Annotated in this window: 48 protein-coding genes (2 of these 48 running past the window's edge); 33 read left to right on the top strand and 15 right to left on the bottom strand. The window is 66.4% G+C overall.

Annotation, left to right across the window (positions count from 1 at the left end; genetic code table 11):
- Positions 1-1,124, top strand: partial view of a phosphoglucosamine mutase gene (gene glmM / locus ACIGJD_RS13915; RefSeq protein WP_483686690.1) — the 3' portion only. The gene continues 238 nt to the left of window position 1, outside the view; only the last 1,124 of its 1,362 coding nucleotides appear in the window; its start codon lies off the left edge, out of view; the stop codon is at positions 1,122-1,124.
- On the opposite strand, the gene ACIGJD_RS13910 is transcribed toward glmM, so the two are convergent.
- The 4 genes from ACIGJD_RS13910 to coaA form a co-directional block, all read right to left on the bottom strand.
- Positions 1,114-2,277 (bottom strand): hypothetical protein, encoded by a 1,164-nt coding sequence (locus tag ACIGJD_RS13910; RefSeq protein ID WP_483686689.1) that lies wholly within the window; start codon positions 2,275-2,277, stop codon positions 1,114-1,116. The two genes, glmM and ACIGJD_RS13910, sit on opposite strands and share 11 nt — an antisense overlap.
- Before the next feature lie 107 nt (positions 2,278-2,384).
- Positions 2,385-2,789 (bottom strand): large conductance mechanosensitive channel protein MscL, encoded by a 405-nt coding sequence (mscL, locus tag ACIGJD_RS13905; RefSeq protein WP_483686688.1) that lies wholly within the window; start codon positions 2,787-2,789, stop codon positions 2,385-2,387.
- Between the two features lie 24 nt (positions 2,790-2,813).
- Positions 2,814-3,674: a M15 family metallopeptidase gene (locus tag ACIGJD_RS13900; RefSeq protein WP_483686687.1), complete on the bottom strand. Its 861-nt coding sequence runs from the start codon at positions 3,672-3,674 to the stop codon at positions 2,814-2,816.
- Between the two features lie 5 nt (positions 3,675-3,679).
- A complete protein-coding gene (gene coaA / locus ACIGJD_RS13895) occupies positions 3,680-4,645 on the bottom strand; it encodes a type I pantothenate kinase (RefSeq protein ID WP_142133124.1) in 966 nt (321 codons plus the stop codon).
- Positions 4,646-4,776: 131 nt separating this feature from the next.
- Here coaA and glmS point away from each other — a divergent pair, with 131 nt between their 5' ends.
- The 8 genes from glmS to ACIGJD_RS13855 all read left to right on the top strand — a co-directional run bounded on the left by glmS (position 4,777) and on the right by ACIGJD_RS13855 (position 17,564).
- Positions 4,777-6,669, top strand: a complete 1,893-nt coding sequence (gene glmS / locus ACIGJD_RS13890; protein WP_483686686.1) for a glutamine--fructose-6-phosphate transaminase (isomerizing) — start codon at positions 4,777-4,779, stop codon at positions 6,667-6,669.
- A gap of 140 nt (positions 6,670-6,809) precedes the next feature.
- Positions 6,810-7,157 carry a holo-ACP synthase gene (locus ACIGJD_RS13885; RefSeq protein WP_141942574.1) on the top strand — a complete coding sequence of 116 codons (348 nt, stop codon included), beginning with the start codon at positions 6,810-6,812 and terminating at the stop codon, positions 7,155-7,157.
- A gap of 14 nt (positions 7,158-7,171) precedes the next feature.
- On the top strand, positions 7,172-8,755 hold the full coding sequence (locus tag ACIGJD_RS13880; protein ID WP_483686685.1) for an NAD(P)H-hydrate epimerase: 1,584 nt from the start codon (positions 7,172-7,174) through the stop codon (positions 8,753-8,755).
- Positions 8,756-8,824: 69 nt separating this feature from the next.
- Complete coding sequence (gene glgX, locus ACIGJD_RS13875; RefSeq protein ID WP_483686684.1) at positions 8,825-11,083, top strand: glycogen debranching protein GlgX; 2,259 nt, start codon at positions 8,825-8,827, stop codon at positions 11,081-11,083.
- Complete coding sequence (treY, locus tag ACIGJD_RS13870; RefSeq protein ID WP_483686683.1) at positions 11,080-13,407, top strand: malto-oligosyltrehalose synthase; 2,328 nt, start codon at positions 11,080-11,082, stop codon at positions 13,405-13,407. The genes glgX and treY overlap by 4 nt, the downstream gene beginning before the upstream one ends.
- Positions 13,404-15,173, top strand: a complete 1,770-nt coding sequence (gene treZ, locus ACIGJD_RS13865) for a malto-oligosyltrehalose trehalohydrolase (RefSeq protein ID WP_483686682.1) — start codon at positions 13,404-13,406, stop codon at positions 15,171-15,173. Before treY ends, treZ begins: the two co-directional genes overlap by 4 nt.
- Positions 15,174-15,274: 101 nt before the next feature.
- A complete protein-coding gene (gene mgrA / locus ACIGJD_RS13860; RefSeq protein ID WP_483686681.1) occupies positions 15,275-16,315 on the top strand; it encodes an L-glyceraldehyde 3-phosphate reductase in 1,041 nt (346 codons plus the stop codon).
- 163 nt (positions 16,316-16,478) lie between these two features.
- The gene (locus ACIGJD_RS13855) at positions 16,479-17,564 is read left to right on the top strand and encodes an inositol-3-phosphate synthase (RefSeq protein ID WP_142133131.1); all 1,086 of its coding nucleotides are present in this window, start codon (positions 16,479-16,481) and stop codon (positions 17,562-17,564) included.
- A gap of 199 nt (positions 17,565-17,763) precedes the next feature.
- Here the strand turns inward: ACIGJD_RS13855 and ACIGJD_RS13850 are convergent, their stop codons facing one another.
- The 4 genes from ACIGJD_RS13850 to ACIGJD_RS13835 form a co-directional block, all read right to left on the bottom strand.
- Positions 17,764-18,618, bottom strand: coding sequence for an endonuclease domain-containing protein (locus tag ACIGJD_RS13850; RefSeq protein ID WP_483686680.1), 855 nt, complete (start codon positions 18,616-18,618; stop codon positions 17,764-17,766).
- A gap of 256 nt (positions 18,619-18,874) precedes the next feature.
- Complete coding sequence (locus ACIGJD_RS13845) at positions 18,875-20,551, bottom strand: formate--tetrahydrofolate ligase (RefSeq protein WP_483686679.1); 1,677 nt, start codon at positions 20,549-20,551, stop codon at positions 18,875-18,877.
- Between the two features lie 78 nt (positions 20,552-20,629).
- On the bottom strand, positions 20,630-21,895 hold the full coding sequence (gene mshA, locus ACIGJD_RS13840) for a D-inositol-3-phosphate glycosyltransferase (protein WP_483686678.1): 1,266 nt from the start codon (positions 21,893-21,895) through the stop codon (positions 20,630-20,632).
- A 64-nt stretch (positions 21,896-21,959) separates the two neighbouring features.
- Positions 21,960-23,399 carry a family 4 glycosyl hydrolase gene (locus ACIGJD_RS13835; RefSeq protein ID WP_483686677.1) on the bottom strand — a complete coding sequence of 480 codons (1,440 nt, stop codon included), beginning with the start codon at positions 23,397-23,399 and terminating at the stop codon, positions 21,960-21,962.
- A 90-nt stretch (positions 23,400-23,489) separates the two neighbouring features.
- Between ACIGJD_RS13835 and ACIGJD_RS13830 the strand changes: the two genes are divergently transcribed.
- The 6 genes from ACIGJD_RS13830 to tsaD are packed head-to-tail and all read left to right on the top strand — an operon-like array spanning position 23,490 to position 28,761.
- Positions 23,490-24,581 (top strand): carbohydrate kinase family protein, encoded by a 1,092-nt coding sequence (locus ACIGJD_RS13830; protein ID WP_483686676.1) that lies wholly within the window; start codon positions 23,490-23,492, stop codon positions 24,579-24,581.
- 56 nt (positions 24,582-24,637) lie between these two features.
- Complete coding sequence (alr, locus tag ACIGJD_RS13825) at positions 24,638-25,876, top strand: alanine racemase (protein WP_483686675.1); 1,239 nt, start codon at positions 24,638-24,640, stop codon at positions 25,874-25,876.
- Entirely contained in the window at positions 25,873-26,493 is a 621-nt protein-coding gene (gene tsaE, locus ACIGJD_RS13820; protein WP_483686674.1) for a tRNA (adenosine(37)-N6)-threonylcarbamoyltransferase complex ATPase subunit type 1 TsaE, read from the top strand. The genes alr and tsaE overlap by 4 nt, the downstream gene beginning before the upstream one ends.
- Positions 26,487-27,158, top strand: a complete 672-nt coding sequence (gene tsaB, locus ACIGJD_RS13815; protein WP_483686673.1) for a tRNA (adenosine(37)-N6)-threonylcarbamoyltransferase complex dimerization subunit type 1 TsaB — start codon at positions 26,487-26,489, stop codon at positions 27,156-27,158. The genes tsaE and tsaB overlap by 7 nt, the downstream gene beginning before the upstream one ends.
- 20 nt (positions 27,159-27,178) lie before the next feature.
- Entirely contained in the window at positions 27,179-27,673 is a 495-nt protein-coding gene (gene rimI, locus ACIGJD_RS13810; protein ID WP_483689505.1) for a ribosomal protein S18-alanine N-acetyltransferase, read from the top strand.
- On the top strand, positions 27,670-28,761 hold the full coding sequence (gene tsaD / locus ACIGJD_RS13805; protein WP_483686672.1) for a tRNA (adenosine(37)-N6)-threonylcarbamoyltransferase complex transferase subunit TsaD: 1,092 nt from the start codon (positions 27,670-27,672) through the stop codon (positions 28,759-28,761). The genes rimI and tsaD overlap by 4 nt, the downstream gene beginning before the upstream one ends.
- Before the next feature lie 14 nt (positions 28,762-28,775).
- Here tsaD and ACIGJD_RS13800 read toward each other — a convergent pair whose 3' ends face one another.
- A complete protein-coding gene (locus ACIGJD_RS13800; RefSeq protein ID WP_483686671.1) occupies positions 28,776-29,927 on the bottom strand; it encodes a glutamate--cysteine ligase in 1,152 nt (383 codons plus the stop codon).
- 376 nt (positions 29,928-30,303) lie between these two features.
- Here ACIGJD_RS13800 and ACIGJD_RS13795 point away from each other — a divergent pair, with 376 nt between their 5' ends.
- Both ACIGJD_RS13795 and ACIGJD_RS13790 read left to right on the top strand, forming a co-directional pair.
- The gene (locus ACIGJD_RS13795) at positions 30,304-31,752 is read left to right on the top strand and encodes a glycoside hydrolase family 3 N-terminal domain-containing protein (RefSeq protein WP_483689504.1); all 1,449 of its coding nucleotides are present in this window, start codon (positions 30,304-30,306) and stop codon (positions 31,750-31,752) included.
- Positions 31,753-31,813: 61 nt separating this feature from the next.
- Positions 31,814-32,611: a shikimate 5-dehydrogenase gene (locus tag ACIGJD_RS13790; protein WP_483689503.1), complete on the top strand. Its 798-nt coding sequence runs from the start codon at positions 31,814-31,816 to the stop codon at positions 32,609-32,611.
- Between the two features lie 27 nt (positions 32,612-32,638).
- On the opposite strand, the gene ACIGJD_RS13785 is transcribed toward ACIGJD_RS13790, so the two are convergent.
- Complete coding sequence (locus tag ACIGJD_RS13785; protein ID WP_483686670.1) at positions 32,639-33,880, bottom strand: THUMP-like domain-containing protein; 1,242 nt, start codon at positions 33,878-33,880, stop codon at positions 32,639-32,641.
- A 54-nt stretch (positions 33,881-33,934) separates the two neighbouring features.
- Here ACIGJD_RS13785 and ACIGJD_RS13780 point away from each other — a divergent pair, with 54 nt between their 5' ends.
- The 3 genes from ACIGJD_RS13780 to groL all read left to right on the top strand — a co-directional run bounded on the left by ACIGJD_RS13780 (position 33,935) and on the right by groL (position 36,550).
- On the top strand, positions 33,935-34,315 hold the full coding sequence (locus ACIGJD_RS13780; protein ID WP_483686669.1) for a hypothetical protein: 381 nt from the start codon (positions 33,935-33,937) through the stop codon (positions 34,313-34,315).
- A 252-nt stretch (positions 34,316-34,567) separates the two neighbouring features.
- A complete protein-coding gene (groES, locus tag ACIGJD_RS13775) occupies positions 34,568-34,861 on the top strand; it encodes a co-chaperone GroES (protein ID WP_003805290.1) in 294 nt (97 codons plus the stop codon).
- 78 nt (positions 34,862-34,939) lie between these two features.
- On the top strand, positions 34,940-36,550 hold the full coding sequence (gene groL, locus ACIGJD_RS13770; protein WP_483686668.1) for a chaperonin GroEL: 1,611 nt from the start codon (positions 34,940-34,942) through the stop codon (positions 36,548-36,550).
- Between the two features lie 132 nt (positions 36,551-36,682).
- Here groL and ACIGJD_RS13765 read toward each other — a convergent pair whose 3' ends face one another.
- On the bottom strand, positions 36,683-37,285 hold the full coding sequence (locus ACIGJD_RS13765) for a dihydrofolate reductase family protein (RefSeq protein WP_483686667.1): 603 nt from the start codon (positions 37,283-37,285) through the stop codon (positions 36,683-36,685).
- Positions 37,286-37,341: 56 nt separating this feature from the next.
- Between ACIGJD_RS13765 and ACIGJD_RS13760 the strand changes: the two genes are divergently transcribed.
- Entirely contained in the window at positions 37,342-38,865 is a 1,524-nt protein-coding gene (locus ACIGJD_RS13760) for an ATP-dependent DNA ligase (protein ID WP_483686666.1), read from the top strand.
- Between the two features lie 15 nt (positions 38,866-38,880).
- Here the strand turns inward: ACIGJD_RS13760 and ACIGJD_RS13755 are convergent, their stop codons facing one another.
- Positions 38,881-39,849 carry a DUF389 domain-containing protein gene (locus ACIGJD_RS13755; protein WP_483686665.1) on the bottom strand — a complete coding sequence of 323 codons (969 nt, stop codon included), beginning with the start codon at positions 39,847-39,849 and terminating at the stop codon, positions 38,881-38,883.
- A 230-nt stretch (positions 39,850-40,079) separates the two neighbouring features.
- On the opposite strand from ACIGJD_RS13755, the gene ACIGJD_RS13750 reads away from it, so the two are divergent.
- From ACIGJD_RS13750 to ACIGJD_RS13725, 6 genes are all read left to right on the top strand, one after another.
- Positions 40,080-42,035, top strand: coding sequence for an acyltransferase family protein (locus ACIGJD_RS13750; RefSeq protein ID WP_483686664.1), 1,956 nt, complete (start codon positions 40,080-40,082; stop codon positions 42,033-42,035).
- A complete protein-coding gene (locus ACIGJD_RS13745; protein WP_483686663.1) occupies positions 42,035-44,113 on the top strand; it encodes an acyltransferase family protein in 2,079 nt (692 codons plus the stop codon). Before ACIGJD_RS13750 ends, ACIGJD_RS13745 begins: the two co-directional genes overlap by 1 nt.
- A 264-nt stretch (positions 44,114-44,377) precedes the next feature.
- Entirely contained in the window at positions 44,378-45,889 is a 1,512-nt protein-coding gene (gene guaB / locus ACIGJD_RS13740; RefSeq protein ID WP_483686662.1) for an IMP dehydrogenase, read from the top strand.
- 204 nt (positions 45,890-46,093) lie between these two features.
- Positions 46,094-47,335 carry a hypothetical protein gene (locus tag ACIGJD_RS13735; RefSeq protein ID WP_483686661.1) on the top strand — a complete coding sequence of 414 codons (1,242 nt, stop codon included), beginning with the start codon at positions 46,094-46,096 and terminating at the stop codon, positions 47,333-47,335.
- Positions 47,336-47,433: 98 nt separating this feature from the next.
- The gene (locus ACIGJD_RS13730) at positions 47,434-47,844 is read left to right on the top strand and encodes a hypothetical protein (RefSeq protein WP_483686660.1); all 411 of its coding nucleotides are present in this window, start codon (positions 47,434-47,436) and stop codon (positions 47,842-47,844) included.
- A 39-nt stretch (positions 47,845-47,883) separates the two neighbouring features.
- Entirely contained in the window at positions 47,884-49,743 is a 1,860-nt protein-coding gene (locus ACIGJD_RS13725; RefSeq protein ID WP_483686659.1) for an ABC transporter ATP-binding protein, read from the top strand.
- Between the two features lie 39 nt (positions 49,744-49,782).
- Here the strand turns inward: ACIGJD_RS13725 and ACIGJD_RS13720 are convergent, their stop codons facing one another.
- The 3 genes from ACIGJD_RS13720 to ACIGJD_RS13710 are packed head-to-tail and all read right to left on the bottom strand — an operon-like array spanning position 49,783 to position 51,565.
- A complete protein-coding gene (locus ACIGJD_RS13720; RefSeq protein WP_483686658.1) occupies positions 49,783-50,289 on the bottom strand; it encodes a hypothetical protein in 507 nt (168 codons plus the stop codon).
- Positions 50,289-50,894 carry a hypothetical protein gene (locus ACIGJD_RS13715; RefSeq protein WP_483686657.1) on the bottom strand — a complete coding sequence of 202 codons (606 nt, stop codon included), beginning with the start codon at positions 50,892-50,894 and terminating at the stop codon, positions 50,289-50,291. The genes ACIGJD_RS13720 and ACIGJD_RS13715 overlap by 1 nt, the downstream gene beginning before the upstream one ends.
- 23 nt (positions 50,895-50,917) lie before the next feature.
- Positions 50,918-51,565: a hypothetical protein gene (locus tag ACIGJD_RS13710; protein ID WP_483686656.1), complete on the bottom strand. Its 648-nt coding sequence runs from the start codon at positions 51,563-51,565 to the stop codon at positions 50,918-50,920.
- 158 nt (positions 51,566-51,723) lie between these two features.
- On the opposite strand from ACIGJD_RS13710, the gene ACIGJD_RS13705 reads away from it, so the two are divergent.
- The 6 genes from ACIGJD_RS13705 to guaA all read left to right on the top strand — a co-directional run.
- Positions 51,724-52,860 (top strand): GuaB3 family IMP dehydrogenase-related protein, encoded by a 1,137-nt coding sequence (locus ACIGJD_RS13705; protein WP_142133157.1) that lies wholly within the window; start codon positions 51,724-51,726, stop codon positions 52,858-52,860.
- Between the two features lie 103 nt (positions 52,861-52,963).
- Positions 52,964-54,703, top strand: a complete 1,740-nt coding sequence (locus ACIGJD_RS13700; RefSeq protein ID WP_483686655.1) for a glycerol-3-phosphate dehydrogenase/oxidase — start codon at positions 52,964-52,966, stop codon at positions 54,701-54,703.
- Positions 54,704-54,741: 38 nt separating this feature from the next.
- Positions 54,742-55,230: a PTS sugar transporter subunit IIA gene (locus ACIGJD_RS13695; RefSeq protein ID WP_483686654.1), complete on the top strand. Its 489-nt coding sequence runs from the start codon at positions 54,742-54,744 to the stop codon at positions 55,228-55,230.
- Between the two features lie 85 nt (positions 55,231-55,315).
- Positions 55,316-56,200, top strand: coding sequence for an SURF1 family protein (locus ACIGJD_RS13690; RefSeq protein ID WP_483686653.1), 885 nt, complete (start codon positions 55,316-55,318; stop codon positions 56,198-56,200).
- Positions 56,197-56,706: a DUF3817 domain-containing protein gene (locus ACIGJD_RS13685; RefSeq protein WP_483686652.1), complete on the top strand. Its 510-nt coding sequence runs from the start codon at positions 56,197-56,199 to the stop codon at positions 56,704-56,706. Before ACIGJD_RS13690 ends, ACIGJD_RS13685 begins: the two co-directional genes overlap by 4 nt.
- Before the next feature lie 115 nt (positions 56,707-56,821).
- Positions 56,822-57,671, top strand: the 5' portion of a protein-coding gene (gene guaA / locus ACIGJD_RS13680) for a glutamine-hydrolyzing GMP synthase (RefSeq protein WP_483686651.1). The gene runs 740 nt beyond the window's last position; 850 of the gene's 1,590 nt are visible here — the first part of the coding sequence; the start codon lies at positions 56,822-56,824; its stop codon lies beyond the right edge, outside the window.

Below are 57,671 nucleotides of genomic sequence, written 5' to 3'. Positions count from 1 at the left end.
TTCTGCCCACCCCCGCTGCGGCCTACCTGGTGGCGGACCTGGACGCGGACTTCGGCGTGATGATTTCCGCTTCGCACAACCCCGCGCCGGATAACGGCATCAAGTTCTTCGCTCGCGGCGGCCAGAAGCTGCCTGACGAGGTGGAGGACGCCATCGAAGCCCAGATGGGCAAGGAAGCCGTCCGGCCTACAGGCGCCGACGTAGGCCGCATCCAGCGCTTCTCCGACGCCGAGGACCGCTACATCGTTCACCTGCTGCGCACGCTGCCGCACCGACTGGACGGCCTCACCGTGGTGCTCGACTGCGCCAACGGTGCCGCCAGCGGCTGCTCACCCCAGCTCTTCAAGGACGCCGGCGCCCGGCTCATCGTCATCGGCGCCGATCCGGATGGCCTGAACATCAACGACGGCGTCGGCTCCACCCACCTCGGTCCCCTCAAAGAGGCCGTGGTCAAACACGGCGCGGACCTGGGAATCGCCCACGACGGCGACGCCGACCGCTGCCTCGCCGTTGACCACGAAGGCAACGAGGTGGACGGCGACCAGATTATGGCCATCCTGGCCGTGGCGCTCAAGAAGTCCGGAAAGCTCAAGGACGACGTCCTGGTGGCCACCGTCATGAGCAACCTCGGGTTGAAGATCGCCCTCCGCGACGCAGGCATCACCATCATGGAAACTGCCGTGGGGGACCGCTACGTCCTCGAAGGCATGCGCGATGGCGGTTACAACCTCGGCGGTGAGCAGTCCGGCCACGTCATCTTCTCCGACCATGCAACCACCGGCGACGGTCTGCTGACCGGCCTGCAGCTAGCCGCGCAGGTGGCCCTGACCGGCAAGCCGCTCAAGGAACTGGCCACGGTCATGACCAAGCTCCCGCAGGTCCTCATCAACGTCAAGGGCGTGGACCGCAGCAAGGTGGGCAGCAGTGATGTCCTGGCCCAAGCTGTTGGAGCCGCCGAAGCCGCCTTGGGTGACACCGGCCGTGTCCTCCTCCGCCCCTCCGGAACAGAACCTGTGGTCCGGGTGATGGTCGAAGCGGCCGACGAGGAAACCGCCCAGTCCATCGCCGAACACTTGGCGCAGGTGGTCCGCGCAGAGCTCGCACTGGAATTTGCTAATGAATGAATGAGCCGTAAGTAGACTTACTGCTCGGAATAAGTGCTCTGTACAGGAAGACAACGGCCACGGTCTGGATCAAAAAGGCAACGATAAGAGGAGCGGCGTAACTGTTCTTCGCGAAATACAGGAAATAGATAAACGTTCCCGTTGCGGCCAACAGGCAAGGAACCAGGCGGATTTGCGGCCTGCCCAGCAGTAGGAGCGACATCACTTCGGCAGGGAAAAAATACCGGTCATGCATCTGCGGGAGCAACAGCGGGCAAATGGCGGCTGACGTAATGCACAGCAGAAGCCGACGGTCAGAAGTGTCCTGACCGCGCCAGTAAGCGAAGGCCGCAACAGTGATGGCGATGGCGCAAAGCATGATTCCCCACCATCGTCCTTCGGATGCGCTCACGTCTGGGAATAGCGCAAAGACATTTGCTGCCCCTGAAATCAATCGGTCGTCTTGTGTTTGCCGCACATAGATTGTGAGGGTATCTACCACAGACCGCCCGAATAGCACAGGCGGCAGGCTGAGCGCCAACCAAACGGCGGTGGCCAGCAGCGGACCTGGCATCCGGGGGCCGCGCCGAAGGGAGACCGCGGCAAGTGCCGGGAGGAGAAATACCGCCTGTAATTTGAACGCGACGGCGACCCCCCACACCGTCCATGCGGAATTGATGTTGTTCCTAAGCAGGCTTCGGGCCGACAACAAAAGAAACGCTGTATAGATCGAGTCGCATTGGCCCCACATCGCGGCGTTGAGGAGAACCGTGGGCACCAGCAGCGATATGGCTCCCATCATCCGCGGTGCCAGCTTGGAAGGCCCTGCTACTTCCGCCAGCATGGTCACTGCGATCGCCAGGAGGACATCACCCGCAAGAGATACCAGTTTGACGGCGAACAGTGGGTCAACGGGCAGAAGGCTGACCAGGAACAGCAGGAACAAGTACGGGAAGTTGTAGTTTGAGAATTCCCCTCCGAGCGCCCAAACGCCTCGGTCTCGGAACTGCTCCATCCAGGGCAAGAGGAAGGTGGCGGCATCTTCGCTCTCGTAGGGCAAGAGCAGGAGCCGTGCAGCGACTGCCCCAATAACAAGCAGCAGCGTGGCGGACGGCATCGACCTGCGGAGAGTCAGTGATGTCGATCCCATGCGGCTTTTGATCGAGTCCCCCATTTGGCCATCCTTTGGCGAGCGGTGCCGAATGTCAACGATCGAACCGCATATCACTGTGGCCCGCCTCCCATGAGGGAGACGGGCCACTTGGCGTTTAACAGGGAGACTTAGAGCGTGCGCTCTTTCAGCGCGTCCCGGATCTCGGTCAGCAGCGCCACCTGCGGATCCTCGGCAGCATCCTTCTTCACATCCTTGTTAATTCCCAGCCGGCGGTTGCGGCGCTCGATCATCAGGTTCATTGGCATCACCACCACGAAGTAGATGGCAGCAGCGATCAGCAGGAAGTTCACCACCGCGGTCAGTAGCACCCCGAACTCGATGGCGTTACCGTTCAGTTCCACACGAGCGAAGCTGTCGAAGTTGGGCGCACCCACCAGGCCGGAGACGAAGGGCATCAGCACCTTGTTCACCAACGCCGTCACCACCGCGCCGAACGCAGTACCCATGACCACGGCGACCGCAAGGTCAACCACATTGCCCTTCATGATGAAGTTCTTGAATCCAGTAAGCATGGAAACCAACCTAGCGCACCGGCATCACAGGTACGCGGGCGCCGCTTCGAGGCCGAAGTATTCCTCTAGCGTGCCGATGCCGCGGTTCAGCATGTCCGTGGCCGCCTCCACTCCCACGTACCGCAGGTGCCACGGCTCGTAGAAGTACCCCGTGATGGGATGCAGCATCCACGGATACCGCACCACGAACCCGAACCGGTGCCCGTTCGCCTTCGCCCAGGCAGCCGCCGGCTGTTCGGCGAAGCACGGCTCAAAGCTGCACGCCCCGCCGCCGTCGCCGATGTCGAACGCCCACCCCGTCTGGTGCTCCGAATGGCCGGGCCGCGCGCTGGCGGTGTCGGCGTCGGCCTGTCCCCGCGCCGCGACGTACCCGTTGTAGGTGGCCACCTGCGTGTTGTACGAGCGGTAGCCGCTCGCCAGGACCATCGCCACGCCATCCCGTGAGGCCGCCGCGAACATCGCCTCGGCGGCGGCCGCCGTCGTACTGTTCAGGAGCGCGGCCTCACCGGCGGCAGAGATGGCGACGGCGGGACGCGCCAGGTCAGCCGGCACATAGTCCGCCGGCTTCAACGGCCGGTGCTTGTTTACGATCACCCACGGGCTTGCCGGGTCATCGAGCGAAAACTGCCGCGCCAGGGTGGCCGACGGGGACGGAGTGGGGGACGGCGCCTCCGGTGACTGGCCCACGGTGGCCGTTTCCGCCGTCGTACTGGCCGAAGCAGCAGCGGCGGTAGGGGAGAGGGAAGCGGAGGAAGCAGCGGACGACGACGGCGCCACCGCCTTGGGTGCCTCCGGTGTGCAGGCTGCCAGGACAGTCAGTCCGGCCCCCGCTGCGAGGAACTGGGCGAAGCTGCGCCGGCTGGGGGAGCCGCATTGGTAGCACACCTGTGCTACACCTTCCGGAGCAGCATGCGGCGGATGGAGTGGTCCGCCTCTTTGGTCAGCACCAGCTGTGCGCGGCCCCGCGTGGGAAGCACGTTCTCCTCCAGGTTGGGCTCGTTGATCCGTTTCCAGATGTCCCGCGCGGTGCTCTCGGCTTCCTCGTCGGACAGCGTGGCGTAGCGGTGGAAGTAGGACTCCGGCTGCGCGAACGCCGTGCTCCGCAGCTTCCGGAACCGGTCCACGTACCACTCCTCAATGTAGGAGGTCTTGGCATCCACATAGATGGAGAAGTCGAAGAAGTCGCTCAGGGCCAGGCCCTGCCGGCCGTCGTGCCGGGGCCGGGCCGGGGCCAGCACGTTCAGGCCCTCCACGATGAGTACGTCGGGGCGGCGGACCACCACTTCCTTGCCGGGCACGATGTCGTACGTGACATGGGAGTACCAGGGCGCGCGCACTTCCTCGGCCCCGCCCTTGATCTCGCTCACGAACCGCAGCAGCGCCCGGCGGTCATAGGACTCCGGGAAACCCTTCCGGTCCAGCAGCTGCCGGCGCTTGAGCTCGGCCAGGGGATAGAGGAAACCGTCAGTGGTGATGAGCTCCACGTTGGGGGTGCCGGGCCAGCGGCGCAGCATCTCCCGCAGCACGCGCGCGATGGTGGACTTGCCAACGGCCACGGAACCGGCGACGCCGATCACGAACGGGGTGCGCTGGGTCTGCTCACCCAGGAACGTGGTGGTGGCCGCGTGCAGCTGCCCAGCCGCCTCCACATACAGGTGCAGGAGCCGGGACAGCGGCAGGTAAACGTCCCTGACTTCGTTGATGTCCAGGGGGTCGCCGAGCCCGCGAAGGCGCAGCACGTCCTCTTCATTAAGGGGCTGTTCCATCTGGGCTGCGAGGCGGGACCAGGTGTGCCGGTCCAGCTCCACGAACGGCGAGGCACCCTCCCCGTTCGCGTCGTTGCGTTGCGAAGTCACCTAAAGATTCTGCCCCGCGCCCGGCCCATCGCGAAATGACGCCCCTGCTCAGCGCGGCGTAGGTCACAGGGCTCGGGCAACGGGGCCCGCCGGTTTAGAGCAACAGGCACGCTGCCGATAGTCTTGAGCCTATGTGTGGAATCGTGGGGTATGTAGGCCGTTCGACTGACGGTGCAATTAATGGTCACAGTGCGTTGGACGTTGTCCTTGAGGGACTGCGCCGCCTGGAGTACCGCGGTTATGACTCTGCCGGTGTGGCTGTGGTGTCTGATGGCACCATTGAGGCCCGCAAGAAGTCCGGGAAGCTGAGCAACCTGATTGGTGAGCTGGAGGCCCGGCCGCTGCCGGAGACCCTGACCGGGATCGGGCACACCCGGTGGGCGACGCACGGCGGCCCGACGGACCGCAACGCGCACCCGCACCTGGCGGACGGCGGCAAGCTCGCCGTGATCCACAACGGCATCATCGAAAACTTCGCCGAACTCAAGCAGGAGTTGCTGGAGAAGGGCGTGACGTTCCTGTCCGAGACGGACACCGAGGTCGCCGCCGCGCTGCTGGCTGACATCCTGCGCAACCAATTGGGCGGGGACCCGGCCAACGGTGGCCTGACCCGCGCGATGGAGCTGGCCTGCCAGCGCCTGGAGGGTGCCTTCACCCTGCTCGCGGTGCACGCGGACCAGCCCGACGTCGTCGTGGCCGCCCGCCGTAACTCACCCCTGGTGGTGGGCCTGGGCGAGGGGGAGAACTTCCTGGGCTCGGACGTGTCCGGGTTCATCGACTACACCCGCCGCGCGGTGGAGCTGGGCCAGGACCAGATCGTGACGATCACCGCAGACTCCGTGGCGATCACCGATTTCTTCGGCAACCCGGCCGCGGGCAAGGAATACCACGTGGACTGGGACCCGGCCTCGGCGGAAAAGGGCGGCTTCTCCTCGTTCATGGAGAAGGAAATCCATGACCAGCCCGATGCGGTGGCGCAGACCCTGCTGGGCCGGTCGGACTTGGACGGCAAGCTGACCCTGGACGAGCTGCGGATCGATCCGGAGCTGTTGAAGCAGGTCAACAAGATCATCGTGCTGGCCTGCGGCACCGCCGCCTACGCCGGCACGGTGGCCAAGTACGCGATTGAGAACTGGTGCCGGATCCCCACCGAGGTGGAGCTCGCGCACGAGTTCCGCTACCGGGACCCGATCCTGGACGAGAACACCCTGGTGGTCTCCATCTCCCAGTCAGGGGAGACCATGGACACCCTGATGGCCGTCCGCTACGCCCGCGAACAGGGCGCGAAGACCATTTCGATCTGCAACACCAACGGCTCCACCATCCCGCGTGAATCCGACGCCGTGCTGTACACGCACGCCGGCCCGGAAATCGCGGTGGCCTCCACCAAGGCGTTCCTGGCCCAGATCACCGCCGCGTACCTGCTGGGCCTGTACCTGGCGCAGCTGCGCGGGAACATCTTCTCGGGCCAGATCAAGGACGTCCTGGCGGACCTGAGCAAGATCCCCGCCAAGATCCAGACGATCCTGGACAACGCGGGCCCGCTGCGCGAGCTGGCCCGGTCCATGGCGGACGAGAAGTCGGTGCTGTTCCTGGGCCGGCATGTGGGTTACCCCGTGGCCCTGGAGGGTGCGCTGAAGCTCAAGGAAATCGCGTACATCCACGCCGAGGGCTTCGCCGCCGGTGAGCTCAAGCACGGCCCCATCGCCCTGATCGATGAAGGCCAGCCGGTGTTCGTCGTGGTCCCGTCCCCGCGCGGGCGCGATTCGCTGCACTCCAAGGTGGTCTCCAACATCCAGGAAGTCCGCGCCCGCGGCGCCCGGACCCTGGTCATCGCCGAGGAAGGCGACGAAGCGGTGAAGGCCTACGCCGAGTACGTCTTCTACGTCCCGGAAACCCCCACCCTGCTCATGCCCCTGCTGACCACCGTCCCGCTGCAGATCTTCGCCGCGGAACTCGCCGCAGCCAAGGGCTACGACGTGGACCAGCCCCGCAACCTCGCCAAGAGCGTCACCGTCGAGTAATTGATGTCAGACGCAAACCCCGGGCCCTCAAGGCCCGGGGTTTGCGCGTTAAAGTCCAGCTTTTGCGCTGATGGCGGACAGCGGCGGCCAGCGGCGTGGACCGGCCTCCGGCCGAGGGGTGCAACCGTAGAATGAACCGCATGATCGTTGGCATTGGGGTAGACGTAGTAGACATCGAGCGGTTCGGCCGCCAGCTGGAACGGACACCGGGCCTGAGGGACCGCCTGTTCGTACCTGCGGAACGGGACCTGAACACCCGCTCCCTGGCTGCCCGGTTCGCCGCGAAGGAAGCCGTGGCAAAGGTGCTGGGCGCCCCTGCCGGCATGAACTGGCAGGACTGCTGGATCGGCCTGGACCAGAACGGGCCCACCGTCCAGGTGAAGGGCACGGTCCTGGCAGTAGCCGAGGCCAAGGGCGTCAAGCGCTGGCACCTGTCCATTAGCCACGACGGCGGCATTGCCACTGCTACGGTCCTGGCCGAGGGCTGATCCGGGCGGCCGCCATGATCAGCGCCTACACCGGAACGCAGGTCCGCGCAGCCGAGGAACCCCTCCTGGCCGCCGGACTGGGGGACGCGCTCATGCAGCGCGCCGCGCATGGGCTGGCCAACGCCGTCGTCCATGAACTCAAGGACAGGGGCACCCGACTGAACGGTGCTCGCGTCGTGGTGCTGGTGGGCAAGGGCAACAACGGGGGGGACGGCTTGTATGCTGCCGCTTTCCTTGCGTCCCGTGGGATGCGCACGACGGCGGTACTCACCGGAGATGCGGCCCACCCGGCCGGCTTGGCCGCATTTGAGCGTGCCGGCGGCAGGGTGCACCGGCTCACCGAGGCGGCACTGCCGGGGCTTGCCGGCGAAGCCGCCGAGGCCGACGTCGTGATTGATGCCGTCCTGGGGACCGGCGCCAAGGGCGGGCTGCGGGGGAGCGCCGCGGACCTCATACAGGCCATCACGGACGCGCACCGCCACGGCTTTGTGATGGCCTGCGACCTTCCCAGCGGAGTGGACGCCGATACCGGCGAGGCTGCCGCCCCGGTCCTGCCGGCTGATCTGACCGTCACGTTCGGCGGTGCAAAGTCAGGGTTGCTTGCCGATCCCGGCGCCGATTATGCCGGCCGCGTCCTGGTGGTGCCGATCGGGATTGAGGAGCACCTGCCCGAGCCTGCCCTTCGCCGCCTCGAGAACCCCGACCTCGCGCGCCTCCTGCCGCACCCTGCCCGCCGGGCCCAAAAATACTCCCGCGGGGTGCTGGGAGTGGTGGCCGGATCCGAGAACTACCCCGGCGCCGCTGTCCTTGCCTGCCGGGGTGCGCTGGCCGCCGGCGTGGGCATGGTCCGGTACCTCGGGCCGCCGTCGGTAGCGGACCTGGTCCGCCAGTCCTGCCCGGAAGTTGTCTGCAGCACCGGAACGGTGGCCGAAAACCGGGTGCAGGCCTGGCTGGTGGGCTCGGGCATGGGCCCGCATGACCACGAACAACTCACCCGCGCCCGGGACGCGATCGCGTCGGACCTTCCCGTCGTGGCAGACGCCGGCGCACTGCCCGCACTGCCCGCGATCCTGGCCCCGCATGTGGTGCTGACGCCGCACGCCGGTGAGCTTGCGTCGCTGTTCCATCGCCTGGGCCGCGGGGAGGACCGGGAATCGGTGGAAGCCGCAACGCTAGGTGCCGTCCGCCATGCGGCCGACCGTACCGGGGCTACCGTCCTGCTCAAGGGCGCCACGACGCTTGTGGCCGCGCCCTGGGGCGCCACCTACAGCCAGGCGGATGGCACGCCGTGGCTCGCGACCGCCGGCAGCGGGGACGTCCTGGCCGGCATCATTGGCGCGCTGCTCGCCCAGGCGGGGTCCGACGTCGGCCGCTTCCGTCAGCTGGGCGTCGAACCGGACGGGCGGTGGGCCGCCATTGCCGCACTTGGCGCGGCACTGCACGGCCAGGCGGGGCGGGCCGCGTCGGAGGCTGTGTCCGGTGGCCCCATCACCGCAGGCCGCGTTGCGGATGCCCTACCCGAAATTTGGGGTAAAGTCAGCATGCTTAGTAACTATGGAGCCTGGAAGCGTAATAGTCACAGCCAACCACTACGGTAGGCATTAGTTCGCACCAGCAGTAGGGGCGTTCCAATGCCGTCTGCTGCTGACCAACAAATGAGGAGCACGATGGAAGTCTGGCCTGGAAATGCCTACCCGCTGGGAGCTACCTTTGACGGCACCGGCACCAATTTCGCCCTGTTCAGCGAACGGGCAGAGCGGGTTGAACTCTGCCTCCTGGCCGATGACCTGACCGAGACCCGGATCGAGCTGACCGAGGTGGACGGCTACGTGTGGCACTGCTACCTGCCGCACATCCAGCCCGGCCAGAAGTACGGCTACCGCGTGCACGGACCCTACGATCCCGCAAGCGGCAACCGCTTCAACCCCAACAAGCTCCTGCTGGACCCCTACGCCAAGGCCATCCAGGGGCAGATCGACTGGGATCCCGCGCTCTTCTCCTACGAGTTTGGCGACCCCGATTCCCGCAACGACGCCGACTCTGCGCCGCACACCATGCACGGCGTTGTCATCAACCCGTTCTTCGAGTGGGACGGCGACCGCCAGCTGAAGATCCCGTACCACCAGTCGGTTATCTACGAAGCCCACGTCAAGGGCCTCACCCAGCTGCACCCGGAGATCCCCGAAGAGCAGCGCGGCACCTACGCAGGCGTGGCACACCCCGCCGTAATTGAGCACCTGAAGAAGGTGGGCGCCACCGCCATCGAGCTCATGCCGGTCCACCAGTTCGTCAACGACGGCACCCTGGTGGAAAAGGGCCTCAACAACTACTGGGGCTACAACACCATCGGCTTCTTCGCGCCGCAGAACACCTACAGCGCCACCGGCGACGTGGGGCACCAGGTCCAGGAATTCAAGGCCATGGTCCGCGACCTGCACCGCGCCGGCATCGAAGTGATCCTCGACGTCGTCTACAACCACACTGCCGAAGGCAACCACCTGGGCCCCACGCTGTCCTTCAAGGGCATCGACAACCAGGCCTACTACCGCCTGGTGGACAACGACTGCAAGCACTACATGGACTACACCGGCACCGGCAACTCGCTGAACGTCCGCCACCCGCACTCCCTGCAGCTGCTCATGGATTCCCTGCGCTACTGGGTCACCGAGATGCACGTGGACGGTTTCCGCTTCGACCTCGCCTCCACGCTGGCCCGTGAGTTCTACGACGTGGACAAGCTCTCCACCTTCTTCGAACTCATCCAGCAGGACCCCGTAGTTTCCCAGGTCAAGCTGATCGCCGAGCCATGGGACGTTGGCCCGGGCGGCTACCAAGTGGGCAACTTCCCGCCGCAGTGGACGGAATGGAACGGCAAGTTCCGCGACACCGTCCGCGACTTCTGGCGCGGCGAGCCCTCCACCCTGGGCGAGTTTGCGTCCCGCCTCACCGGCTCCGCCGACCTGTACGAAAGCTCCGCCCGCCGCCCGGTGGCGTCAATCAACTTCGTCACCGCCCACGACGGCTTCACCATGCGGGACCTGGTGTCCTACAACGAGAAGCACAACGACGCCAACGGCGAAGGCAACAACGACGGCGAATCGCACAACCGCTCTTGGAACTGCGGCGTGGAAGGCGATACGGACGACGAGAAGGTGTTGGCATTGCGCGCCCGCCAGCAGCGCAACTTCATCGGTACGCTGCTGCTCTCCCAGGGCGTTCCCATGCTGCTGCACGGGGATGAACTCGGCCGCACGCAGCAGGGCAACAACAACACCTACTGCCAGGACTCCGAGCTCAGCTGGATCCACTGGGAGGCCATGGACCAGCCGCTGGTGGAGTTCACCGCCTTCGTGAACAAGCTGCGCCACGACCACCCCACGTTCCGCCGCAGCCGCTTCTTCGACGGCCGCCCGGTCCGCCGTGGCGAAGGCGAGAAGCTGCCGGACATCGTCTGGCTGAAGACCGACGGCACCGAAATGCTGCCGGAGGACTGGGGGAGCGGCTTTGGCCGGACCATCGGCGTGTTCTACAACGGTGACGGCATCCAGGAACAGGATTCCCGCGGCCGCCGGATCACCGATGACAGCTTCATCATGGCCTTCAACGCCCACGACGACGCTGTGGATTTCTGCCTTCCGTCCGAGGAGTACTCGCAGTACTGGGAGGTCCAGTTCGACACCGCCGCCCAGGCAGACGACTACGAGCCGCTCAAGGCCGGTGCCACGCTGAAGCTGGACGCGAAGTCCATGGTGGTCCTGCGCGCCTACTCCGGCCCGGAGGAAGAGGTTGACTACTCCGCAGCCGCCTCGATCGCGTCCATGGCCGAGCAGGAGGAAGCCCAGGAGGAGATGGTGGAAGCCCAGACCAAGGCGGCAGAAGCAAGCGAGGCAAGGGCAACGGGCGCGGACGAGGAAGCCAAGGCATGAAGACCCCGGTCTCCACTTACCGCCTCCAGATCCGCAGCAGCTTCACCCTCTTCGACGCCGCCGACAAGGTCCCCTACCTGAAGGACCTCGGCGTCGACTGGGTGTACCTGTCGCCCATCCTCACCGCGGAGAAGGGCTCGGACCACGGCTACGACGTGACCGATCCATCCGCCGTGGACCCGGACCGCGGCGGCGCGGAGGGCCTGTTGGCCCTGTCCAAGGCGGCCCGCGAACACGGCATGGGCGTCCTGGTGGACATCGTGCCCAACCACGTCGGTGTGGCCACTCCCGTGCAGAACCCCTGGTGGTGGTCACTGCTCAAGGAAGGCCGCGAGTCACCCTATGCGGAAGCGTTCGACGTCGACTGGGACCTGGGCGCCGGAAAGGTCCGGCTGCCCATGCTCGGCTCGGACGACGACCTGGACAAGCTGGAGGTCAAGGACGGCGAGCTCCGCTACTACGACCACCGGTTCCCGCTGGCCGAGGGCACGTACAGCGAAGGTGACTCCCCGCAGGACGTGCACAGCCGCCAGCACTACCAGCTGATGGACTGGCGCCGCGCCGACGCCGAGCTCAACTACCGGCGCTTCTTCGCGGTCACCACACTGGCCGGCATCCGGGTGGAGGAGCCGTCGGTCTTCGAAAAGGCCCATGCCGAGGTGGGCCGCTGGTTCACCGAGGGCCTGGTGGACGGGCTCCGCGTGGACCACCCGGACGGCTTGGCCGATCCCGCCGGCTACCTCCGCTGGCTCAAGGACCTCAGCGGCGGCGCGTACGTCCTGGTGGAAAAGATCCTGGAACCGGGCGAAGTGCTGCCGCAGGACTTTGCCTGCGAAGGCACCACCGGCTATGACGCGCTGGCTGACGTGGACCGGGTCTTCGTTGACCCGGCGGGGCAGCAGGCGCTGGACGCGCTGGATGCTTCCCTGCGGGGTACCTCCGAGCCCGCCGACTACGCCGAGATGATCCGCGGCACCAAGCGCATGATCGCTGACGGCATCCTGCGCTCCGAGGTGCTGCGGCTGGCACGGCTGGTCCCCGAATCCCACGGGCTCAGCGTTGACCAGGCAGCGGACGCCATCGCGGAGATCATCGCGTCCTTCCCGGTCTACCGGTCCTACCTGCCGGTGGGCGCCGACGTCCTCAAGGAGGCGTGCGAGTCCGCCGCTGCCCACCGGCCGGACCTGGAAGTGGCCGTAGGAACCCTCCTTCCGCTGCTCCTGGATCCTGCCAATCCCATCGCCATCCGGTTCCAGCAGACCTCCGGCATGGTCATGGCCAAGGGCGTGGAGGACACCGCGTTCTACCGCTACACCCGCCTGGGCACCCTGACCGAGGTGGGCGCCGAACCCACCGAGTTCGCAGTGTCCCCGGAGGAATTCCACCAGCGGATGGAGCGCCGCCAGCAGGAGCTGCCGCTCTCCATGACCACGCTGTCCACCCACGACACCAAGCGCAGCGAGGACGCCCGGGCACGGATCTCGGTTATCGCCGAGCTGCCGGAGGAATGGGCGGAAACACTGGCGGAACTGCGGAAACTGGCGCCGGTCCCGGACGGACCATACGAGAACCTGCTGTGGCAGGCGATCGTCGGTGCCTGGCCGGCAAGCCGGGAACGGCTGCAGGGCTACGCCGAAAAGGCGGCCCGGGAGGCCGGCAACTCCACCAAGTGGACCGACCCCAACGAGGACTTCGAGTCCAAGGTGAAGGCCGCCGTCGACGCGGTCTTCGACGACGCCGAGGTCGCCAAGGTGGTCACGGACTTCGTGGACCGGATCGACGCCTTCTCCGCAGCCAACTCGGTCTCCGCCAAGCTGGTCCAGCTGACCATGCCCGGCGTGCCGGACGTCTACCAGGGCAGCGAGTTCTGGGAACGCTCGCTCACGGACCCGGACAACCGCCGGCCCGTGGACTTTGGTGCACGTCAGGACGAACTGGCAAAGCTCGACGCCGGTGCGTTGCCGGACGCGGGCACCGAGGCCAGCAAGCTTCTGGTCACCTCGCGGGCACTGCGCCTGCGCCGGGACCGGCCGGAGCTGTTCCAGGGATACACGCCCGTGACCGCCGCCGGCGCCGCCGCAGAGCACCTGCTCGCGTTCAGCCGCGGAACCGACGCTTCCTCCGGCGCCCTCACGCTGGCCACCCGGCTCCCTGCCGGGCTGCAGGCCGGCGGCGGATGGCGGGATACCGCCGTCGACCTTTCCACTGCCATGCGCGACGAACTCACCGGGGCCAGCTACGGACCCGGCCAGGTTTCGGTCGCGGAGGTGCTGGGTACCTACCCGGTGGCCCTGCTGGCACCTGTGGATGGAGAAAAGGCATGACCCTGGTCAACGTTGGATCCGAACGCTTCGATGTGTGGGCCCCGGACGCTTCGTCGGTGGTGTTGTTGGCCGACGGCCGGCAATACCCCATGCAGAAGAAGGACACCGCGCCGGGATCCGAAGGATGGTGGACGGCGCCCGACGCCCCCGCGGATGGGGACGTGGACTACGGCTACCTGCTGGACGGGGACACCACCCCTATTCCGGATCCGCGGTCCCGGCGGCTCCCGGACGGCGTCCACAAGCAGTCCCGCACCTATGATCCTTCCGCCTACGCCTGGCAGGATTCCGGCTGGCGCGGCAAGGAACTGCAGGGGGCGGTCATCTACGAGCTCCACGTGGGCACTTTCACACCCGAAGGAACCCTCGACGCAGCGGCGGAGAAGCTGGGCTACCTGGTGGACCTGGGCATCGACTTCATCGAACTGCTGCCGGTCAACGGCTTCAACGGCACCCACAACTGGGGATACGACGGCGTCCAGTGGTACACCGTGCATGAAGGCTACGGTGGGCCCGCTGCCTACCAGCGGTTTGTCGACGCCGCCCACGGCGCAGGCCTCGGCGTCATCCAGGACGTGGTGTACAACCACCTGGGGCCCAGCGGAAACTACCTCCCCAAGTTCGGCCCGTACCTGAAGCAGGGCGACGCCAACACCTGGGGCGACTCGGTGAACCTGGACGGGCCCGGCTCCGACGTGGTGCGGGAATACATCCTGGACAACGCCGCCCTGTGGCTGCGCGACTACCACGTGGACGGGCTCCGGCTCGATGCCGTGCACGCGCTGCGGGACGAGCGGGCCGTGCACATCCTGGAGGACCTGGGAGCCCTGGGCGACGCCGTTTCGGCTGAGACCGGGCTGCCCAAGACCCTCATCGCGGAATCGGACCTCAACAACCCGCGCCTGATCTATCCCCGGGACGTCAACGGGTACGGGTTGGAAGGGCAGTGGAGCGACGATTTCCACCATGCGGTGCACGTCAGTGTCAGCGGCGAAACCACGGGCTACTACTCGGACTTTGAGTCTCTTGCGGTACTGGCCAAGGTGCTGAAGGACGGGTTCCTGCACGACGGCAGCTACTCCAGCTTCCGCGGCCGGCACCACGGCCGGCCCATCAACGCCTCGCTGGCACACCCGGCTGCACTGGTGGTCTGCAACCAGAACCACGACCAGATCGGCAACCGGGCCACGGGGGACAGGCTCTCGCAGTCGCTGTCCTATGGGCAGCTGGCCGTGGCCGCGGTGCTCACGCTGACCTCACCGTTCACGCCCATGCTGTTCATGGGTGAGGAATACGGGGCCTCCACGCCGTGGCAGTTCTTCACCTCGCACCCCGAACCGGAGCTCGGAAAGGCCACCGCGGAAGGGCGCATCAAGGAATTCGAGCGCATGGGGTGGGATCCCGCCGTCGTGCCTGACCCGCAAAACCCGGAAACCTTCCGCAGGTCCAAGCTGGACTGGTCCGAGGCTTCCACCGGTGACCACGCGCGGCTGCTGGAGCTGTACAAGTCGCTGACGGCGCTGCGCCGTTCACATCCGGAGGTGGCGGGTCTCGGCTTTGGTGAGACGGAGGTTTCGTTCGACGACGACGCCGGCTGGCTGCGCTTCCGGCGCGGCTCCGTTGAGGTGCTGGTGAACCTGACGGACGCCAAGGTCCGGCTGGACGATGTGGCCGGCGACCTCCTCCTGGCCACGGACGACGGGAACGCCTTGGACAGCGGGTCCCTCGCCCTGGCGCCGTGGAGTGCGGCGATCCTCAAGTCCTGAATCCGAAGTTACGCCGGGGGCATGCGCGCCCGGCGTAACTTTTTCTCTTAGCGCTAACAACCTCCCGTGTAGCGCGGGTCACAACTGGCAGGATGGAACGTATGACGTACATTGCAGCGGACAACCGCTACGAATCCATGCCCTACCGCCGGGTGGGCCGCAGCGGCCTCAAGCTCCCGGCCATCTCCCTGGGCCTGTGGCACAACTTCGGCGACGACAAGCGCTTCGAGGAACAGCGCGACATCCTCCGCCGTGCCTTCGACCTCGGCGTGAACCACTTCGACCTCGCCAACAACTACGGGCCGCCGGACGGGTCCGCCGAAACGAACTTTGGCCGGCACCTGCGGGACGACTTCAAGCCCTACCGCGACGAGCTGGTCATCTCCACCAAGGCCGGCTACTACATGTGGCCCGGTCCCTACGGTGAATGGGGATCCCGCAAATACCTGATCTCCAGCCTGGACCAGTCGCTGCAGCGCATGGGCCTGGACTATGTGGACATCTTCTACAGCCACCGCCCCGATCCCGAAACTCCCATGGAGGAAACCATGGGCGCCCTGGACTACGCCGTCCGCTCCGGCAAGGCCCTGTACGCCGGCATCTCCTCCTACACGCCGGAGCAGACCCTCGAGGCCGCCCGGATCCTCAAGGAACTCGGCACACCGCTGCTGATCCACCAGCCCAGCTACTCCATGCTCAACCGCTGGACCGAAGACGGATCGCCCAACCTGTACGAGGTGCTGGACCAGGTGGGCGCCGGATCCATCGCGTTCTCGCCCCTGGCACAGGGAATGCTCACGGACCGCTACCTCCACGGCATTCCCGCCGACTCGCGTGCAGCCAAGGCCCGCTTCCTCTCCGAAGAGTCCATCACCGAGGAGAAACTGGACCGGGTCCGCGGGCTGCGGAAGATCGCCGAAGGCCGCGGACAGACACTGGCCCAGATGGCCATCGCCTGGATCCTGCGTGACCAGCCCAAGGGCTCGCCCGTCACGTCAGCGTTGATCGGCGCCTCCAGCGTCCGGCAGTTGGAGGACAGCCTGTCCGCCATCAACAACCTCGGCTTCTCTGATGACGAACTGACCGCCATCGACGAATTCGCGGTGGAGTCGGACATTAACCTCTGGAAGCAGAACGCCTAACGGGCTTAGTTTTCATTACACAGCGGGGCCGGCGGAACAACTGCCGGTCCCGCTGTGTTGGGTAGTATGAAAAGGCGCCGCGCGGCGCCAAGCCAGCCGGCCGCCGTCGTCCATTCCATGGCGGCAAACCAGGCAGGCTGACGTTTGTCCCCAAAGGAGTTCTGTGTCTTCACATCCCATTCGTGTTGCAATCGTTGGCGTGGGCAACTGCGCCGCCTCGCTGGTGCAGGGCGTCCAGTACTACAAGGACGCCGATCCCGCGGATACTGTTCCGGGCCTCATGCATGTTGAGTTTGGCCCGTACCACGTGGGTGATGTTGAGTTCGTCGCCGCGTTTGACGTGGACGGCAAGAAGGTCGGCGTTGACCTTTCAGATGCCATCTCGGCGAGCGAGAACAACACCATCAAGATCGCCGACGTTCCCCCCACCGGTGTCACGGTCCAGCGCGGCCACACCCTGGACGGCCTGGGCAAGTACTACCTGGAGACCATCGAGCAGTCCACCGAAGAGCCCGTGGACGTGGTGCAGGCCCTGAAGGACGCCAAAGTTGACGTCATGGTCTGCTACCTGCCGGTCGGTTCGCAGGAGGCTGCCGAGTTCTACGCCCAGGCAGCGATTGACGCCGGCGTTGCCTTCGTGAACGCCCTGCCGGTCTTCATCGCCGGGACCAAGGAGTGGGCCGACAAGTTCACCGCCGCCGGTGTGCCCATCGTGGGCGATGACATCAAGAGCCAGATCGGCGCCACCATCACCCACCGCGTCATGGCCAAGCTGTTCGAGGACCGGGGCGTGACCCTGGACCGGACCTACCAGCTGAACGTCGGCGGCAACATGGACTTCAAGAACATGCTGGAACGTGACCGGCTGGAGTCCAAGAAGATCTCCAAGACCCAGGCCGTGACCTCCAACGTTGAGGCCGAACTCGCTGCCAAGGACGTGCACATCGGCCCGTCCGACTACGTCCAGTGGCTCGATGACCGCAAGTGGGCGTTCGTGCGCCTCGAAGGCCGGAACTTCGGCGACGCCCCGGTGTCGCTGGAGTACAAGCTGGAGGTGTGGGATTCCCCGAACTCCGCCGGCGTGATCATCGATGCTATCCGGGCCGCCAAGATCGGCCTGGACCGTGGCATCGGCGGCCCGCTGCTGTCGGCGTCGAGCTACTTCATGAAGTCCCCGCCGGAGCAGTTCAACGACGACCTCGCCCGCGAAAAGGTCGAAGCCTTCATCCGCGGCGACGTGGAGCGCTAACCTTTACGCGCCGCTTTAGGACGCTCCTTCACACGTCCGGGTGGGGGAGCGTTCACCGTTAACACGCCCGCTCACCCTTTTCCGGCTTTTCAAGGACGCGCCATCACGTCCTGCGTATTCTCCCGAAATGCGCCATCACTTCCCGTCCCCTGAGGAGCGTAAACCAGGCGGCTGCGTCTTGGAGGTGGTGGTGTTTTGTTCACCCGTTTCCAGCAAAACCGGCCAAGTAGGAATGGTCAATCCACGCCGTACGAAGGTGCCGTTTGATTGCCGCTATAGCTCGTTGAAAACCGTCCGTGGCATCGTCCTTGGTGAATACCAGAACCGTCCACCCAGCTGATTCGAAGGCTTTGTCGCGCCGTCGATCACTCAGTCGCTGAGCCTCAAGAAGATGGTGACCGCCGTCGTACTGGACTGCAAGGCGCCGGTGACGGTAGCCCAGGTCGGCAGTAGGGGAAGCTGCATCATTCGGTCGAAGTGCGATTTGCAGGTCAGGTTCTGGCAGGTTCGCGTCAAGCATGGCCAGCCGCAGCATCGATTCCGGTGCCGAATCAGCGCCGACCCTCATCAACTCCAACGCTTCCCGGGCACGCACGACCCCCTGAAGATTAGGGTGTCGGCTGACCAAAGCGCTGAGACCCTCCAATGTGTCAAAGGGCTGTGACCTGGCTTCAAACTCCGCTCGGGGGATGCGAATGATTTGGTCTCCAAGGCAGACCAGCTCAGCCAGCGACAGCCGCCGGGCCAAGTCGAGCCAGGTTCGGGAACGGGTGCTGATGCGGATACCGTCGACAGTTTCGATTTCGTCTGCACTTGTTATGACCTTATGGGCAACCACACCTTTCCGGCGCACCTGCGGTAAGTGCTTCGGTTTGCTCATATGCAGTTCAGTTGAGTCCGACAGCCACGCGGGGAGCAGTTGGCAGTGCAAACGTGCAGCTGTGACGTGTGAAATCCACGCGCCTGGCGAAACTTCGGAGAGGACCCGTGCCGCGGCTTCCAATTCGAAGCTCCAAGTTGACGGGCGGTACAACCGCCGGCTGACGTGGACCACGTCATCCTTCCGCAGCCGCTTCGCTGACACACCGGCAGTCACCGCCGAGTCGTATGTGAACGGGGAGCTTGCCAGGGACCGCGGTAGATCAGCGCGCTTATGCATGCTGGCATTCTGGCGTAGAAGGCTAGACCACTGCAGAAGTTATCCACAGGAACAGTCCTGGATGGTTCCAAGATGGTCGGGCGTTGGTGGAAAGTAGGCGGGAGGTGATCGGGCGTTGGTGGAAGTAGGCAGGATGTGATGGGGCGTTGGGCTAGGTGAGGCCTATGGGGTTGCCTTCCGCGTCCACATCCATCCGCAGGGCGGCGGGGAGGGCGGGGAGGCCCGGCATGGTCATCACCGCACCGGTCAGGGCCACGATGAAGCCCGCGCCGGTCTTCGGCAGCAGGTCCCGGACGTGGATGGTGAATCCCTTGGGCGCGCCGAGGCGGGAGGCGTCGTCCGTGAACGAGTACTGGGTCTTGGCCATGCAGACCGGCAGGGAGCCCCAGCCGTTCCGCTCGATATCGGCCAACCGCTTCAGCGCCGGAACGGAGAAGTCCACGCCGTCGGCGCCGTAGATCTCCTGGGCGATAGTGCGGATCTTGTCCTCCACAGGCAGCTCCAGCGGATATAGATGCCGGAAACTGCTGGGCGTCTCCAATGCCTGGGCCACCAATGCCGCGAGCTCGTCACCGCCATCGCCCCCGCCGCCACGGCCCCACACGTCGGCAACGGCCGCCCGTACCCCCTCCGCCGCGCACCACGCCAGCAGCCAGTCGAGTTCCTCGGGCGAATCGGACGAGAACTGATTGATGGCCACCACCGGCGTGACCCCGAACTTCTCCACGTTGCGCACATGCCTGCGCAGGTTGACCACGCCCGCCTCAAGGGCAGCAACATCCGGGCGGGTCAACTGGTCCTTCGCCACCCCGCCCTGCATCTTCAGGGCACGCACGGTAGCCACCACCACGACGGCGGACGGGGCCAGGCCGCCGTACCGCGCCTTGATGTCCATGAACTTCTCGGCCCCCAGGTCCGCCCCGAAGCCGGCCTCCGTCACCACGATGTCCGCCAGCCGCCGGGCGGTCTGGGTGGCAATCAGCGAGTTGCAGCCGTGCGCGATGTTCGCGAAGGGGCCGCCGTGCACCAAGGCCGGCGTACCCGCGATGGTCTGCACCAGGTTCGGCTTGACCGCCTCCTTCAGGAGCAGCGTTAGAGCCCCTTCGACACCCAAGTCCGCTACCGTCACGGGTTTCCGGTCGTAGGTGTAACCGAACGTGATGCGCCCCAGCCGGGCGCGGAGGTCCGCCAGGTCCGTGGCGAGGCAGAAAACGGCCATGATCTCCGACGCCACCGTGATGTCGAACCCGTCCTGGCGCGGCACGCCCTGCGTCGGCCCGCCCAGGCCAATGACCACCTCCCGCAGGGACCGGTCGTTCATGTCCAGGACGCGCTTGAACGTCATCCGGCGCGGATCGATGTTCAGCGCGTTGCCCTGGTAAATATGGTTGTCCACCAGCGCCATCAATGCGTTGTTGGCCGACGTGATTGCGTGGAAGTCCCCGGTGAAATGCAGGTTGATCTCGTCCATGGGCAGCACCTGCGAATAACCCCCGCCGGTGGCACCGCCCTTCATGCCCAGGACCGGACCCAGCGACGGCTCCCGGAGGGCAATCATCACCTTGTGTCCGGCCCGCGCCAGCGAGTCCGCCAGCCCAACGGTGGTGGTGGATTTGCCCTCGCCCGCCGGGGTGGGGGACATGGCCGAGACCAACACCACCTTGCCGTGCGGAGCGGGGGCAGCGAGGCGGCCCGGATCGATCTTCGCCTTGTACCGCCCGTACATCTCCAGGGCGTCGGCGTTGATCCCGGCGGCTGCTGCGATGTCCCCAATGGGCTGGATCCGGGCAGCACGTGCTATTTCAAGATCAGAAGGAAACGCTGACATCCTTGTCCTTTCCTGCACCGGCCCGCGCCGGAGACCTGCCCCTAAGCTAACAGGAGCAGGGCGGAGGACGAAGGAACGTTAGGAAGCGGGAACCACCGGGGCCAGGCGGCGGACCACAAAGTTGTCGACGGCGGCATGGTAGCTTTCCAGCGTGATGGCGGCAGTGCGCTGCCAGCCGGAGTTCTGCGCGCGGATGGCGGCGGCCCGCCCCAGGTCCTCGCGGGTGGCGGGGTCGTCGTACAGGGCCTCCAGTGCATCGGCCCAGTCGGCAGCGTGGTGGCCGTCCACCAGGAGCCCGGTGCGGCCGTGGAAGATCGCACGGGACAGCCCGCCCACGCGGGTGGCCACCACCGGCGTGCCGCAGGCCTGGGCCTCAAGGGCCACCAGCCCGAAGGATTCGCTGAAGGACGGCATCACCACAACGTCGGCCGCGCGGAACCAGGACGCAAGCTCGGGTGCCTTGACGGGCGGAAGCTGCGTGACGACGTCGTCCATTCCTGCCTCCTTAATCAGGCAGCGGAGGTTGAATTCCTTGTTGCCGCTCAGTGCGCCCAGGATGGTGACGCGCAGGTCGATGTCCGGGCGGCGTTTCCGCAGCAGCGCGGCGGCCTTGACCAGCACCTGCGGACCTTTCAGCCGCTGGATCCGGCCGGCGAAGACCAAGTGGAAGGTGTCGGGGCTGACGCCGTGCTCCGCCCTGGACCGTGCCCGGAACGCCGGGGTGAACGTGGCGAGGTCCACGCCGGGCGGCGCGATATCGATGCGGTCGTAGGTGGCCCCGTAGTGGGATACGAGCTCGGCGGCCTCGGAGCTGGTGTTGGCGATGAGCCTGGACGCACCCTCCACAATGCAGTGCTCGCCCAGCTCACGCCGCCGCGGCTCCGGCTGCTCGCCGGACTCCAACAGCAGGTTCTTGACCTTGGCCATGGTGTGCATGGTGTGCACCAGCGGCACGCCCCACAGCTGGGACAGCTCCAACCCGGCGATCCCTGACACCCAGTAGTGCGAATGAATCACGTCATAGCGCCCGTGTGGCTGGCGCCGGCGGATCTGCTCGATCTCCGCCACCATGGCGTGCAGCAGCCCGGGCAGCTCCTCCTTGGGGATCTTCCTGGGCGGCCCGGCCAGCACGTTGTGCACGCACACACCGGGATCGGGATGCTCGACGGCGGGCTGGTCAACGGAAGTGGCGCGTGTAAAGATCTCCACCTCAACACCCGCCTCGGCCAGCGCGGACGCCAGCTCGCGGATGTAGACGTTCATTCCGCCGGCATCACCCGAACCGGGCTGTTCCATGGGGGAGGTGTGGAGGGAGAGCAAAGCGACCCTACGGATCAGTGCCATGGAACCTCCTTCCGGGCGCCGGCGCGTGTGAGCGGAGCCGGTTCAGTGCGCATTCGGTAAAACACTACTCCTTCCCGTAACGCCCACCGCCCTCCCACATCTTCCCCACATCCGGAAATTCCTGTTCGTAGCCGGCCAGGAGCCTGGCGGCCAGGTCCGCAGAATCCACCAGCGGATGCCGGGCGAAGGCCGCAAGTGCGGCCGCACGGTCCCCGGTTGTGGCGGCCTGGACCGTGAGCCTTTCCACCTCCTTGACCCGCTGGAGCAGCTCGAGCTGCGCGCCGGCGGGCAGCTGCTGCGGCTGCGGAACGGCGCCTGCGGTGGTGACAGTGCAGGGGACTTCGACGACGGCGTCCGCGGGAAGGCCGGGAATGGCGGGTTGGGAAGGGCTTGGGCCGGCCGGGGCCGGTTCAGGTGCCCGCGTTTCCGGATGAGCCAAGGGCGGCAGTGCGTTCCGGGTATTGAGGATCAGCTGGGCCTCCCCACCACCGGCCAGGGCGCGCATGGCGGCCAGCGCCACCCGTTCATACCCGCCACCCGCCAGGTCTTCCTCGGTCCGGCGCTCGCCGTCACTCCGCGCCTCTGCCAGGTACCCCTCCTCCCGCGACCGCCGGGCCTCCTCCCACAGCCGGAAGGCATGGGGCCCTGCAGTGGCCAGCCGCGGATACAGCTCCTGCTGCTGGCTGTGGATGGTTTCACCGCGGGTCTGCGCCATGGCCTGCATTGCCCGCCGGGCAGGGCCCTGCTGGTAGTAGTAATACAGGTACTCGTTGGGCAGCAGTCCAAGCGCGGCCAGGAACGGCTGCGGGAAGAGCCTGCCCTCCTCGAACGTCTGCAGGGCACCGGCGTCCGCCAACAGGCCAGGCAGCACATCCCTCCCACCGGACTCCAGCCGGTACAGCCAGCCCAAGTGGTTCAACCCGTAGTAGCCCACGCCGTCGAGCCGTCCCTCAGCCAAGGGGACGCCGGCAGCACGGGCGGCCCGCTGCACCAGACCGCCCGCCGAGTCGCAGATCCCCACGACCTGGTTGCCCAGGACAGGGAGGAGCGCCTCCGTAACCATGCCGGCCGGATTGGTGAAGTTGACCAGCCAGGCGTCCGGGCAGTGCTCCCGCATCAGCCGGGCAAAGCCGAGCATGTGCGGAATGGTCCGGAGGGCGTAGGAAATCCCGCCGGCGCCGGTGGTTTCCTGCCCCAGCAGCCCAAGGTTCTGGGCCACCTTCTCATCGGCGATCCGCCCGGCCGTGCCGCCCGGGCGGATCGCCGCGAACACCATGTCGGTACCAACAACGGCGTCCACAAGATCCGTAGTTGCACGCACGGGAAGCAGCCCACCCTGGCTCGCGGGCATGCTCTGCAGCACCGAGGTGACGGCCTGCAGGCGGCCGGGATCGATGTCGTACAGCACCAGCTCGGTGACCAGCCCGGAAAAGGGCCCGGACACTAAAGCCCGGTATATGAGCGGCACCCGGAAACCCCCGCCGCCGGCAATCATCAGCCGCATGCATGAAGTCTAGGACCGGCCTCTGACAACGTGTCCAGACTGTTCCAAAGCCCCTACCGCAGCACGGCGGTGCGGCGTATTCTGCGCTCTATGGACGCGATGCCAGCCCGCCCCTTCGATCCGCTGGCTGCCGTCCGATCGCACGCCGAGCCGGGGTTCGACCTCCTGCTCGCCGGGACCGTTTTCCAGGACATCATCTTCACGGGACTGCCGCACGGGCCCGAACCAGGCACGGAGATTTGGAGCGACGGCATGGGCAGCTGCCCCGGCGGGGTGGCGAACCAGGCCATCGCCGCCGCCAGGCTGGGGCTCCGCACCGGGCTTGCGGCGGCTTTCGGGGATGACGGATACGGGGACTTCAACTGGAAGATCCTCTCCGGCCAGGAGCACGTGGACCTCAGCCTGTCCCGCCGCGTTCCGGGCTGGCACTCGCCTGTTACCGTGTCCCTCTGCGTCGATCAGGACCGTTCCCTGGTGACCCACGGTCACTCCGCCCCGGTGACAAACTCCGAACTGATCGGAGACCCACCCAACGCGCTCGCCGGCATCGCGGAGGTGGGCCTGGAGATGGAACCGTGGGCCCGGGCTGCGCATTCGGCCGGAGTAAAGCTGTTCGGGGACGTGGGCTGGGACCCCAGCGGGGAATGGGCGCCGGTGCGGCTGGACAACCTGCAGTACTTTTACGCCTTCCTGCCCAACCAACGCGAGGCCATGGCCTTCACCGGCAAGGACAGCCCGTGGAATGCCCTTTACGCACTGGCGGACCGTGTTCCCGTGGCGGTGGTGACCCTCGGAGCGCAGGGTGCCATGGCAGTGGACTCGGAAACAGGGGAGGAGGAGTGGGTCCCGTCGCTTCCGGTCAAGGCCCATGACCCCACGGGAGCTGGTGACTGCTTTGACGCGGCGTTCATCGTGGGCACCCTCGCCGGCTGGCCGCTGGGGGACAGGCTGCGGTTCGCCAACCTTTGCGCATCGCTGGCCGTGCAGCAGGTGGGCGGATCCCTGGCAGCACCGGGCTGGGGGGACATCGCCGACTGGTGGAAACGCGCCAACGCCCGGCCGGAACGGCAGACCAGCCAATGGCTGCGGCGCTTCGGGTTCCTGGCTGACATCATCGAGGACGTGCCGCTGGCGGCCCAGCGCAGGGCAGCAGCCACGATCGCGCACCTGTCCGATGCCTAAGCAGTGCTGGAGCCCCTGATTATTCGGCGTGAAGTGCCCGCACTAGAATCAGTTAGGTGACCTACCCCGCAACAACCGGTGAATTCAGCGCTGCCTCCGGGCCGGACCCCCGCCATGAGCGGTCCGCCGTGATCGACCTGGACGCCATCCGGCACAACGTCCGCCGGCTTGCCGCCGCTGCTTCCCCCGCGAAAGTCATGGCCGTCGTGAAGGCCGATGCCTACGGGCACGGCGCCGTTCCGGTGGCCCGCGCAGCCCTGCAGGCAGGCGCCTCCTGGCTGGGTGTGGCCCACATTTCCGAGGCCCTCGCGCTGCGCGCCGCCGGAGTTGACGCACCACTGCTGGCCTGGCTGCACACCACGGACAGCAACTTCGGCGCGGCCGTGGCTGCCGGCGTCGACATCGGCTGCTCGGGCTGGGAGCTGGAACGCATCGTTGCCGCGGCACGTGAGCAGGAACGCCCCGCACGTATCCACCTCAAAGTGGACACCGGGCTTGGCCGCAACGGCGCCACCCCTGAGACCTGGGACAGGCTGGTGGGGGAGGCCGTGGAATACCAGGACCAGGGACTGCTGCGCGTGGTGGGCATCTTCTCCCACCTGGCCGTCGCTGACGAACCGGAGCGGCCCGAAACGGACCAGCAGGTGGCAGCCTTCCGTGAGGCGCTGGCCATCGCCGAGGATGCGGGCGTGGATCTTGAGGTCCGGCACCTGGCCAACACCCCCGCCACGTTGTCCCGGCCGGACACCCACTTCGACCTGGTACGCGTCGGCCTGGGCATCTACGGGCTTTCGCCGTTCGACGGGACCACCTCCGCTGAGCTGGGCCTCCGCCCCGCCATGACGCTGCGCACCCTGGTGTCGCAGTGCAAGCAGGTTCCCGCGGGGCAGGGGGTCTCCTACGGGCTGCACTACCGCACCAGGGAAGCGAGCACCCTTGCGCTCATTCCGCTGGGTTATGCCGACGGCGTTCCCCGCGTCGCCACCGGCGGTCCGGTCCGCGTCGCGGGCAAGACCTACCCCGTGGTGGGGCGGATTGCCATGGACCAGATGGTCATTGACCTGGGGCCGGAAGCATCAGGAGCCGGCCTGCAGGGCACGGAAGCGGAACTGTTCGGTAACGGCGCCGACGGGGGGCCCACCGTTGACGACTGGGCGCGCGCCGCCGGAACCATCAACTACGAGGTGGTGACCCGGATCAGCCCCCGCGTCCCCCGCCGTTTTATCAACGAGGACAATCCTGCGGACAACAGCCAGGGCCTGGCAGGCGTGAGCGGCAAGGCGGGAGCCGCATGAGCGCGTCCGGGCAGTTGGCCGCCAACTGGGAAAAGACGTTTACCGCGACGACGGCGGAACAGACCCACGCGTTCGGCGCCCGTTTGGCGGAGGTGCTGCAGGCCGGTGACCTGCTGGTGCTCTCCGGCGAGCTGGGGGCCGGGAAGACCACCTTCACGCAGGGCCTCGGCGAGGGCCTTGGGGTCCGAGCCGGCATCATCTCGCCCACCTTCGTCCTGGTCCGGATCCATCCCAACCTGCCGGACGGTCGGCGTCCCGGCGGCCCGGACCTGGTCCACGTGGACGCCTACCGGCTGGGCTCAGCCGCGGAGATCGACGACATCGACCTTGAAAACACCATGGATTCCTCCGTCACGGTGGTGGAGTGGGGGCATGAACGGGTGGAACACCTCAGCGACAGCCGGCTGGAAATCGACCTGCACCGTGCCATCGGACTGGGTGGTATCGGGCTGGGGACTGCAGGATCCGCTCCCGGGGGAGCGGCCGGAACCTCCGCGGACCTGGACTTTGACGGCGAGGACACCGACGAGCCCCGCACCATTGTGATGCGCGGCTACGGGCCCCGGTGGGCAACAGCTCCCGAACTCGGAAGCCCGGAAGGGAGCAACCCGTGTTGATCCTCGCCATCGATACCTCAGCCGTGGCCAGCGCCGCGCTGGTCTCCGATGACGCCCCGGAAAGCGTAGTGGCAAGCTTCGCCACGGAAGACACCCGCAGCCACGCGGAGGTACTCGCCCCGGGCATCCACACCATGCTGTCCGAAGCGGGCGTCAAGGGGCAGGACGTCGACGCCATCGTGGTGGGCGTGGGTCCCGGCCCCTTCACCGGCCTGCGTTCGGGCATTGCCACGGCGCGCACCCTGGCTTTCGCCTGGGGCAAGCCCCTGCACGGCGTGATGAGCCTGGACGCCGTGGCCCTTGAAGTTGCTGAATCCACGGCGGCCCCTTCCGGGTTCCTGGTGGTCACGGACGCCCGCCGCAAGGAGGTCTACTGGGCCCGCTACAGCCTCAGCGATGCCCAGCTGCCGCAGCTGGAGGACGGTCCGCACGTCGGCTTCGCGGCAGACCTTCCGGACCTGCCCGCCTTCGGTGCAGGTGCCGGGCTCTACGCCGAGACGCTCCAGGCCCACCCCGAGTTCGACGGCGAGCAGCCGGACGCCCTGTACCTTGGCCAGTTCGCCCTCGCGCGTCTCGCCGCCGGACACGCCCTGCTGGACTCCACCCCCCTCTACCTGCGCGAATCGGACGCGCAGGTTCCCGGACCACGGAAGCGGGCACTGTGACCACCCTTTCGGACCCCCGCATGGCCGGAATCACCATCCGCGACATGACCCTGGACGACGTGCCCGCCGTCGGCATTCTCGAACACAAGCTCTTCCCCATTGACGCCTGGCCCGTGCAGATGTTCCTGGACGAGCTCTCCCAGCCGGAGACCCGCCGCTACCTGGTGGCGGAGGGCAGCGACGGCATCGTGGGCTACGCCGGCCTCATGTGCATCGAGCCCATCGCGGACGTCCAGACCATCGCCGTCGTCCCCGACTATGAGGGCCGCGGCATCGGCAGCACCCTGCTCACGCACCTGATCGACGAGGCCCGGCAGCGCGGCGCCGCCGACGTCCTCCTGGAAGTCCGTGCCGACAACCCCCGGGCGCAGCAACTGTATGTGCGGTTCGGCTTCGAACAGATCCACACCCGGCCCCGCTATTACCGCGACGGCGTGGACGCCCTGATCATGCGCCTCCAGCTGACCGCACCACCTACTGAAGGCCATCAAGCAACGGAGGCAGGCCAGGCATGAACCGTGAACAGCCCCTGGTACTGGGCATTGAATCGTCCTGCGACGAAACCGGCGTAGGGATCGTCCGCGGCACCGAACTCCTGACCAACACGGTCTCTTCCTCCATGGATGAGCACGTCCGCTTCGGCGGAGTCATCCCGGAGATCGCTTCCCGGGCGCACCTTGATGCCTTCGTGCCCACCCTTGAACAGGCCCTGTCAGACGCCGGCGTGGGCCTGGAGGAAGTGGACGCCATCGCCGTCACCTCCGGACCCGGGCTGGCCGGCGCGCTCATGGTGGGCGTGTGCGCTGCCAAGGCGCTCGCCGTCGCCACCGGCAAGCCCCTGTTCGCGATCAACCACCTGGTGGCCCACGTGGGCGTGGGACTTCTGGATGACCGTGCAAGCGGCCGGAAGCAGGAGCTGCCGGAAAACCTGGGGGCCCTGCTGGTGTCCGGCGGCCACACCGAAATCCTGCGGATCAACAGCATCACCAGCGACGTGGAACTCCTCGGCTCCACCATCGACGACGCCGCCGGCGAGGCCTACGACAAGGTGGCCCGCATTCTGGGGCTTGGCTACCCGGGCGGCCCGGCGATCGACAAGATGGCCCGCAACGGCAACCCGAAGGCGATACGTTTTCCCCGCGGCCTCACCCAGCCCAAGTACATGGGCACGGCGGATGAGCCCGGGCCGCACCGGTACGACTGGTCCTTCAGCGGACTCAAGACGGCGGTGGCCCGGTGCGTGGAGCAGTTCGAGGCGCGCGATGAAGAGATCCCCGTGGCAGACATCGCAGCGGCGTTCCAGGAGGCCGTAGTGGACGTGATCTCGTCCAAGGCGGTCCTGGCCTGCCGCGAGCACGGCATCAAGGACGTCCTGCTGGGCGGCGGCGTGGCAGCCAACTCGCGCCTGCGGGAACTGACGGGGCAGCGCTGCGCCTCGGCCGGCATCCGGCTGCACGTTCCGCCCCTGGACCTGTGCACGGACAACGGCGCCATGGTGGCCGCCCTCGGTGCCCAGCTGGTGATGGCGGGCGTCGAGCCCAGCGGAATCGGATTCGCCCCGGATTCCTCCATGCCGGTCACCTCGGTGTCGCTCCCCGCCTGAAGCGTCAAACCCACTCAGGCGGTGGGGCCGTTGCGCATCTGCTTGACCAGGTCCAGCACCACGGCCTGCAGGTTCCCGCCGTTCTCCTCCGCCACCCGGCGCTGGCGCTGGTAGCCGGCCCCGCGGCGGATGATCTTCTCCACGTCGGCAAGCTCGTCGGAGCAGCGCAGCTTGGCCGCCACCGGTTCCAGCCGGTTCAGCGTCTCCAGCAGGTGGTCGGTGACCAGCTGCTCGTGGCCCGCCGCGTCAAGGATGATGATGGCGTCCAGGCCGTACCGGGCCGCCCGCCACTTGTTCTCCTGGACGTGCCACGGCGGCATGGTGGGGATGGTGCCGCCGTTGTCCAGGATGGTGGAGAACTCATCCACCAGGCACTGGGTGAGGGCCGCGATGGCGCCCACTTCCTCCAGCGTGGCCAGGCCGTCGCAGATGCGCATCTCAATGGTGCCCAGTGCCGGGACGGGCCGGATGTCCCAGCGGATCTCCGAGATGGTGTCGATGACGCCTGTGGTGAACATGTCCTGCACGTAGGACTCGTATTCTTCCCAGGACTTGAACTGGAAGGGCAGCCCCGCCGTGGGCAGCTGCTGGAACATCAAGGCGCGCTGGGAGGCGTAGCCGGTGTCCTCGCCGCCCCAATACGGGCTGGACGCGGAGAGCGCCTGGAAATGCGGGAAGTAGTTGACCAGGCCATCCAGGACGGGGAGCACCTTGTCCCGGCGGTCCAGCCCCACGTGCACGTGGACGCCGTAGATGACCATCTGCCGGCCCCACCACTGGGTCCGGTCGATCAGCTTGGCGTAGCGTGCCTTGTCCGTCACCGGCTGCAGCTGCGGCGGGCTGAACGGATGGCTTCCGGCGCAGAACAGCTCCACGCCCATGGGATCGGTGATTTCACGGACGGCGGCAACGGACCGGCTGAGGTCCTGCTTGGCCTCCGCCGCTGTCTCGCAGATTCCCGTGACCAGCTCCACCGTGTTCAGCAGCAGTTCCTGCTTGATGTGCGGATGTTCGTCGTCTTCGTTGAGTTCGGGGTGGCGGGAGGCCACGCCGCGGAGCACCTGGTTGGCCACGGAGGCGAGCTCGCCCGTCTTTCCGTCCACCAAGGCAAGCTCCCACTCAACACCGAGGGTTGACTGCCTCGATGACGCGAAGTCGATCTTCACACGTTTCCTTACTCTCCGGTTTGCCGCTGGCTGATGCCGCTCACAGGCTGCTGCCGGCAGGCGAACGGGTGTTTCAAGTCTATAGGGCAGGGGTAGCATCCTATTGATGGCACCATTCCCCCTGCGTCACAGCCCTGCCAAATTCTTCCCCCTCCTCCTGGCCTTGTCAGCCCTGGCCCTGGCCTCGTGTTCCCCATCCCCAAGCGCGGCCCCGCCGTCGTCCTCCGCGCCGCCCACCGGGGCGTCCCCAGCGGCATCGGCAAGTACGACGCCGGCACCTCCTTCGGCTTCTCCTTCACCTGACCCGGGTTCCCGGGCTTTGGGGTGGGGGCCGGAGCAGCGCGACCAGGACGCTGCCGTGGCGGCCGTGGCGGCGATGTCGCCGGAGCAAAAGGCCGGGCAGGTCCTGCTCCCGTTTTTCACGGGCAACAAGGTGGAGGCCCATGCCGCGCTGATCCAGCGGCTGCATCTTGCGGGGTCCATCATCATGGGCGACAACGTGCCGCTGGACGCCCGGGGAAACGTCGACGTGGCAGCCATGGGAGCCGTGAACCAGCGGCTGCTGCAGGCTGTTGCGGCCGACGGCCGGCGCTGGCCCGGGATCATCGGGGTGGACCAGGAAGGCGGAGCCGTGGCACGCCTCGGGGCGCCCCTCACCGACTGGCCCACGCCCATGAGCTACGGCGCCGCCGGAAACCCGGACCTGACGCGCAAAGCCGGCAGGGGCCTGGCGGGTGAGCTGGCTCTACTGGGCTTCGACTTGGACTTCGCCCCCGACACCGACGTGACCATCGGGCCCAGCGACCCCACCATCGGGGCCCGTTCCATGTCCGCCGACCCTGCCGCAGCGGCCACCCACGGCGTGGCCTTCTCGCAGGGCATGCTGGACGCCGGCGTGCTCCCCAGCGTTAAGCACTTTCCGGGGCACGGATCCGTGACGGCAGACTCGCACGTGAGCCTTCCCGTCCAGCCGGCCGGGATCGACGCGCTCAGGGCCAGGGACTGGAAACCTTTCCAGGCCGCCGTCGCCGCGGGCCTGCCGATCATCATGACCGGTCACATTGCCGTGCCTGCGCTGGAACCCGGCGTGCCGTCGTCGCTCTCTGCCCCGAGTTACGCGGCACTGAGGGGGCTGGGCTTCAAGGGTGTGGCCGTAACCGATGCCCTCAACATGGGCGCAGTAGACAACCAGTACCCGGCCGGCGCTGCCGCGGTGAAGGCGCTCGCCGCCGGCGCCGACCTGCTGCTGATGCCGGCGGACGTGGCACAGGCCCACGCCGCCATCGTCCAGGCCATTGCCGCGGGCACCCTTCCCGCCGCCCGGCTGGATGAGGCAGCGCAGCGGGTGGCCACCATGATGATCTGGCATGCCCGGACCTCGCCTGCTCCCGGAACGCCGGGCGCCGGTGCTCCGGCAGGAAGTGCTGCCGCCTTGTCGGCCCAGGTGTCGGCGTCTGCCGTCACGGTGGTGTCCGGTCCCTGCGCCGGACCACTGGTACCCGGCTCCGTGCGGGTGGCCGGCGGGGGACCGGCGGACCGGGAGCGCTTCGAAGCCGCCGCTGCCCGCGCAGGCATCAGGATCGGTTCGGGACCGCTGGTCAACCTGATCGGCTTTGGCGGGAAACCGGCCGGGGGCGACATCGCCGTGGCCCTGGATGCCCCGTGGCCGCTTCAGGGCTCCAGTGCGCCGGTGAAGCTGGCACTCTATGGGCATACCGACGCCGCCTTCGATGCGCTGGCCGCCGTGCTTGCAGGGAAGGCGGCCGCTCCAGGGAAGCTGCCCGCCGCCGTCGGGCCCTTCCCTGCCGGAACCGGCTGCCCCTGACCGCACCACGGCGGGAGGTGAACGCGGGTTTAATGGACTGGTGCCCATTCTGAATAAAGACATGACCCTTTGCATCTCGCTCTCGGCCCGCCCCAGCAACAACGGGACCCGGTTCCACAACCACCTGTACGGCCAGCTGGACCTGAACTGGATCTACAAGGCGTTCGCGCCCACCAACCTGGAGCAGGCCATCGCCGGCGTCCGCGGGCTGGGCATCCGCGGCTGCGCCATCTCGATGCCGTACAAGGAAGACGTCATCGCGCTGGTGGACGAGATGGACCCGTCCGCCAAGGCCATCGACTCCGTGAACACGATCGTGAACACCGACGGCCACCTCAAGGCGTACAACACCGATTACACGGCGATCGAGCAGCTGCTGGCCAGCAATGCGGTGCCCACTGACTATTCGGTGCTGGTCCAGGGCGCCGGGGGAATGGCCAAGGCCACGGTGGCTGCCCTGCGGGACGGGGGCTTCAAGGACGTCACCGTCATCGCCCGGAACGAGGCGGCAGGACGCGCGCTCGCCGGCCAGTACGGCTTCCAGTGGCGTGCAGGGCTCGACGGCGGGACGGCCGACCTGATCATCAACGTCACCCCCATCGGCATGGCGGGAGGGGCGGAAGCGGACAGCCTGGCCTTCCCGGCGGAAGCCATCGAGGCCGCCCGCGTGGTGTTCGATGTGGTGGCGCTGCCTGCCGAAACGCCGCTGATCCGCGCGGCCCGGGCTGCCGGCAAGCCGGTGATCACCGGTGCCGAGGTGGCCACCATCCAGGCGCTGGAGCAGTTCGTCCTGTACACGGGGGTGCGGCCCACTCCCGGGCAGGTGCGGGCCGCAGAGGAGTTCATGCGCGCCCAGTAGCGCCGGCAGGGGCTCCCGGCCAGTGTGTCAGACGGGATCCACCACGATGGCCACCCGGTCCTCGCCGATGCGGGTCAGGACCAGGGTGGCCTTTTTACCGCCCTTTTTAGCCGCACCCTTCCCGCCCGGCAGCAGCTGCTTCCGCAGCTCTTCCGGGGTCACCGCGGTGCCGCGCTTCTTGATCTCCAGCACGGTGATGCCCTCCCGCTTCACCCACGCCTTCAGCGCCCTGACGTTGTAGGGCATGACCTCCAGGACCTTGTAGGCCCTGGCGAAGGGGGTGTCCAGGAGTTCCGGGGCGCAGATGTAGGCGATGTGCTCATCCACCAAATGCGCGCCGAGTTCCAGCGCCACATCTGCCACCAACCCGGCGCGGATCACGGCGCCGTCAGGTTCGTACAGGTACCCCTCCACAGCTCCCACCGGCGCTGTCGGGCCGGCGCCGAAGTCCTCCCCGCTGGTGAGCTCGGCCGGCCCTTGGGAACCCAGGACCAGGGCAGCGCGGCGGACGCCGGGCCTGCGCACGGCGTTGAACCACAGGGTCACCTCGGTGACATCGCCGCCCACCGATACCCATTGGGCCTCGCACCCGGCGGGCACGGAGTCGTGTGGCATGCCCGGGCCCATCTTCACTCCCACCGCTTTCCCCTCGGCGGCGAGCGACTCCACGAAGGACAACGGCGGCGAGAACGCCTCGGGGTCCCAGATCCGTTTGGTGCCGGAGGTGAAGGTGACGCGGCGGGCCGGATCCAGCCAGACGCCGTCGATCCCTTCCATCGGAACCGCTGCCGCGTCGGCGTGCACCACCGTGGCGTTGGGGAACGGGATGAGGTTCACTGTGGCGCAGGCCGCGGTGGTCTCATCCATTTCGACGGCGGTGACGTTGATGTCCAGGGAAGCCAGAGCCAGTGAGTCGGCGCCGAGGCCGCAACCCAGGTCTGCCACGTGCTTGATCCCGGCAGCCGCGAAGCGGCGTGCGTGGTGGGCGGCGACGTTCAGGCGCGTGGCCTGCTCCAATCCGGCCTGGGTGAAGAGCATCTGGCGGGCAAACTCGCCGAATTTCGCCTCCGCCCGGGTGCGCAGCCGCGACTGCGTAAGCACGGCGGATACGAGTTCGGGGGAGTGCCCGGCCTTCCTGAGCGCCGAATTGAGCTCGAACGAATCCTCGTCCCGGTAGGGGCCCAGGGATGCCAGCAACTCCCAGCCTTCGGGGGTCAGCAGCGGTGCGATCTGGTCCTGTGCAATCTGGTCCTGGGGAGCGTGAGCCATGGGTTCCAGCCTAGTGGAGGAGCGCACGGCCGGGATGCGGATACTGTTGAAACCATGGATGAGAGCGCAGCCCCCGGGGAGACCGCGGACCACGAGCCCAGGCACAGCAGGGCCGCCCGGCTTGCCCGTTCCGTCCTGATTGCCGCTGCCGTGGTGGCCGTGGTTTGCATCGCCCTGCTGGTAATCATCTTCCTGCTGGACACCTTCAACGCCACCGTCTATTCGGTAGGCGGCAACGACATCGGAGACAACAGCCAGGAGTCGCGGGACATCCGCGGGCTGTACGACGGCGCCCGGTCAGGGAGCATCGTTTTCCTCGTCATTTCGCTGCTCGCCGCAGCGGTGTCCGGATGGGTCCTCTACCGCGGGCGGCAGCAGGGCGGCGGCGATTCCGACGGGGGCGAGGACGTGGACTTCGACGACCTGGGCCGGTAGGCGCGCCGCGGCTTCCGCCCGCAACCCGGCGTCGTACGTCCGGCGAAGGCGTACGCCCGTGACGAAACGTTGGCACTCACCTTGACCGAGTGCTAACCCTTACATAGAGTCTTCATTAGCACTCTCCCTAGGAGGGTGCTAACACATGAAGAGCTGCCAGCCAGGCTGCTGCCGGCACCGCGACGACGGTTTGCCAGCTACGGCGGAAAGCTTTCCAGTCCACGAATTTGCTGACGAAAAGGAGAGGTCCGAGTGTCGGTCTCTATTAAGCCTCTTGAGGATCGTATCGTTGTCCGCCCGCTCGAAGCCGAGCAGACCACGGCTTCCGGCCTGGTCATCCCGGACTCCGCACAGGAGAAGCCGCAGGAAGGCGAAGTTGTTGCAGTAGGCCCCGGCCGCTTCGAAGATGGCAACCGCGTTCCCGTCGACGTGGCCGTTGGCGACGTCGTCATCTACTCCAAGTACGGCGGAACCGAAGTCAAGACCGGCGGCACCGAGTACCTGGTGCTGTCCGCCCGCGACGTCCTGGCGATCGTCGTCAAGTAACTCTTTCGGATCCCCGTGCCGCCGGCCATGCTCATGCTGGCCGGCAGTGCGGGGTTCTGTCTTTGAAAGGACAAAACCATGGCAAAGCAGCTTGCGTTTGATGACGCTGCCCGCCGGTCCCTTGAGGCCGGCATCGATAAGCTCGCGAACACCGTCAAGGTGACGCTCGGCCCCCGCGGCCGCAACGTCGTCCTGGACAAGAAGTGGGGCGCCCCCACCATCACGAACGACGGCGTCACCATCGCCCGCGAAGTGGAACTGGACGACCCCTACGAGAACCTTGGCGCCCAGCTGGCCAAGGAAGTAGCCACCAAGACCAATGACGTTGCCGGTGACGGCACCACCACCGCAACGGTCCTGGCCCAGGCCCTGGTCAAGGAAGGCCTGCGCAACGTTGCAGCCGGCGCTGCCCCCGGCCAGATCAAGCGCGGCATCGAAGTTTCGGTTGAAGCCGTGGCTGCCCGCCTGCTGGAGAACGCCCGGCCGGTTGAAGGCACCCAGGTGGCAAACGTTGCCGCCATCTCCGCGCAGAGCGACGAAATCGGCGAGCTCCTGGCCGAAGCCTTCGGCAAGGTGGGCAAGGATGGCGTCATCACCATTGAAGAGTCCTCCACCACGCAGACCGAACTGGTCCTCACCGAGGGCATGCAGTTCGACAAGGGCTACCTGTCCCCGTACTTCGTCACCGACGCGGAGCGCCAGGAAGCTGTCCTCGAGGACGCACTCATCCTGATCAACCAGGGCAAGATCTCCTCCATCCAGGAATTCCTGCCGCTGCTCGAAAAGGCGCTGCAAGCCTCCAAGCCGCTGTTCATCATTGCCGAAGACGTTGAGGGCGAGGCCCTGTCCACGCTGATCGTCAACCGCATCCGGGGCACCCTGAACGTCGTCGCCGTCAAGGCTCCGGGCTTCGGTGACCGCCGCAAGGCCATGCTGCAGGACATCGCCACCCTCACCGGTGCGCAGGTTGTCTCCCCGGAGCTGGGCCTGAGCCTGGACTCGGTTGGCCTGGAGGTGCTGGGTACTGCCCGCCGCATCACCGTCACCAAGGACAACACCACCATCGTGGACGGCGCCGGTTCGGCGGAGGATGTATCGGCACGGGTTGCCCAGCTGCGCGCCGAGCTGACCCGCACGGACTCCGACTGGGACCGCGAAAAGCTCCAGGAGCGCCTGGCCAAGCTGGCCGGCGGCATCGGCGTCATCAAGGTCGGCGCCGCCACCGAGGTTGAGCTCAAGGAAAAGAAGCACCGCATCGAGGACGCCGTGTCCTCCACCCGCGCTGCCCTCGAAGAAGGCATCGTCTCCGGTGGCGGTTCAGCCCTGGTCCACGCCCTCAAGGCATTGGACGAGGACGCCTCGGTCAAGGCCCTTGAAGGCGACGCCGCAGCCGCCGTTGGCATCGTCCGCCGCGCGCTGGTGCAGCCACTGCGCTGGATCGCCCAGAACGCAGGCTTCGACGGTTACGTGGTCGCCGCCAAGGTTGCCGACGCCGAGATCAACAACGGCTTCAACGCCAAGTCCGGCGAGTACGAGGACCTGATCGCCGCGGGCGTCATCGACCCCGTCAAGGTCACCCGTGCAGCCCTCCGCAACGCGGCCTCCATCGCCGCCCTGGTTCTCACCACCGAGACCCTGGTTGTGGAGAAGCCGGCCGAAGAGGACGAGCACGCAGGCCACAGCCACTAGTCCCCACCGTCTCCCTAACCTCGCTTCGCTCGGTCAGGGAACCCTGACGGCGTGGGCCCAGCTCTTTGGCTGAGAAGGCTGGTCCGGCATTTGCCGGGCCAGCCTTTTTCATGTCCCCTGAACGAGGCCCCTTTAACCCGCCGCCATGTCCCGCGTTTCCACTCCGCCCGCTGGCTCGTAGACCAGGGAGACAGCACCTTTGGGGAAGCTGCGGGCCGGCTCGGCGAGGCGGAAGGTGGTGGGTACGGCGCCGTCGTCGAACAGGCGCTTGCCTTGTCCGAGCGTGACGGGATAAAGCCAGAGATGAAGGCGGTCCAGCACTCCTGCGGCCAGGAGGGACCGGATGAGGACCCCGCTGCCGAACATGTGCACCTGCCCGTAGTCCTCCCGGAGCCTGCCTGCGGCGGCGGCATCCGGCAGCACAGTGGTACCTGCCCAATCGGGATCGTGCAGGGAGCTGGATACGACGAACCTGGGCACCCCGTTGAGTGCGTCCGCGATGTCACCGGACTGGTGCGGCCAATAGGAAGCGAAGATGTCGTAGGTCTCCCGGCCCAGAAGCAAGGCGTCCATGCGGCTGATCCCGGCAGCAATGGCGGCGCCCGCTTCGTCGTCGGACACCGGTGCCTGCCAGCCGCCCAATTCGAAGCCGCCTTCGGTGTCTTCTTCCCGGCCGCCGGGCGCCTGGTATACGCCGTCGAGGGTGATGAACAGGTTCGCGACAATGATCCCCACGCGCCCATTGTGGAGCAGGGCCGGGAGGCTGTCCAGAGCCGTGGCAGGATGGTCCCATGCTGCTCCTTGAGCTGGTGGAAACCACCACGTCCGTTGCGTCCACCCGCTCCCGGCTGGCGAAAGTCGACGCCTTGGCAAGCCTGCTGCTCCGGCTTGAGCCCGCGGAGATCCCGACGGCGGTGGGTTTGCTCACCGCCAAGCCCCGGCAGGGCCGCGTGGGCGTGGGATGGAGCGCGGTGGCAGCGGCCAAGGAGGAGCCGGCCGGCGAGCCAAGCCTGACCGTGGCAGATTTCGATGCGGCGCTGGACCGCTTGCTCGCTGCGGCCGGTGCCGGATCGGGCGCGGAACGGGCAGCAACCCTGCGGAAACTGATGGCGGCTGCCACCGGGCCGGAGCAGTCGTTCATCACGGGCGTCCTGCTTGGCGAACTGCGCACCGGCGCCTTGGAAGGAGTCCTCACGGATGCCGTGGCCCGTGCTGCCGGGAAGCCGGTGGAAGCCGTCCGGCGTGCCGCCATGCTCTCCGGGGACCTGGGCGAAACAGCCCTCCTGTCCATCACGGGCACCCAGGCCGAGCTGGACGCCGTCGGACTGGTGGTGGGCCGCCCGGTGCTGCCCATGCTTGCCTCCACCGCGGCCAGCCCCGGCGCAGCACTGGAAACCACGGGGGAGGCCTCGGTGGAATACAAGCTCGACGGCGCGCGCATCCAGGTCCACCGCGCCGACGATGACGTCAGCATCTACACCCGCAACCTGGCCGACGTCACCCACCGGCTTCCCGAAGTGGTGGAAGTGGTCCGCGGCCTGCCGCTGCGGCACGTAATCCTGGACGGCGAGACCCTGGCCCTCGACGAGGAAGGCGGTCCGCGGCCCTTCCAGGAAACCATGGCACGGTTTGGCGCGGATGCGGCGCGGGAAACAGTTTTGCATCCCTGGTTCTTTGATGTGCTGCACATTGATGGCCGAGACCTGCTGGATGAGCCGTTGGCCCGCCGCATCGAAGTGCTGGAGCGCATCGCCCCTGCCCACCGGATTCCCGGGGAGGTCACGGCTGACCCGGCAGTTGCGGAACGTGTCTCACAGGATGCGCTGGCGGCCGGCCATGAGGGTGTTGTGGTGAAGGCGATCGGATCCACTTATGCCGCCGGCCGGCGTGGATCGAACTGGGTAAAAGTGAAGCCGGTCCTGACCTATGACCTGGTGGTGCTCGCCTGCGAATGGGGATCCGGGCGGCGCACGGGGCTGCTGTCCAACCTGCACCTGGGGGCCCTCGACCCTGCCGGAGAGTTCGGCCAACCCGGCGGTTACGTGATGGTGGGCAAGACCTTCAAAGGCCTCACCGACGAACTGCTGCGCTGGCAGACCGAAAGATTCCAGGAGCTTGAGGTGCGGCGCACTGCCGGCACCGTCTGGGTGGACCCCGTCACCGTCGTCGAAATTGCCATCGACGGCGTGCAGCAGTCCCCGCGCTATCCCGGAGGAATCGCGCTGCGCTTCGCGCGCGTCAAGCGCTACCGCGATGACAAAGTTCCGGCCGAAGCGGACACCATCCAGACCCTGCGCGGCCTGCTGCGCCCCTAGCGGAGCGTAGGGCGGCTAGCGGCGCGCTCCGCTTCGCTGGCGCTGCAGCCTCCGCGCCACCCCGTCCGGCACGCGCCTGGCGACCACCCGGTAAAAGAGCAGGACTGCCAAGGCGGCCACCACGATGCCCACCAGGTTGAGCAGCAGCTGAAGGGCAGAGCCTGCCGCCTTCTGGTATTCGCCCAACACTAAGGCGACCGCCACGTACCCGGCCGCCGGCACGGTGGTCACGGAGATGAAAACGCCGATCAGCGCGGCGGAACGCCGGCCAATGATGGACAGCATTCCCGCGATCCCCGCCAGCACCGCGACAATCAGTGAATAGGGCCCCGGGTGGTAGATGAATTCGACTGCCGAGCCCTTGTCCAGGGCATCACGCGGGAAAAGCCCCAGCGGCACCGAAAGCCAGGCAGTGAGTGCCGCCAGCACCATGGCAACGGGAAAGCCCACGCCCAACGCGACGGCGGCCCGCCGGCCAAGCTTCCACTGCCGGGTGGCAAGCGAAACAGCCAGCGCGGCCAGCGGTCCGAACTCGGGGCCAACCGCCATGGCGCCCACGATGGCAATCGGGGAATCGGTCACAATGCCGATTCCTGCGAGCTGCGTGGCCAGGACCAGGAACGCGAGGAAGTTCCACGTCAGCCGGGAATCCTCGCCGGTTTGCCGGGTCACGTCGTCCCAGATCACTGCGTCCGCACCGTCCCCGGGGGCGGACCGCTCTGCCTGGTCCGCCTTTCTCGAGAGGACGAATTCCGGCGTGGTCATGGCGATCGAGCCCTCGTCCCGGATCTTCAGGATTTCCAGTTTTTCGAGCAGTTCCTCCACGGCCTCGCGGGCGATGAGAACCTCCAGAACGTCGCCCGGGGGCACCACGGCCGCCCCCTTGGCCACCATGACTTCCGCCACACCCTGCTGGTCCCGGCAGGTCTGTACCGTTACCGCGGACAGCTCCCCGGGCACACAAATCCGCAGCTGGACAACCATCCCCGCTCCCTTCGCCGGTTGTGGCCAGCTTAGTCCGGACCGCCGTGTTGATTAGCCGTTAAAGGCGGCGTTGGCTAGGCTTGCTGCTTTGGCTGGCAGGATTTTGAGAGGTTCTTGTGTCGATAACGGAAACCCCGAAGGCACCGGAACCCAGGCCAAGTGTCGCTGCAAGGCAGCGGAAGCCATCTTTCCGGCCGGAGATCCAGGGCCTTCGGTCGCTGGCTGTCCTCATGGTGGTGACCTACCACGTCTGGTTCGGGCGCGTGTCCGGCGGGGTCGATGTCTTCCTCTTTATTTCCGCCTTCCTGATGACGCTTCAATTCCTTGGACGCCATGACCGGAAGCAGCCCTTCGCCCTCGCGAAACACTGGCTCCACCTGTTCCGGCGGCTTCTCCCGGCAGCTGTCACCGTCATCGTGGCAACCCTGGCTGTGTCCGCCCTGGTCCTTCCACCGACACGGTGGCTGGACCTCATCGCGCAGGGCTGGGCCTCCCTCACCTACTCGGAGAACCGGCTGTTGCAGCGGGACGCGGTGGACTACTACGCCAACGACCACAGCCTGGCCAGCCCCTTCCAGCACTTTTGGTCGCTGTCCATCCAGGGGCAGATCTTCATCCTGTGGCCCCTGATCTTCGCGGTGGCCGGCTGGACGGCAAGGCGCTACCGGTTGTCCTACCGTCCCCTGCTCGCCTACATCTTCTTCGCCATCTTCCTTGGTTCGCTGGGCTACTCCATCATCTTCACCGCCACCAACCAGGTGCAGGCCTACTTCGACACGGGCGCCCGGCTGTGGGAATTCGCCCTGGGCACGCTCGTGGCCCTGATCCTCCCCGGCCTGCGTTTCCGGCGCCGGACCCGCGTCATCATGGGCTGGGCGGGCGTCCTGGCCATGCTGGCGTGCGGCATTGTTCTTGACGTGCAGGGGGCTTTCCCCGGTATCGCCGCGCTGTGGCCAACCGTCGCCGCAGCCATGGTCATCGTGGCAGGCCAAACGGAAAGCGCCGCAGGGATAGACCGCATCCTCTCCGCCAAGCCGCTTGTCAAGCTCGGCGACATCTCCTACGCCCTGTACCTGTGGCACTGGCCACTCCTGGTACTCGCTCTCGCCTGGAGCGGCAAGGACCACGCGGGTTGGCTGTCCGGCTCTGTCATCATCCTGGTTGCCCTGGCGCTCGCCTACCTGACCACCCGCTACATCGAAAAGCCGTGGCGGGAATGGAAATGGCCGGAAGTCCGGAAGCGAAGGGCGGTTCTGGCCATCATGCTGGCAGTGGCTGTGGCAGCGCTGCCCCTCTCCGGCTGGAATTTCCAGCTTGAGATGGAACGCCGCGCGGTGGAGGCACAGAAGATCGCCAACAACCCGGGCTCCCGCGTCCTTGACCCCGATTACGCGGCCGGAACACCGGCCGCGGATGCGTCCCTCTTGCCGCTGGCGGCGGATCTCACCAAGGACTGGGTGTCCCTGGACGGGCCGTGTACGGAAGAGATCGCCCCGGAGAGCCGCTTGCTGAAGGGATCGTGCTTCGAACAGCGGCCCGCAGGTGAACCCTCCAAGCGCGTCCTGGTGCTCGGGGACAGCCATGCGCAGCAGTGGTCGGGTGCCGTTAAACCGCTGGCAGCCCAAAAGAACTGGCTTTTGTACTCCATTCTGAAGGGCGCCTGCAAGGCGACGCCGCGGGACCTGGGAGAAAGCGCTGACTGCGACGCCTTTAATGCGGACGTCCAGAAGGAAATCGCCAGGCAGAAGCCCGACGTGATCATCGTGGTGGGGACTGCGGCGGCACCTTCGAGTCCTGCCGAGGCGCTGACGCCCGGCTTCGAGGAGATGGTCTCCGGGTGGCTGGGCCAGGGGATCCAGGTTGTTGCCCTCCGGGACAACCCGCGCTTTTCCTTCAACATGGCGGAATGTGTGGTGCGGGAAGGCGCCGAGGCCCAGGCCTGCCGCCCGCCGGTCAGCAACAATTCTCCGGCCAGCAGCCCGTTCGACACCCTGGACATGGCCCTTCTGCCCGGTTTGTCTTTGGTGGACCTTACAGACCGGATCTGCACCCCGACGGAGTGCCCAGCCGTGGTGGGCAATGTGTATGTGTACCTGGACGACAACCACCTGAGTGCTGAATATGCGGCCAGCATGGCGGATGAGTTTGCCAAGCGGCTGCTGGCAGTTGCGGGCTGGGCGGTCTGATGCCGCAGGCAGCAACAGGCAGCAAAGCCCCCTCAGTAGACCCGGCGCCTTCGAAGCCCAGAAAGTCCTCCTTCCGCCCTGAGGTCCAGGGCCTGCGCGCCCTGGCTGTCCTGATGGTGGTGGCCTACCACGTCTGGTTGGGCCGCGTGTCCGGTGGTGTGGACATTTTCCTGCTGATTTCAGCTTTCCTGCTCACCCTTTCCTTCGTCCGCAAGGCGGAGTCAGGCAAGCCCTTCCGACTCCTGGCGCACTGGCTGCACCTGTTCAAGCGCCTGCTGCCCGCCGTCGTCGTGGTGATCCTCGGAGTCCTGGCCGGCACCTGGTTGATCCTGCCCCAGGGGCGCTGGCCGGAGGTGCTCGACCAGGCCTGGGCGTCCCTGCTCTACCGCCAGAATTGGCTGCTTGCAGACGCCGCCGTTGATTACTACGCGCAGGACCATGCGGGTGCCAGTCCGTTGCAGCACTTCTGGTCGCTGTCCATCCAGGGCCAGGTCTTCATCCTGTGGCCGCTGATCTTCGCCGCCACGGCCTTTGCGCTGGCCGGGCTGCGGCGGGTACCCCGTCTGCGCCGGCTGACCTACCGCGGCCTGCTCGCCGTCGTGTTCGGGACCGTGTTTGTGCTGTCCCTGGCCTATTCCATGGAACAGACCGCCACCAACCAGGCCTACGCCTACTTCGATACCAGGGCCCGGCTGTGGGAGTTTGCGCTGGGGTCGTTGCTGGCGCTGGTGCTGCCGTACCTGAAGCCCGGCCGCATATTCCGGGTAGTGCTGGGCTGGGCCGGACTGGCAGGCATGGTTTCGTGCGGGCTGGTCCTGACCGTTGACCGCTCCTTCCCCGGGTACGTGGCGCTGTGGCCAACGGTTTCGGCGGCCGCGATGATTGTTGCGGGGCAGACCGGCAGCAGGTTCGGGGTGGACCGCCTCCTCAGCAGCCGGCCCGCCGTCGCACTGGGCGATAACTCCTACGCCCTGTACCTGTGGCACTGGCCCCTCCTGGTGCTGGCCCTTGCGGCCACCGGCGTAGAGGCGCCCAACCTCAGGCAGGGCCTTGGCATCGTCGCGGCCTCTATCGTGCTCGCCATCCTGACCACCCGCTTTGTCGAGAAGCCCCTGCGTGAATGGCACTGGCCCAAGCTCCGCGCCTGGCGCACCGCCGTCGTCGTTGTTGCGTGTGGTGCCCTGCTGGCAGGGCCCGTTGCCGTTTGGCAGACATCGCTCAGTGCGGAGGAACGTGCGACGGCGGCACAACAGAGGGAGCTGACGCCAGGGGCGCTGGCACTCACCCCGGAGAACGAAAACACGCCCGCCCCCAGGGCCCGGACCATCCCCGGGCCCACCGCGCTGGACAACGACTGGGCCGGCATCGACTCGCCCTGCACTGGCGCCAATGCCACTACCGATCCAATTCTCGAAGGCTGCCGGCAGGAGCTCCCGGAGGAACCTTCCTCAAAGCGCATCGTGGTGCTGGGAGACTCCCATGCCCAGCAGTACCTTGCCGCCCTGGCCCCGGTTGCCGCTGCCCGGGGCTGGGAACTGGTAACACTGCTGATGCCGGCCTGCCGGTTCGGCGCGGGGTCGGAGGCGCGGAGTGCCGAGTGCAACGCTTACAACCGCGCCAGTTCCGCCTACGTCCTGGAGCACATGCCGGATGCTGTGTTCACGGTGGCTTCGCTGACCCATGAGGAAGCTCCGTTCGAAACCGAAGTGCCGGGATACATCGAAGGCGTGCGGCCATTCGCCGACGCGGGAATCGAGGTGGTGGGAATCCGGGACAACCCGCGGTTCACGTTCAACATGCCGCAGTGCGCCCAGCGGCACGGTGCCACTGCGGCGGCCTGCAATCCGGCGCTGGCCGAATCCCTGGTGGAACCGTCGCCCTTGGAGAACTACCGCGGCAAGCTGCCTGGACTGCACCTGATGGACATGAGTGATTTCATCTGCGCCCGCGGCGTCTGCCCGGCAGTGGTGGGAAACGTCTACGTCTATAAGGACGACAACCACTTGACCAGGACCTACGTGGAGAGCATGATCCCCATGTTCGAGCAGCGGCTGCTGGCGGCCACGGGCTGGAGCTGACCGTGGGCCCACACCCGTCGGGTTCCCTGGCCGAGCTTGCGAGGCTAGGGAACGGGTGGGGAGTGCCATTGCTCACATCCGGGGCCTGGAATAGGGGGATTGGCGCCAAGGTTCTAATATTTACTCAACACTTTCTGCCCCCGGAATGCCGTGCTGCACGGTGCTCCCGCAGGATCGTCTGCACAGGCCAGTTCCGTAATCACGGGCTGGTCATCGGCTGCAACCCCTACCCGTGACCCAGCAACCAAGGTAAGAGGCGCACTCATGACCGAGCCCGAACACAACCCCTTTGGCTTCATTGGCCTGACCTACGACGACGTCCTCCTCCTGCCGGGCCACACCGACGTCATCCCGTCCGAGGCCGACACGTCCTCCCGGATCTCCAAGCGGATCAGCGTGCAGACCCCGCTGCTTTCCGCCGCGATGGATACCGTCACGGAGTCCCGCATGGCCATCGCCATGGCCCGCCAGGGCGGCTTGGGCGTGGTGCACCGCAACCTGTCCATCGCCGACCAGGCGGACCAGGTGGACCGGGTCAAGCGCAGCGAGTCGGGCATGATCACCAACCCGCTCACCATCCGCCCCGAGGCAACGCTGCGGGAACTGGACGATCTGTGCGCCCACTACCGTGTCTCAGGCCTGCCCGTGGTGGACGAGGACAACCGCCTGCTGGGCATTGTCACCAACCGCGACACCCGGTTCGTCCCGGAGTCTGATTTCCCGCTGCGGCTGGTCAGCGACGTCATGACCAAGATGCCTCTGGTCACCGGGCACGTAGGCATCAGCCGCGAGGAAGCCTCGCACAAGCTGGCCACCAACAAGATCGAAAAGCTCCCGCTCGTTGATGACCAGGGGCGGCTCAAGGGCCTGATCACCACCAAGGACTTCACCAAGGCCGAGCAGTACCCGCTGGCCACCAAGGACGACGAAGGCCGCCTGCGCGTCGGTGCCGCCATCGGCTTCTTCGGGGACGGCTGGGAGCGCGCCATGACCCTCGTGGACGCCGGCGTTGACGCCCTGTTCGTGGACACCGCCAACGGCCACTCCCAAGGCGTGCTGGACATGATCCACCGGCTGAAGTCAGAGCCCGCCGCGGCGCACGTGGACATCATCGGCGGCCAGGCGGCCACCCGCGAAGGCGCCCAGGCGCTGATCGACGCCGGGGCCGACGGCATCAAGGTGGGCGTTGGCCCCGGCTCCATCTGCACCACCCGCGTGGTGGCCGGCGTCGGTGTCCCGCAGATCACCGCCATCTACGAATCGGCCAAGGCGGCCATGCCGGCCGGCGTGCCGCTGATCGCCGACGGCGGCCTGCAGTACTCCGGCGACATCGGCAAGGCGCTGGTTGCCGGAGCGGACACGGTCATGCTCGGCTCCCTGCTCGCCGGTTGCGACGAGTCCCCGGGCGAGCTGATCTTCGTCAACGGCAAGCAGTTCAAGTCCTACCGCGGCATGGGCTCCCTGGGCGCCATGCAGTCGCGCGGCAAGAACACCTCCTACTCCAAGGACCGCTACTTCCAGGCTGACGTGTCCGGTGACGACAAGCTGATCCCCGAAGGCATCGAAGGCCGGGTTGCCTACCGCGGCCCGCTGTCCTCCGTGGCCTACCAGCTGGTCGGCGGCCTGCGGCAGACCATGTTCTACACCGGCGCGCCCACCATCCCCGAGCTGAAGGTCCGCGGCAAGTTCGTCCGGATCACCTCCGCCGGCTTGAAGGAATCGCACCCGCACGATATCCAGATGACCGTCGAGGCGCCCAACTACGGCTCCCGCTAGACCTCGATTGGGATGGGCATTTCTGCCCATCCCAATTTTTTGCGATAATTACTATAGTCGTTGGAGAAATATCCGTGCGGGTTGGGGGAAGCAGTGGCAGGCACTTTCTATGGGGCGGACGTCGCCCAGCTCAGGCTGCTGGCTGCCAGCCTCCGGTCGGCAGGGCGGAGCCTTGATGGACAACGGCAGTTGCTTGGCGCAGGCGTGGACGCCACCCGCTGGCCCGGCCCTGATGCGGAGAGGTTCCGAGGGGACTGGAAAACAAGCCATAGCCGTTCCCTGTCCGCCGCAGCTCTGTTCCTCAAGCTAGCAGCCGAAGAGTTGGTGCGGCAGGCAACCGAACAGGAGACGGCAAGTGCGGGAAGCGGCGGTCTTATTGTCGCCGGTCCGCGTCCAGGAGTGCAGGCACCGGTTCCCGGGCCGGGCGACATCAAGGGCAAATCCGCTGCTGAAGTCCGCACCTGGTGGCTGAGCCTGACTGCTTCCCAGCAGCAAACCTTCATCCGGAACTACCCTGTCGAGGCGGGAAACACCAACGGCATACCCTTCTCTGCGCGGATTGAAGCGAACCGCGCCAACGCGCAAAGCCGAATTGACTGGCTGACCAAGAACGATCCCGCACCAGTGTTCGATCCGTTGATGCTGGTGTACTCAGGCTATCCGGAGCGCTACGCAGCCGAACTCAGAGCGTGGGGCGTGCGCCAGAAGGACGGAGTGGACTACTTCCGCCGGGTGGTCGCTGGCGACGTGCAGCTCGCCGCCTATGATCCCTCGCAAAACTCAATTGTGGAGATGATTGGTACCTATGGCCCGGACACCTCTGCAGTCATTACCTACGTGCCCGGCACGCTCACCAACGAGGCGTCGTTTTATAAAGGGGATGCGCAGCACATAGCTCGCTACCTGGAAAGTAACGGCTTGCCTAAAAGCACCGCAGCCTTTGTTTACAAGGGCACGGAGTTCCCCGACGGCGGTCCGGAGGCTTTTGTCGTGGAGGCTAGGGACGATAATTTCGTGGCGGCCACGTCGCCGGTCCTAAAGGACTTCCAGGCTGCCGTTGACTTGGAAAAACCAGCGGGCGCGCGGACCGTTGGAGTGGGCCATAGCTGGGGAGCGCGGAACCTTACCGGTTCAGAAGCGGCAGGTGCCCACTACGACAAGGTGATCGCTCTGTCCGGGGCAGCAATTCCGCCCGGCTGGGCACCGGATGCCCGCACGCAATACGTCACCTTTACGTACCCCGACCTTCTCTGGACAGTCGAACTCACCGGCGCTGTGGGTGCGAATTACCCGATGAAGGAACCTGCCTTCGAGAAGCACCTTTATGCACCTTCGGACGGAGTTGATTGGAGCGACCCGATCAGCATGGAAAACCACAGCCTCATCACATCAATCGGGCCGGAGAACGTTGCGCTCTCGGATATCTTGAAGGAAATTTCTCAGTGAGGGCATTTCGTATGCGCGGTGCGCCACGGCTGGCCGCGACAGCGATCATCTTTGCCATGGGCCTTTCATCGTGCGGATCAGTAGGAGCAGGCAAACAGATGCAAGACATGACCCTTCAGGAAGCGAAAACCAAAGTTCTCAACCTCCAGCACCGGATCGTTGAACAGGTACCGAAGGACCTGGTGGTTTCCGTCTTTGAAAGTGACTCTTCGAGCCTCTTGCCCTGCGGCGGCGACCGGAAGAAGTGGGCCGGTACAGGTCAGGTTGAACTGAAGCCGGGATTGGATCGAAACGAGTATTTGGATGAAGTCCGGGACAGCATGTCCGGTATGGAGGGCTGGAAAGTGAGGGACAGCACCGACAAGGACGGTGAACGTGTGGTGGAACTACGTCATGCTGACGGCACGCACGTCATTGTGGGCATCTGGGACGGGCCAGAGAGTGTGCACGTAAGCAGCTTCAGTGCCTGCTTCGACTTTCCAGAGTACGAGTACGGCGAGGAGTACTGACCTCCGCCGTACCCAGGGGTGCGGCACTAGGCTGATTCCATGTCCCAACCGCGCCATCCGGCGGAGCTGACGCCCAAACGCGACCCGCAAAAGCGGCTTGCCCTGCGCCCCTATGCCAAGGCCGTGGCACAAGTCCTCCGCGTGAGCTTCCGTGCATCCCCGGGCGCCGTGGTCATGAAAGTGCTCGGCTCCGTGATTTCCGCCGTGCTGCCGTTGGTCACCACCTACTTCGCGTCCCTCACCACCTCGGCGCTGGCCGCGGCATACGCGGGCGACGGCGGAGCAGGCCAAAGCGCTGTCGTCTACGTCATCATCACGGCAGCGCTGGGGTTGTTCTGGGGTGCCTTCAACAGCGTGGACCGATATATCCAGCAGCTGATGAGTTTCAAAGTGGGCGCGATCGTGGGGGACCAGATGTATGAACGGTTCCTGTCCCTGGAGTTCTGGCGCTACGACGACAAGGAGACGGTGGACCTTTACGACCGCGCCAAACGGTTCTCCGACTCCTATGCCCGCGTCCTGGACCGGATTGCCGCCATCTTCACGCAGTTGGTCTCCGTGGTCCTGGCCATCGGTGCCCTGCTGCTGGTCAGCTGGTGGATCGCCGTCATCGTCCTGGTGGCCATAGTCCCGAGCGTGTACTTGCAGTTCAAGCTCTCCCGGGAGCAGATCGCGCACTGGAACACGCAGGTGGACTCGCGCCGCCAACGCCGCATGATCGAAACCAACCTCCTGCGGCCCCAGCACATCGCGGAGATGCGGCTCTACGGCATCGTTGGATTCCTGATGGATTTCCGTGCCCGCCTCCGCGACGCGGATGAGCGGCGGCGCCTGGATTACCAGCGGCGCTACATCCCCAAACAACTGGCGGCGGACGCGCTGCAATATGGCGCAGAGGTAGTCTCGCTGATCTGGGTAGTGGGCCAGATCATCACCCGCGCAGCCCCCGTGGGCCAGTTCCTCTACGTCCAGCAAATCGTCAGCCGCGCGCTGTCCACGGCCAACAACCTAGTCTCCTCCCTGAGCTCCATCGACGAGGATCTCGCCAACCTGAAGGACTACGAGCTCTTCATGGCGCTGCAGGTGCACAGCGAACACGCGCCTCCGCTGCTGGAGGCGCCCAAGGAGGTGGAGCTGAGGGACATCCGCTTCACGTACACAGGCAGCGACATTGAGGTGATCAAGGGCATCAGCCTCACCATCCGCCAGGGCCAGCACATTGCCATCGTGGGGGAGAACGGGGCCGGGAAGTCCACCCTGATCCGCATCCTGGCCGGCCTCTACCGCCCCGACTCAGGACAGGTACTGCTCGACGGCGTGGATCTCGCCGCCGTCGACGTGACCTCCTGGCACCGGCACCTGGCAGTGCTCAGCCAGGAGTTCCTGAAGTACGAGTTCGCCACAGCAGCCGAGAACATCTACTTCGGCGACGTGGAGAGCCCCCGCGATGACGGCCGGATCACGCGGGCAGCAGCAGACGCCGAAGCACTCGACTTCATCAACAAACTGCCCAACGGGCTGGACAATCACGTCAGCAATTGGATGGAAGACCCGCGCGGCCGGAAGGGCAGCGGGCTGAGCGGCGGTCAGTGGCAACGTCTGGCGATGGCCCGGAACTTCTACCGCGACGCTTCCTTTATGGTGATGGACGAACCCACTTCGGCCATCGACGCCCTCGCCGAGCACCGCATCTTCACGCGTCTCTTCGCGGACCGCAGCAGCACCATCATCGCCATCAGCCACCGGCTCGCCACGATCGAGAAGGCGGACGTGGTCTACATGCTGGAGGACGGGCGGATCGTGGAGCAGGGAACCCACAAGGAACTCGTGGCGCTTCGGGGACGCTACTTCCGGATGTTCGAATCCCAGCTTTCCGTGGAGGAATCTGAAGGAGTCTGACGCAGGTTCTCGAAGCTCGCGATCCGCGCCTGGTTGGCCTCAGCGGCGCCGCAACCAGGCGGTATAGAGACGGTCCCTGTGCCGATGCAGGTGCCGCGAGTACAGCATTCCTGCTCCGGCTGACAAGGGAAACGCCACCAGCAACGCAAGGATGGGCAGGACGTCAGGGGAGGTACCGCGCGGTGCGGCCACCAGTATGGCTGCAACCAGCGCCAGCACTGCTGCCACCATGCCGATCACTGTTCCGGGAACAAGCCGGATGTACTGCTCAGCACGGTTCACGTCGTAGGCCGGGTGGGGTGCACTGCGCGTAAACCGGGGCCCAATAGCCATCAGCCAGCCTGCGCCGGAGATGGCCACGCCCAGGAATGCCAGCACGAGTCCATTCCCGGGATTCTGGCCAGTGCCGGCCAAAACAATCGCCTGAACCGCTCCGGGTACGGCGAAGACCATCCCCATCCACCAAAACCAAAAGACACGGGCCCTGCTGTGGGAGTATCCCAGCGCATGTTCCTGTCGGTCAAGGTTGCCCGTCGTCGTCTCCATCACGTCTCCACCACGGTGGTGCACACGCGGGCGATGCTTGGGCGGGGAGGGACGCTGCTGAAGCCGAATGTCACCAGTGGCCGGATCGGCGCCAGCGCTCCGGCATCGGCACCATTCCAGCGGACGACGGCGGACGTTACGTGGTGCAGGTCCGTCACCCCATAGAACTCCGTCCTTCCGCTGCCCGCAGTACCGTAGGTGCGGGCGCCGGGTGCCGCCAGCGCGGCGAACGGATTGACCGCGGCGAGCCAGCGGGGATGGACGGCCAAGCGCCGGGGCACCGCCCGCAGCGCTGACCCGAGAAGGGTCCTGGGGCCGGTGACGGCCCTGACGTCCAGCGGGCCGGCGTCGACCGTTAAGCTGTGGCCGGCGAGCGAGGCGGAAACGTCCACCACCTGCACCTCGTCAAAGCTGTAGGTGGCGGCGATGAAGCCGGCAACGTCCGGTGTAGGAGCCAGCAGCAGCCGGTGTCCCGAAGGTTGTTGCACCATGACGTCGGCGAATGAGCCAAAGGGGGAGTCCTGCCAGATCCCCACCACGGCGCGCAGTCCGGAGGCCGTACCAAGCCCGGCGATATGGCCGTCAAATGTCCAGCGGTTGCCCATCGCACTCCTGCGCTTCCCGGATGTCAGAGCGGCCCGTACGTGGCGTTGCCGTACGGATCGCGCCAAACGGCCAGGTCCGCCTCGACTGCCCTCCGAAGGCTCGGATTGGTTTGCACCCGCAGGCGGAACGACTGCCGGGCCCGGCCCAGGACCGCCGACGGGACGATGATGCACGCGACCAGGAGGGCCAGCATGAGTACGTAGATGCCCACCAGGACGGTGACCTCACCGGCGCCCTTCGCCGCGGCAGAGGGCAGGGTGGGAAAAAGGAACGCGCCGACAATGGCCGCCAGGAACGACACCATGCCGATGCCGCCGCGGGCAGATCCGGGGCCACGGGTGATCAGGACCTTGTCGGTCTTGGGCAGGACAGCCCGGGCCCGTTTCCACCCCAACATGCCCAGCACCATCAGCACAGTCCCCAGCGGGACCAGGACGAGCGCTGCCGCAGGATTCCCCGACATCACGGAAGTGAAGGCTCCTGCCAGGGCCAGGACGGGTCCGCCGGCGATCGCCCCGCTCCAGCCGGCGGCCAAGGTGCCCTGGGCATCCGCCAGTTGGCGCAGCCGGGACGGGGCGTCCGGTGGGCTGACCCGGGCCAGTTCCGGGGAGAGCCAATGGTCGAGCGAATGGACAGGCGTGTCGGCGGGAAAAGGAATGGAGTGCGTCATATCGGAAGGAGGCCCAATCGTGGAAGCTATCGCGGGAGCATCCACCGAAGCCCCCTGCCCAAGGCTACGTGCTTGCTGGGAGCAGTTGCCAGGGCCAGCGATGACCTTCAGGTCCGGCCCGGGCCAGGCCAGCGGACCTGCTGGGATAACCTAGAGCAGTGACTTATGAGATCGAGATCGGCCGTGGCAAGCGTGGGCGTCGTGCCTACTCCCTGGATGACATTGCAATCGTCCCCAACCGTCGCACCCGCGACCCCAAGGACGTCTCCGTCTCCTGGCAGATCGACGCCTACCAGTTCGACATGCCGGTGATCGCCGCCCCAATGGACTCCGCCATGTCCCCGCAGACCGCCATTGCCCTGGGAAAGCTGGGCGGCCTCGGCGTGCTGGACCTGGAAGGCCTCTGGACCCGGTACGAGGACCCGCAGTCGGTCCTCGATGAAATTGCCGCGCTGGAGGACGAGACCAACAGCCCCGCCGTCACCGGTCGGATGCAGGAGCTGTACCAGGCACCCATCCAGCCTGAACTGATTACCTCGCGCCTGGCCGAGATCCGGGAAGCCGGCGTCACCGTGGCCGGATCCCTCACCCCGCAGCGCACCCAGGAGCACTACAAGACGGTCCTGGCTGCCGGCGTCGACATCTTCGTGATCCGCGGCACCACCGTGTCGGCAGAGCATGTCTCCAAGGACCACGAGCCGCTGAACCTGAAGCAGTTCATCTATGAACTCGACGTCCCCGTCATCGTCGGCGGCGCTGCGGGCTACACCCCGGCGCTGCACCTCATGCGCACCGGCGCTGCCGGCGTGCTGGTGGGCTTCGGCGGCGGTGCAACCACCACCACGCGGCGCGCGCTGGGCATCCACTCGCCCATGGCCTCCGCCATCTCCGACGTCGCGGCCGCCCGCCGCGACTACATGGACGAGTCCGGCGGCCGCTACGTGCACGTCATTGCCGACGGCGGCATGGGCACCTCAGGTGACATTGTCAAGGCAATCGCCATGGGCGCCGACGCCGTCATGCTGGGCAGTGCCCTGGCCAGGGCGGAAGAAGCACCGGGCAAGGGCTGGCACTGGGGCCAGGAAGCCCACCACACCGAACTGCCGCGCGGGGACCGCGCCAACGTCGGCACCGTGGGCCCGCTGGAGGAGGTCCTTTTCGGACCGGGCCACCACACCAACGGCACGTCCAACCTCATCGGGGCGCTGCGGCGCTCCATGGCGACCACCGGCTATTCGGACCTGAAGGAATTCCAGCGGGTTGACGTCGTCGTATCTCCTTACGAAGGAAACTAAGCACAGGTCAGGGCCGGGTGGGCACCACCCGGCCCTGCCCAAAGCACGCCACTTGCAAGTAGTGTGGGTTTACTACCGGCACTAGAGGCACTGGAGGCGTTCAATGAAGAGTGTTCCTGCAAACGGCGGGGTCCTTGGCCCCGAAGCCAGGGAAGCATCCATCCAGCGGCTGCGCGCCACCACGGAACCCGGCCAGGAACTGGACATCCTGATTGTCGGCGGCGGCATCGTTGGTGTCGGAGCCGCGCTGGATGCCGTGACCCGTGGGCTGAGCGTGGGCATCGTCGAGGCCAGCGACTGGGCCGCGGGCACTTCTTCCCGGTCGTCCAAACTCATCCACGGCGGCCTGCGTTACCTGGAAATGCTGGATTTCGCCCTGGTCAAGGAAGCCCTGCAGGAACGCGGGCTGCTGCTCTCCGAGATCGCGCCGCACCTGGCCCGGCCGGTGCCCTTCCTCTACCCGCTCACCAAGCCGTTCATCGAGCGGCCCTATGTAGGTGCCGGCATCGCGCTGTATGACATCATGTCCATCTCCAGCGGACACAGCCGCGGTGTGCCGTTCCACAAGCACCTGAGCAAGCGCGGCACCCTGCGCGCCGCCCCCAGCCTGAAGGATGATGCCTTCGTAGGGTCCATCAGGTACTACGACGGCCAGGTGGATGACGCTAAATACTGCGCCAACCTGGTCCGCACCGCTGCCTACTACGGTGCCCATGCCGTGAACCAGATGAAGGTGGTGGACTTCCTGCGCGAGGGTGAGCGGGTGGTCGGGGCCAAGGTGGAGAACCGCGAGGACGGCACGCAGTTCAGCGTCCGCGCCAAGCAGGTCATCAACGCCACGGGTGTGTGGACCGACGAAACCCAGGCCATGGTGACCGACCGGGGCCAGTTGAGGGTCCGCGCCTCCAAGGGCATCCACCTTGTGGTTCCGCGGGACCGCTTCCAGTCCACGGTGGGGCTGATCCTGCGCACCGAGAAGTCTGTACTGTTCGTCATCCCATGGGGTCGGCACTGGATCATCGGCACCACCGACACCGACTGGCACCTGGACAAGGCCCACCCCGCCGCCTCCAGCAAGGACATTGACTACGTCCTGGAACACGTGAACCAGGTACTCAAGCGGCCACTGACCAGGGAAGACGTCGAAGGGGTTTACGCGGGGCTGCGGCCGCTGCTTGCCGGCGAAAACGACTCCACCGCCAAGCTCTCCCGTGAACATGTGGTTGCCCACCCGGTTCCCGGCCTGGTGGTGGTGGCCGGGGGCAAATGGACCACCTACCGGGTCATGGCCAAGGACGCCGTCGATGAGGCCACCCGCACCATGGACGAGCGGGTGCCGCCCAGCTGCACCGAGACCATTCCGCTGCTGGGCGCCAGCGGATTCCGGGCGGCCTGGAACCGCCGGAACCGTACCGCCGAGGAATCCGGGGTCCACGTGGCGCGGATCGAGCACCTGCTCAACCGGTACGGGTCCATGACGCCCGAAGTGCTAGAAATCATCAAGCAGAATCCTGAGCTGGCTGAGCCCATCCCCGGAGCAGACGACTACCTGCAGGCGGAGGCCGTGTACGCAGCCACGCACGAAGGTGCCCGCCACGTGCAGGACGTCCTGACCCGGCGGACTAGGATCTCCATCGAGGCCTGGGACCGCGGCGTGTCCGCCGCCCCCGTTGTCGCTAAACTGATGGGTGACGTCCTTGGCTGGAGCGAGGCGCAGCGCGAAAACGAAGTCCGCCACTACCTTGCCCGCGTGGAAGCGGAACGCCTTAGCCAGCAACAGCCGGACGACGAATCCGCAGACGCCGCCCGCCTGGGCGCGGAAGACATCGTGCCCTTGCGTTGAGGGGCCGCTAGCCCCACTGCTGACCGAAGGGATACGCCTTGGCGGAACCACTGGACCCGTATGACGCCCACCTGACCACCGCCGACATGGTAATCCTGGAAATGGAGGCGAAGGACAAGACCGACGCCACCAACCAACTGGCAGAGCGGCTGTACTCCGCCGGGCGGATCTCGGATCTTGACGGGTTCCTGAAGAACGTCAACGCCCGGGAGCACCAGCTGGCCACGGGACTCCCGGGCGGCATCGGGTTGCCGCATGCGAGGAGCGAATTCGTCTCCCAAACGTCGATTGCGGTGGGAATCGCCAAGTACGGCCATGCGCTGGACTTCGGTGCCGCCGACGGCCCGGCCACAGTCATCCTGCTCATCGCCACCCCGGCCAGCTCCTTCTCCGACCACCTGGAGGTGCTGGCCACCCTGGCCCGGTCGCTGTCCAAGGAATCATTCCGGGAGTCGCTGCGGCGGGCCTACGACGCCGAAGTGATCGCTGAACTCATCAATTCCAGCCTGGTGTTCTTCGACCACTAGGCATGTAAGGGATGGACCGTCCCGTTTCCGGTCCGGATGCCCTGGCGTTTAGTTGTTCTACAGAAGTACAAAGTACGGTTAAGACGTGTGGAAAACAGCCCTTAAGCCCCGATGGATCGCAGGCTTTATCTTTGCGATCGTTCTCTCCGGGGTCTTCGTGCTGCTGAGCCAGTGGCAGTTCGGCCGCTCCACCCAACCCGAAGTGCCGGTCAACCCGGCTTCCGAACAGGTCCAACCGCTCACAGGCACCCTGCAGCCGGGGGAGTTCTTCCATGGAAGCGTCGCAGACCAGATGGTCACGGCGCAGGGAACGTACAGCCCCGACAAGCAGGTCCTGGTTCCGGGCAGGCTCCACGACGGCAAAAGCGGCTACTGGGTGGTATCCGCCTTCGCGGTCAACGGAGCCCCCACCCTGACCGGCGCGGGCGCATCTCCGCAGACCTGGATCCCGGTGGCACGGGGGTGGGTTGCGCAGCCCGACGACGCGGCAGCACCGCCGTCGGGCGTTGTTGAACTCACGGGACGCCTCCTGCCATCGGAGGCGCCGGTGGCTGGGAAGGCGCCGAAGCCGGGAGAGGCCTCGGCGGTTTCCGTCGCCGAGCTAATCAACTACTGGGATGTGAGCAGCTACCCGGGCTTTGTGTCTGCCACTGCAGAAGCGGTGGGCGGCCAGGACCTCAGCGCGGCAGCCGTCCCCGGAAAACTCCTGCCCCTGAACATCGGGCCGCAGCCCCCTGAACAGCACATCAACTGGCTGAACCTGTTCTACTCCATCGAATGGGTCGTCTTCGCCGGCTTCGCCTTCTTCATCTGGTGGCGGCTGGTCAAGGACGACTACCACCGCGATCTCGAGGAGGCCCTCGAGGACGCCGAGGAGGCCCCCGAAGGCGGGCTCCACGAAACACCGCCTCCTCCACACGGGCCTGAACAGCAGCAGCCTGACCAGCACCAGCAGAAGGTACAGCCATGATTGATCCGAAACCCGCCACTCCGTCCCCGCAGGCATCCGGCGGCAAGACTTCCGGCAAGAAACGCCGCTTCGGCGGTACGGAGGCGCAGATCCGGTCCGCCCTGAAGTTCTACAAGGTCATGGCCTACCTCACCGGAACCATGCTGCTCCTGCTCTGCGCCGAACTCGTGGTGCGGTACGGCTTCGGGCAGTACCTGTTCGCGGGCGGCACCAACGCCGTGACCGGCCAGCCCTTCGGCTTCGGATTCGCCGACGCCGAGCCGGCCGGGGTGATCAACGGCGTCAACGTCTCCGTCACGGTGCTGATCGTGCACGGCTGGATGTACGTGGTGTACCTGATCTCCAACTTCCGCCTGTGGTCCCTCATGCGCTGGCCGTTCCTGAAACTGGTCCTGCTGGCACTCGGCGGCGTCGTGCCCTTCCTGTCCTTCATCGTCGAGAAGAAGTTCCACGCCGAGGTGGAGGCCGAACTGGCCGCCAACCCGCAGGCGCCGCAGCGCTACTGAGCCGCTCCCCGGCAGACCCGCATCGGTAGCCGGTCGCCCGCCGTCGGACGTTCGCTCCGTCACAGCGCGGCGTCCCAAGATGCGCCGGTGCAACGGCGCCAAGTAGGCTATTACGGTGACTACTCCCACTGCATCCCAGACTTCCCAGAAGCCGGTGCTGGTTGTTGATTACGGTGCCCAGTACGCGCAGCTGATTGCCCGCCGCGTCAGGGAAGCGAATGTGTATTCGGAAGTGGTTCCGCATACTTACTCCACCGAGCAGCTCCTGGCCAAGAACCCCGCCGCCATCATCCTGTCCGGAGGCCCCTCCAGCGTTTATGCCGACGGCGCCCCGAGCGTGGGTGCCGACCTCTTCGAAGCCGGCGTTCCCGTCTTTGGCATCTGCTACGGGTTCCAGGCCATGGCCAACGCGCTGGGCGGCAAGGTGGACAAGACCGGACTGCGGGAGTACGGCTCCACCGAGACCACCATCCTGGGTGATGCCCGCTCCGTCCTTGAAGGCATGCCCCAGCACCAGAAGACCTGGATGAGCCACGGCGACTCCGTGCACCGCGCGCCGGAAGGCTTTGAAGTTCTTGCCACGACGGCAGGCGCTGAAGTGGCAGCCTTCGCCAACGAGGAAAAGGGCCTCTTCGGCGTGCAATGGCACCCGGAGGTCAAGCACTCCGCCTATGGCCAGCAGGTGCTGGAGAACTTCCTGTTCAACTGCGCCAAGATCGAGCCGAACTGGACCACGGGCAACATCCTCGAAGAGCAGGTGGAGCGCATCCGCCAGCAGATCGGCGACGCCCGGGTTATTTGCGGCCTCTCCGGCGGCGTGGATTCTGCAGTGGCGGCTGCCCTGGTCCAGCGCGCGGTGGGCGACCAGCTCACCTGCGTGTTCGTGGACCACGGACTGCTGCGTGAGGGCGAAGCCGAGCAGGTGGAGCGCGACTTCGTGGCTGCCACCGGCGTCAAGCTGTACG

The organism is Arthrobacter sp. E1SS-5 (assembly GCF_057073715.1).
The sequence above is the reverse complement of the archived record's forward strand: the minus strand, read 5'-3'. Positions and strand labels throughout refer to the sequence as shown.

What these genes read in the sequence shown, in the direction of transcription:
- ACIGJD_RS13910 (WP_483686689.1), bottom strand. Translation starts at nt 2,277, where the DNA reads ATGGGGGACTCGATCAAAAGCCGCATGGGATCGACATCACTGACTCTC.
- mscL (WP_483686688.1), bottom strand. Translation starts at nt 2,789, where the DNA reads ATGCTTACTGGATTCAAGAACTTCATCATGAAGGGCAATGTGGTTGAC.
- glmS (WP_483686686.1), top strand. Translation starts at nt 4,777, where the DNA reads ATGTGTGGAATCGTGGGGTATGTAGGCCGTTCGACTGACGGTGCAATT.
- ACIGJD_RS13885 (WP_141942574.1), top strand. Translation starts at nt 6,810, where the DNA reads ATGATCGTTGGCATTGGGGTAGACGTAGTAGACATCGAGCGGTTCGGC.
- ACIGJD_RS13880 (WP_483686685.1), top strand. Translation starts at nt 7,172, where the DNA reads ATGATCAGCGCCTACACCGGAACGCAGGTCCGCGCAGCCGAGGAACCC.
- glgX (WP_483686684.1), top strand. Translation starts at nt 8,825, where the DNA reads ATGGAAGTCTGGCCTGGAAATGCCTACCCGCTGGGAGCTACCTTTGAC.
- treY (WP_483686683.1), top strand. Translation starts at nt 11,080, where the DNA reads ATGAAGACCCCGGTCTCCACTTACCGCCTCCAGATCCGCAGCAGCTTC.
- treZ (WP_483686682.1), top strand. Translation starts at nt 13,404, where the DNA reads ATGACCCTGGTCAACGTTGGATCCGAACGCTTCGATGTGTGGGCCCCG.
- mgrA (WP_483686681.1), top strand. Translation starts at nt 15,275, where the DNA reads ATGACGTACATTGCAGCGGACAACCGCTACGAATCCATGCCCTACCGC.
- ACIGJD_RS13845 (WP_483686679.1), bottom strand. Translation starts at nt 20,551, where the DNA reads ATGTCAGCGTTTCCTTCTGATCTTGAAATAGCACGTGCTGCCCGGATC.
- mshA (WP_483686678.1), bottom strand. Translation starts at nt 21,895, where the DNA reads ATGGCACTGATCCGTAGGGTCGCTTTGCTCTCCCTCCACACCTCCCCC.
- ACIGJD_RS13835 (WP_483686677.1), bottom strand. Translation starts at nt 23,399, where the DNA reads ATGCGGCTGATGATTGCCGGCGGCGGGGGTTTCCGGGTGCCGCTCATA.
- ACIGJD_RS13830 (WP_483686676.1), top strand. Translation starts at nt 23,490, where the DNA reads ATGGACGCGATGCCAGCCCGCCCCTTCGATCCGCTGGCTGCCGTCCGA.
- tsaE (WP_483686674.1), top strand. Translation starts at nt 25,873, where the DNA reads ATGAGCGCGTCCGGGCAGTTGGCCGCCAACTGGGAAAAGACGTTTACC.
- rimI (WP_483689505.1), top strand. Translation starts at nt 27,179, where the DNA reads ATGGCCGGAATCACCATCCGCGACATGACCCTGGACGACGTGCCCGCC.
- tsaD (WP_483686672.1), top strand. Translation starts at nt 27,670, where the DNA reads ATGAACCGTGAACAGCCCCTGGTACTGGGCATTGAATCGTCCTGCGAC.
- ACIGJD_RS13795 (WP_483689504.1), top strand. Translation starts at nt 30,304, where the DNA reads ATGTCGCCGGAGCAAAAGGCCGGGCAGGTCCTGCTCCCGTTTTTCACG.
- ACIGJD_RS13790 (WP_483689503.1), top strand. Translation starts at nt 31,814, where the DNA reads ATGACCCTTTGCATCTCGCTCTCGGCCCGCCCCAGCAACAACGGGACC.
- ACIGJD_RS13785 (WP_483686670.1), bottom strand. Translation starts at nt 33,880, where the DNA reads ATGGCTCACGCTCCCCAGGACCAGATTGCACAGGACCAGATCGCACCG.
- ACIGJD_RS13780 (WP_483686669.1), top strand. Translation starts at nt 33,935, where the DNA reads ATGGATGAGAGCGCAGCCCCCGGGGAGACCGCGGACCACGAGCCCAGG.
- groL (WP_483686668.1), top strand. Translation starts at nt 34,940, where the DNA reads ATGGCAAAGCAGCTTGCGTTTGATGACGCTGCCCGCCGGTCCCTTGAG.
- ACIGJD_RS13760 (WP_483686666.1), top strand. Translation starts at nt 37,342, where the DNA reads ATGCTGCTCCTTGAGCTGGTGGAAACCACCACGTCCGTTGCGTCCACC.
- ACIGJD_RS13755 (WP_483686665.1), bottom strand. Translation starts at nt 39,849, where the DNA reads ATGGTTGTCCAGCTGCGGATTTGTGTGCCCGGGGAGCTGTCCGCGGTA.
- ACIGJD_RS13750 (WP_483686664.1), top strand. Translation starts at nt 40,080, where the DNA reads ATGGTGGTGACCTACCACGTCTGGTTCGGGCGCGTGTCCGGCGGGGTC.
- ACIGJD_RS13745 (WP_483686663.1), top strand. Translation starts at nt 42,035, where the DNA reads ATGCCGCAGGCAGCAACAGGCAGCAAAGCCCCCTCAGTAGACCCGGCG.
- guaB (WP_483686662.1), top strand. Translation starts at nt 44,378, where the DNA reads ATGACCGAGCCCGAACACAACCCCTTTGGCTTCATTGGCCTGACCTAC.
- ACIGJD_RS13730 (WP_483686660.1), top strand. Translation starts at nt 47,434, where the DNA reads ATGCAAGACATGACCCTTCAGGAAGCGAAAACCAAAGTTCTCAACCTC.
- ACIGJD_RS13725 (WP_483686659.1), top strand. Translation starts at nt 47,884, where the DNA reads ATGTCCCAACCGCGCCATCCGGCGGAGCTGACGCCCAAACGCGACCCG.
- ACIGJD_RS13720 (WP_483686658.1), bottom strand. Translation starts at nt 50,289, where the DNA reads ATGGAGACGACGACGGGCAACCTTGACCGACAGGAACATGCGCTGGGA.
- ACIGJD_RS13715 (WP_483686657.1), bottom strand. Translation starts at nt 50,894, where the DNA reads ATGGGCAACCGCTGGACATTTGACGGCCATATCGCCGGGCTTGGTACG.
- ACIGJD_RS13710 (WP_483686656.1), bottom strand. Translation starts at nt 51,565, where the DNA reads ATGACGCACTCCATTCCTTTTCCCGCCGACACGCCTGTCCATTCGCTC.
- ACIGJD_RS13700 (WP_483686655.1), top strand. Translation starts at nt 52,964, where the DNA reads ATGAAGAGTGTTCCTGCAAACGGCGGGGTCCTTGGCCCCGAAGCCAGG.
- ACIGJD_RS13685 (WP_483686652.1), top strand. Translation starts at nt 56,197, where the DNA reads ATGATTGATCCGAAACCCGCCACTCCGTCCCCGCAGGCATCCGGCGGC.